50 protein-coding genes (2 of these 50 cut by a window edge) are annotated in these 56,911 nt (G+C 69.0%); 29 read left to right on the forward strand and 21 right to left on the reverse strand.

Annotated features, from left to right (window positions below):
* Positions 1 to 1,764, forward strand: partial view of a S9 family peptidase gene (locus SALPAC4_RS0104660; RefSeq protein ID WP_019869357.1) — the 3' portion only. 369 nt of this gene lie to the left of the window's left edge; only the last 1,764 of its 2,133 coding nucleotides appear in the window; its start codon lies off the left edge, out of view; it ends in the stop codon at positions 1,762 to 1,764.
* Positions 1,765 to 1,834: 70 nt separating this feature from the next.
* Here the strand turns inward: SALPAC4_RS0104660 and SALPAC4_RS0104665 are convergent, their stop codons facing one another.
* Positions 1,835 to 2,335, reverse strand: a complete 501-nt coding sequence (locus SALPAC4_RS0104665) for a VOC family protein (protein ID WP_019869358.1) — start codon at positions 2,333 to 2,335, stop codon at positions 1,835 to 1,837.
* A 26-nt stretch (positions 2,336 to 2,361) separates the two neighbouring features.
* Between SALPAC4_RS0104665 and SALPAC4_RS0104670 the strand changes: the two genes are divergently transcribed.
* The 6 genes from SALPAC4_RS0104670 to SALPAC4_RS0104695 all read left to right on the forward strand — a co-directional run bounded on the left by SALPAC4_RS0104670 (position 2,362) and on the right by SALPAC4_RS0104695 (position 10,203).
* Positions 2,362 to 3,198 (forward strand): helix-turn-helix domain-containing protein, encoded by an 837-nt coding sequence (locus SALPAC4_RS0104670; protein WP_397537949.1) that lies wholly within the window; start codon positions 2,362 to 2,364, stop codon positions 3,196 to 3,198.
* Positions 3,199 to 3,266: 68 nt separating this feature from the next.
* Positions 3,267 to 4,703 (forward strand): TldD/PmbA family protein, encoded by a 1,437-nt coding sequence (locus SALPAC4_RS0104675; RefSeq protein WP_019869360.1) that lies wholly within the window; start codon positions 3,267 to 3,269, stop codon positions 4,701 to 4,703.
* A complete protein-coding gene (locus SALPAC4_RS0104680) occupies positions 4,700 to 6,112 on the forward strand; it encodes a TldD/PmbA family protein (protein ID WP_019869361.1) in 1,413 nt (470 codons plus the stop codon). Before SALPAC4_RS0104675 ends, SALPAC4_RS0104680 begins: the two co-directional genes overlap by 4 nt.
* 243 nt (positions 6,113 to 6,355) lie before the next feature.
* Positions 6,356 to 7,174 carry a hypothetical protein gene (locus SALPAC4_RS0104685; protein WP_033663015.1) on the forward strand — a complete coding sequence of 273 codons (819 nt, stop codon included), beginning with the start codon at positions 6,356 to 6,358 and terminating at the stop codon, positions 7,172 to 7,174.
* An 11-nt stretch (positions 7,175 to 7,185) separates the two neighbouring features.
* Positions 7,186 to 9,099: a fumarate reductase/succinate dehydrogenase flavoprotein subunit gene (locus SALPAC4_RS0104690; RefSeq protein WP_018729254.1), complete on the forward strand. Its 1,914-nt coding sequence runs from the start codon at positions 7,186 to 7,188 to the stop codon at positions 9,097 to 9,099.
* A gap of 3 nt (positions 9,100 to 9,102) precedes the next feature.
* Entirely contained in the window at positions 9,103 to 10,203 is a 1,101-nt protein-coding gene (locus tag SALPAC4_RS0104695; RefSeq protein ID WP_019869362.1) for a succinate dehydrogenase/fumarate reductase iron-sulfur subunit, read from the forward strand.
* Between the two features lie 84 nt (positions 10,204 to 10,287).
* Here SALPAC4_RS0104695 and SALPAC4_RS0104700 read toward each other — a convergent pair whose 3' ends face one another.
* A complete protein-coding gene (locus SALPAC4_RS0104700; protein ID WP_019869363.1) occupies positions 10,288 to 10,728 on the reverse strand; it encodes a (deoxy)nucleoside triphosphate pyrophosphohydrolase in 441 nt (146 codons plus the stop codon).
* Positions 10,729 to 10,916: 188 nt separating this feature from the next.
* On the opposite strand from SALPAC4_RS0104700, the gene SALPAC4_RS0104705 reads away from it, so the two are divergent.
* Positions 10,917 to 11,213, forward strand: coding sequence for a 4a-hydroxytetrahydrobiopterin dehydratase (locus SALPAC4_RS0104705; RefSeq protein WP_033662827.1), 297 nt, complete (start codon positions 10,917 to 10,919; stop codon positions 11,211 to 11,213).
* A gap of 88 nt (positions 11,214 to 11,301) precedes the next feature.
* Complete coding sequence (locus tag SALPAC4_RS0104710) at positions 11,302 to 11,664, forward strand: PH domain-containing protein (protein WP_018222714.1); 363 nt, start codon at positions 11,302 to 11,304, stop codon at positions 11,662 to 11,664.
* A 39-nt stretch (positions 11,665 to 11,703) separates the two neighbouring features.
* Here the strand turns inward: SALPAC4_RS0104710 and map are convergent, their stop codons facing one another.
* Positions 11,704 to 12,522, reverse strand: a complete 819-nt coding sequence (map, locus tag SALPAC4_RS0104715) for a type I methionyl aminopeptidase (protein ID WP_019869364.1) — start codon at positions 12,520 to 12,522, stop codon at positions 11,704 to 11,706.
* A gap of 81 nt (positions 12,523 to 12,603) precedes the next feature.
* Here map and SALPAC4_RS0104720 point away from each other — a divergent pair, with 81 nt between their 5' ends.
* Together SALPAC4_RS0104720 and SALPAC4_RS0104725 are read left to right on the forward strand one after the other, a co-directional pair.
* Positions 12,604 to 12,870 carry a helix-turn-helix domain-containing protein gene (locus SALPAC4_RS0104720; RefSeq protein WP_018813989.1) on the forward strand — a complete coding sequence of 89 codons (267 nt, stop codon included), beginning with the start codon at positions 12,604 to 12,606 and terminating at the stop codon, positions 12,868 to 12,870.
* Between the two features lie 564 nt (positions 12,871 to 13,434).
* The gene (locus SALPAC4_RS0104725; RefSeq protein WP_019869365.1) at positions 13,435 to 14,700 is read left to right on the forward strand and encodes a DUF1214 domain-containing protein; all 1,266 of its coding nucleotides are present in this window, start codon (positions 13,435 to 13,437) and stop codon (positions 14,698 to 14,700) included.
* 182 nt (positions 14,701 to 14,882) lie between these two features.
* On the opposite strand, the gene SALPAC4_RS0104730 is transcribed toward SALPAC4_RS0104725, so the two are convergent.
* The 4 genes from SALPAC4_RS0104730 to SALPAC4_RS0104755 all read right to left on the reverse strand — a co-directional run bounded on the left by SALPAC4_RS0104730 (position 14,883) and on the right by SALPAC4_RS0104755 (position 20,630).
* Entirely contained in the window at positions 14,883 to 15,551 is a 669-nt protein-coding gene (locus tag SALPAC4_RS0104730; RefSeq protein WP_020113457.1) for an endonuclease V, read from the reverse strand.
* A gap of 572 nt (positions 15,552 to 16,123) precedes the next feature.
* Positions 16,124 to 17,119, reverse strand: a complete 996-nt coding sequence (locus tag SALPAC4_RS0104745) for a hypothetical protein (RefSeq protein WP_019869368.1) — start codon at positions 17,117 to 17,119, stop codon at positions 16,124 to 16,126.
* 172 nt (positions 17,120 to 17,291) lie between these two features.
* Positions 17,292 to 18,185, reverse strand: coding sequence for a GNAT family N-acetyltransferase (locus tag SALPAC4_RS0104750; RefSeq protein ID WP_019869369.1), 894 nt, complete (start codon positions 18,183 to 18,185; stop codon positions 17,292 to 17,294).
* 108 nt (positions 18,186 to 18,293) lie between these two features.
* Positions 18,294 to 20,630, reverse strand: a complete 2,337-nt coding sequence (locus tag SALPAC4_RS0104755; protein ID WP_019869370.1) for an acylase — start codon at positions 20,628 to 20,630, stop codon at positions 18,294 to 18,296.
* Between the two features lie 98 nt (positions 20,631 to 20,728).
* On the opposite strand from SALPAC4_RS0104755, the gene SALPAC4_RS0104760 reads away from it, so the two are divergent.
* Positions 20,729 to 21,373 (forward strand): GNAT family N-acetyltransferase, encoded by a 645-nt coding sequence (locus SALPAC4_RS0104760; protein ID WP_019869371.1) that lies wholly within the window; start codon positions 20,729 to 20,731, stop codon positions 21,371 to 21,373.
* A 162-nt stretch (positions 21,374 to 21,535) separates the two neighbouring features.
* Here the strand turns inward: SALPAC4_RS0104760 and SALPAC4_RS0104765 are convergent, their stop codons facing one another.
* Positions 21,536 to 22,354: a S1 family peptidase gene (locus SALPAC4_RS0104765; RefSeq protein ID WP_019869372.1), complete on the reverse strand. Its 819-nt coding sequence runs from the start codon at positions 22,352 to 22,354 to the stop codon at positions 21,536 to 21,538.
* A 700-nt stretch (positions 22,355 to 23,054) separates the two neighbouring features.
* On the opposite strand from SALPAC4_RS0104765, the gene SALPAC4_RS27695 reads away from it, so the two are divergent.
* A complete protein-coding gene (locus tag SALPAC4_RS27695; protein ID WP_162562127.1) occupies positions 23,055 to 24,422 on the forward strand; it encodes a hypothetical protein in 1,368 nt (455 codons plus the stop codon).
* A gap of 1,201 nt (positions 24,423 to 25,623) precedes the next feature.
* Here the strand turns inward: SALPAC4_RS27695 and ychF are convergent.
* The 3 genes from ychF to SALPAC4_RS0104785 all read right to left on the reverse strand — a co-directional run bounded on the left by ychF (position 25,624) and on the right by SALPAC4_RS0104785 (position 28,072).
* Positions 25,624 to 26,709 carry a redox-regulated ATPase YchF gene (gene ychF / locus SALPAC4_RS0104775; RefSeq protein WP_027644404.1) on the reverse strand — a complete coding sequence of 362 codons (1,086 nt, stop codon included), beginning with the start codon at positions 26,707 to 26,709 and terminating at the stop codon, positions 25,624 to 25,626.
* A 100-nt stretch (positions 26,710 to 26,809) separates the two neighbouring features.
* On the reverse strand, positions 26,810 to 27,571 hold the full coding sequence (locus tag SALPAC4_RS0104780) for a Type 1 glutamine amidotransferase-like domain-containing protein (RefSeq protein WP_188116843.1): 762 nt from the start codon (positions 27,569 to 27,571) through the stop codon (positions 26,810 to 26,812).
* A gap of 21 nt (positions 27,572 to 27,592) precedes the next feature.
* Positions 27,593 to 28,072, reverse strand: a complete 480-nt coding sequence (locus SALPAC4_RS0104785; RefSeq protein ID WP_019869375.1) for a hypothetical protein — start codon at positions 28,070 to 28,072, stop codon at positions 27,593 to 27,595.
* A 139-nt stretch (positions 28,073 to 28,211) separates the two neighbouring features.
* Between SALPAC4_RS0104785 and SALPAC4_RS0104790 the strand changes: the two genes are divergently transcribed.
* Genes SALPAC4_RS0104790 through SALPAC4_RS0104805 form a run of 4 tightly spaced genes read left to right on the forward strand, consistent with a single transcriptional unit; the run spans position 28,212 to position 33,918 of the window.
* Positions 28,212 to 29,654, forward strand: coding sequence for an AlkA N-terminal domain-containing protein (locus SALPAC4_RS0104790; RefSeq protein ID WP_027644403.1), 1,443 nt, complete (start codon positions 28,212 to 28,214; stop codon positions 29,652 to 29,654).
* On the forward strand, positions 29,651 to 30,163 hold the full coding sequence (locus SALPAC4_RS0104795; RefSeq protein WP_019869377.1) for a methylated-DNA--[protein]-cysteine S-methyltransferase: 513 nt from the start codon (positions 29,651 to 29,653) through the stop codon (positions 30,161 to 30,163). Before SALPAC4_RS0104790 ends, SALPAC4_RS0104795 begins: the two co-directional genes overlap by 4 nt.
* Positions 30,164 to 30,199: 36 nt before the next feature.
* Positions 30,200 to 32,017, forward strand: coding sequence for an ABC transporter ATP-binding protein (locus SALPAC4_RS0104800; protein WP_019869378.1), 1,818 nt, complete (start codon positions 30,200 to 30,202; stop codon positions 32,015 to 32,017).
* Positions 32,014 to 33,918, forward strand: a complete 1,905-nt coding sequence (locus tag SALPAC4_RS0104805; protein WP_019869379.1) for an ABC transporter ATP-binding protein — start codon at positions 32,014 to 32,016, stop codon at positions 33,916 to 33,918. Before SALPAC4_RS0104800 ends, SALPAC4_RS0104805 begins: the two co-directional genes overlap by 4 nt.
* Positions 33,919 to 33,936: 18 nt before the next feature.
* Here SALPAC4_RS0104805 and SALPAC4_RS0104810 read toward each other — a convergent pair whose 3' ends face one another.
* Both SALPAC4_RS0104810 and SALPAC4_RS0104815 read right to left on the reverse strand, forming a co-directional pair.
* Positions 33,937 to 34,677, reverse strand: coding sequence for an ABC transporter ATP-binding protein (locus tag SALPAC4_RS0104810; protein WP_033664555.1), 741 nt, complete (start codon positions 34,675 to 34,677; stop codon positions 33,937 to 33,939).
* Between the two features lie 3 nt (positions 34,678 to 34,680).
* On the reverse strand, positions 34,681 to 37,374 hold the full coding sequence (locus SALPAC4_RS0104815) for an ABC transporter permease (protein ID WP_019869381.1): 2,694 nt from the start codon (positions 37,372 to 37,374) through the stop codon (positions 34,681 to 34,683).
* A 293-nt stretch (positions 37,375 to 37,667) separates the two neighbouring features.
* On the opposite strand from SALPAC4_RS0104815, the gene SALPAC4_RS0104820 reads away from it, so the two are divergent.
* On the forward strand, positions 37,668 to 37,940 hold the full coding sequence (locus SALPAC4_RS0104820; RefSeq protein ID WP_027644402.1) for a LuxR C-terminal-related transcriptional regulator: 273 nt from the start codon (positions 37,668 to 37,670) through the stop codon (positions 37,938 to 37,940).
* A gap of 53 nt (positions 37,941 to 37,993) precedes the next feature.
* On the opposite strand, the gene SALPAC4_RS0104825 is transcribed toward SALPAC4_RS0104820, so the two are convergent.
* Genes SALPAC4_RS0104825 through SALPAC4_RS0104840 form a run of 4 tightly spaced genes read right to left on the reverse strand, consistent with a single transcriptional unit; the run spans position 37,994 to position 41,445 of the window.
* Positions 37,994 to 38,704, reverse strand: coding sequence for an ABC transporter permease (locus SALPAC4_RS0104825; RefSeq protein WP_019869383.1), 711 nt, complete (start codon positions 38,702 to 38,704; stop codon positions 37,994 to 37,996).
* Between the two features lie 2 nt (positions 38,705 to 38,706).
* Positions 38,707 to 39,663 carry an ABC transporter ATP-binding protein gene (locus SALPAC4_RS0104830; RefSeq protein ID WP_019869384.1) on the reverse strand — a complete coding sequence of 319 codons (957 nt, stop codon included), beginning with the start codon at positions 39,661 to 39,663 and terminating at the stop codon, positions 38,707 to 38,709.
* A complete protein-coding gene (locus SALPAC4_RS0104835; RefSeq protein ID WP_019869385.1) occupies positions 39,660 to 40,538 on the reverse strand; it encodes an ABC transporter permease in 879 nt (292 codons plus the stop codon). Before SALPAC4_RS0104835 ends, SALPAC4_RS0104830 begins: the two co-directional genes overlap by 4 nt.
* Positions 40,531 to 41,445, reverse strand: a complete 915-nt coding sequence (locus SALPAC4_RS0104840; protein ID WP_019869386.1) for an ABC transporter ATP-binding protein — start codon at positions 41,443 to 41,445, stop codon at positions 40,531 to 40,533. The genes SALPAC4_RS0104835 and SALPAC4_RS0104840 overlap by 8 nt, the downstream gene beginning before the upstream one ends.
* Positions 41,446 to 41,570: 125 nt before the next feature.
* On the opposite strand from SALPAC4_RS0104840, the gene SALPAC4_RS0104845 reads away from it, so the two are divergent.
* Positions 41,571 to 42,149, forward strand: coding sequence for a DM13 domain-containing protein (locus tag SALPAC4_RS0104845; RefSeq protein WP_019869387.1), 579 nt, complete (start codon positions 41,571 to 41,573; stop codon positions 42,147 to 42,149).
* A 91-nt stretch (positions 42,150 to 42,240) separates the two neighbouring features.
* The gene (gene cysC / locus SALPAC4_RS0104850; protein ID WP_019869388.1) at positions 42,241 to 43,767 is read left to right on the forward strand and encodes an adenylyl-sulfate kinase; all 1,527 of its coding nucleotides are present in this window, start codon (positions 42,241 to 42,243) and stop codon (positions 43,765 to 43,767) included.
* A 272-nt stretch (positions 43,768 to 44,039) separates the two neighbouring features.
* Here the strand turns inward: cysC and SALPAC4_RS0104855 are convergent, their stop codons facing one another.
* The 3 genes from SALPAC4_RS0104855 to SALPAC4_RS0104865 all read right to left on the reverse strand — a co-directional run bounded on the left by SALPAC4_RS0104855 (position 44,040) and on the right by SALPAC4_RS0104865 (position 47,372).
* Complete coding sequence (locus tag SALPAC4_RS0104855; protein ID WP_019869389.1) at positions 44,040 to 45,254, reverse strand: NADP-dependent isocitrate dehydrogenase; 1,215 nt, start codon at positions 45,252 to 45,254, stop codon at positions 44,040 to 44,042.
* Positions 45,255 to 45,438: 184 nt separating this feature from the next.
* Positions 45,439 to 46,389: a malate dehydrogenase gene (locus SALPAC4_RS0104860; RefSeq protein WP_018729222.1), complete on the reverse strand. Its 951-nt coding sequence runs from the start codon at positions 46,387 to 46,389 to the stop codon at positions 45,439 to 45,441.
* Positions 46,390 to 46,511: 122 nt separating this feature from the next.
* Positions 46,512 to 47,372 (reverse strand): bifunctional methylenetetrahydrofolate dehydrogenase/methenyltetrahydrofolate cyclohydrolase, encoded by an 861-nt coding sequence (locus SALPAC4_RS0104865; RefSeq protein ID WP_018729221.1) that lies wholly within the window; start codon positions 47,370 to 47,372, stop codon positions 46,512 to 46,514.
* A 429-nt stretch (positions 47,373 to 47,801) separates the two neighbouring features.
* Here SALPAC4_RS0104865 and SALPAC4_RS0104870 point away from each other — a divergent pair, with 429 nt between their 5' ends.
* The 9 genes from SALPAC4_RS0104870 (at position 47,802) to SALPAC4_RS28230 (ending at position 55,726) form a co-directional block, all read left to right on the forward strand.
* Positions 47,802 to 49,403 (forward strand): peptide ABC transporter substrate-binding protein, encoded by a 1,602-nt coding sequence (locus SALPAC4_RS0104870; RefSeq protein WP_027644401.1) that lies wholly within the window; start codon positions 47,802 to 47,804, stop codon positions 49,401 to 49,403.
* Positions 49,404 to 49,492: 89 nt separating this feature from the next.
* Positions 49,493 to 50,431, forward strand: a complete 939-nt coding sequence (locus SALPAC4_RS0104875; protein WP_026271333.1) for an ABC transporter permease — start codon at positions 49,493 to 49,495, stop codon at positions 50,429 to 50,431.
* The gene (locus SALPAC4_RS0104880) at positions 50,424 to 51,392 is read left to right on the forward strand and encodes an ABC transporter permease (RefSeq protein WP_018729218.1); all 969 of its coding nucleotides are present in this window, start codon (positions 50,424 to 50,426) and stop codon (positions 51,390 to 51,392) included. Before SALPAC4_RS0104875 ends, SALPAC4_RS0104880 begins: the two co-directional genes overlap by 8 nt.
* A 5-nt stretch (positions 51,393 to 51,397) precedes the next feature.
* On the forward strand, positions 51,398 to 52,483 hold the full coding sequence (locus SALPAC4_RS0104885) for an ABC transporter ATP-binding protein (protein WP_019869391.1): 1,086 nt from the start codon (positions 51,398 to 51,400) through the stop codon (positions 52,481 to 52,483).
* Positions 52,467 to 53,507: an ABC transporter ATP-binding protein gene (locus tag SALPAC4_RS0104890; protein ID WP_019869392.1), complete on the forward strand. Its 1,041-nt coding sequence runs from the start codon at positions 52,467 to 52,469 to the stop codon at positions 53,505 to 53,507. The genes SALPAC4_RS0104885 and SALPAC4_RS0104890 overlap by 17 nt, the downstream gene beginning before the upstream one ends.
* 149 nt (positions 53,508 to 53,656) lie before the next feature.
* Entirely contained in the window at positions 53,657 to 54,850 is a 1,194-nt protein-coding gene (locus tag SALPAC4_RS0104895; RefSeq protein ID WP_019869393.1) for a helix-turn-helix domain-containing protein, read from the forward strand.
* Between the two features lie 146 nt (positions 54,851 to 54,996).
* The gene (locus SALPAC4_RS26070; protein ID WP_080640847.1) at positions 54,997 to 55,242 is read left to right on the forward strand and encodes a hypothetical protein; all 246 of its coding nucleotides are present in this window, start codon (positions 54,997 to 54,999) and stop codon (positions 55,240 to 55,242) included.
* The gene (locus SALPAC4_RS26075) at positions 55,239 to 55,427 is read left to right on the forward strand and encodes a hypothetical protein (RefSeq protein WP_027644400.1); all 189 of its coding nucleotides are present in this window, start codon (positions 55,239 to 55,241) and stop codon (positions 55,425 to 55,427) included. Before SALPAC4_RS26070 ends, SALPAC4_RS26075 begins: the two co-directional genes overlap by 4 nt.
* Positions 55,424 to 55,726, forward strand: a complete 303-nt coding sequence (locus SALPAC4_RS28230; RefSeq protein WP_027644399.1) for a hypothetical protein — start codon at positions 55,424 to 55,426, stop codon at positions 55,724 to 55,726. The genes SALPAC4_RS26075 and SALPAC4_RS28230 overlap by 4 nt, the downstream gene beginning before the upstream one ends.
* On the opposite strand, the gene SALPAC4_RS0104910 is transcribed toward SALPAC4_RS28230, so the two are convergent.
* Positions 55,677 to 56,911, reverse strand: partial view of an ATP-binding protein gene (locus tag SALPAC4_RS0104910; protein WP_019869395.1) — the 3' portion only. It continues 31 nt past the right edge of the window; only the last 1,235 of its 1,266 coding nucleotides appear in the window; its start codon lies off the right edge, out of view — the gene reads right to left on this strand; it ends in the stop codon at positions 55,677 to 55,679. The two genes, SALPAC4_RS28230 and SALPAC4_RS0104910, sit on opposite strands and share 50 nt — an antisense overlap.

The following is a 56,911-nucleotide window of genomic DNA, read 5'->3' on the forward strand; positions in this document are numbered from 1 at the left end:
GCCGCCGCCGGCCCGGTGCTCGATCCCCGACCCGACCCGACCGGGCAGCGGCTGGCGTACGTCACCGACGCCGGCGCCGGGGTCCGCCGGGGGGAGCTTCGGGTGGTCGAGCACGACGGCACCGACACCATGCTCGCCGGCGAGGACGCGGGGGTCATCTGGGGGCTGGCCGAGCACGTCGCGGCGGAGGAGTTCAACCGGTTCCGGGGCTACTGGTGGGCGCCGGACGGTCGCTCGGTGCTCGCCGCCCGAGTGGACGAGTCCCGACTGGACCGGTGGCACCTGCATGATCCGGCGGAGCCGGCGACCGCGCCGACCACCGTCGCCTACCCCCGGGCGGGCGGAAACAACGCCGAGGTCAGCCTGCACCTGCTCGACCTCGACGGCGGCTGGGTCGACGTGCACTGGGACCGGGAGACCTACCCGTACCTGACCGCCGTGCACTGGACCGACGGCGGACCGCTGATCACCGTGCTGCGCCGCTCCCAACAGCACGGACTGGTGCTCGCGGTGGACCCCCGCACCGGGGAGACCCAGGTGCACGCCGAGCTGGCCGACCCGCGCTGGGTGGAGCCGGTGCCCGGTACTCCCGCCCACCTGCCGGACGGGCGGGTGCTGGTGGGCGGGGAACTGGCCCACGACGGCTACGACGCACGGTGCCTCTTCGCCGACGGCACGCTGCTGACACCGCCGTCGCTCTACGTACGCCGGGTGGTCGGCCGGCTCCCGGCCCGCTCCGGCACCGGAGCGGCCGACCTGCTGGTGGAGGCGGCCGAGGGCGAGCCAAGTGAGCAACACCTGTTCCGGGTCCGCACCACGGTCGGCGGCGGTATGGACGTCCGCCGAATCACCCCGGACTCCGGCTGGCACGTCGGTGTCGTGGGCGGGGACGTGTTGGTGGTGGGCAGCGCCTCCCTGGACCACCCGGGTCTGCGCTGGACGGTCTGGCGCGGTGACCGGGAGGTGGCGACGCTGCGGTCATTCGCGGCGACCCCGCCGTACGCTCCGCTGCCGTTGTTGGAACGGGTGACCGACCGGCGGCTGCCGGCGGCAGTGCTCTACCCGGAGAACCACGTCTCCGGCCGCCGGCTGCCGGTGCTGCTGGACGTGTACGGCGGCCCCGGCCACCAGGAGGTGCTGGCGGCGCGGTCGGCGTGGCTGGAGCGGCAGTGGTGGGCCGACGCCGGGTTCGCGGTGGTCGTGATCGACAACCGTGGTACGCCGGGGGTCGCGCCGTCGTTCGAGAAGGCGATCCACCGGCGGGTGGCGGACATGGTCCTCACCGACCAGGTGGAGGGGCTCACCGCGCTGGCCGACAAGCATCCGGACCTGGACCTCGACCGGGTGGCGGTGCGGGGCTGGTCGTTCGGGGGCTGGCTGGCCGCGCTGGCGGTGCTGCGCCGTCCGGAGCTGTTCCGGTGCGGGATCGCCGGAGCGCCGGTGACCGACTGGAGCCTGTACGACACCGCCTACACCGAACGCTACCTGGGCCTGCCCGAGGACGGGATGGACGTGTACGCCCACCATTCCCTGGTGGAGTTGGCCGCCGCCACCGAGCAGGCCCGGCCGCTGCTGCTGGTGCACGGGCTGGCCGACGACAACGTGGTGGCGGCGCACACGCTGCGGCTGTCGGCCGCGCTGGTGGCCAACGGGCACCCGCATTCGGTGCTGCCGCTCACCGGCGCCACGCACCTGGCGGCGGGCGGCGTCGGTGAACAGCTGCTGCGGCTGGAGCTGGCCTTCCTCCGTACCCACCTGGGGTGAGCGCCGTCCCCGGCGGGTACGGAGAACTCGGGTCAACCCGCGCGGTGCCGCCCGCTACCCGCGCCCCCGGTCACCCCGCCTGTTGCCGGGCCCAGTCGGCGACGCGTCGCGCGCTCTCCTCCTCGGAGAGGTCCTCCACCCGGGTCAGGATCGACCACCGTACGCCGAACGGGTCCCGGATGCTGGCGAAGCGGTCACCCGAGACGAAGGTGGACGGGGCTTCCCGGATCACCGCGCCGGCCGCCTGAGCCTGTTCGACCACGGTGTCAACGTCCGGACAGTAGAAGCCGATGGAGTAGCAGTCCTGCTCCCCTTCGGGGCCCGCGACGAGCCCGTACTTGGGCATCGGCTCCCCGAGCTGCAGCAGCCCCTGGCCGAAGTCGAGGACGGCGTGGGCCACGACACCACCCAGCTCGGTCACGTCAACCACCCGCGCACCGAAGATTTTCTGGTAGAAGTCGATGGCCCCGCGGGCATCCGGGATGGCCAGAAAGGGAGTCAGGCTGGTAGCTCCACGCGGCGTGCCGTTCGTGGTGTGCTCGCCGTCGGCGGCTCGGTTCGGCTCAGTCATAGGAGTTGACGATAGGTAGGCGCGGCGTGCACCGGCTTGAAGATTCGCGACAGAGGTCCGAGCTGAATACGGCGAGCCGGCGGGGTGTCCTCTATCCGGCGCGGCTTCCCACGTTCGCCCGGGTTCCGGCACCAGATTCGGTGGCACAGTTGGTGCGCTGGTTCTGGATTCCGGAGTGGTGTCTCCCGGCAGGGCAGACCTCCCGACAGCAGCTGATCGCCTTTCCCGCCTGCAATCTGGTGGTCGAAACAGCCGTGGTCGGCCTCGCCGGGCCGACCACGGGCAGTTCGTACCGCGAACTCACCGGCACCGGCTGGGCGGTCGGAGCTCTGCTCCGGCCAGCGGCGGTGCCTCACTTCGCCAGCGCGCCGGCGGTGCTGCGGGACCGGTACCAACTCCTGGACCTCCCGGTCCTGCGGGAGCGGGTGAGGCGAGCGATGCTCGGGCCGGACAATCCACCGACCCGGCACCGCCAGGCGGTGGACGCGTTCGCGACGTGGCTTACCAGTACGGTGCCGCCACCGCCGTACGAAGCGCTGCTGGCCAACCGGATGGCCGATCTCATCGACACCGATCCGGCGGTGCGCACAGTCGAGGATGTCGCCTGCCGCCTACGCCTCTCCGCCCGCTCGGTGCAGCGGCTCGCGGCCCGGTTCGTCGGGTTGCCGCCGGCGGTGATGATCCGCCGCCGCCGACTACAGGAGGCCGCCCAACGTCTGCGGAATGATCCGGAGACGACGCTGGCCGATGTCGCCGCTGACCTCGGTTACAGCGACCAAGCCCACCTCGCCAACGAATTCCGGTCGGTACTCGGCCTCACGCCGGGTGCGTACCGACGCCGGGTCGGGCCAGCGGTCAGCTGATCCGGCCGCCCGGGCGGCGCGGCGCCACGCCACCGGACGGATTCGGCCAACTCCCCTAGGGTCGAGCCATGACCGAGTTCGATGCGGCCTCCATCGCTGTCCAAGCCGCCCTCGACGCGGGCGCCCGGTACGCCGATGCCCGGGTGATGCACCGGCGCTACGAGTCCATGACGGCCCGAAACGGCGATATCGAGGAGCTGACCCAGGACGAGAATGTCGGGCTGGGGGTCCGGGCGCTGGTCGGGTCGAGCTGGGGCTTTCACGCCGTACCCGATCTCTCCGATCCCGCCGCCCGTGACGCCGGCCGCCGAGCGGCGCGGATCGCCGCGGCCAGTGCCCGCGTTCCGGGCCCGCCGATCGACCCGATCCCGGCCGAGCCGGTCACGGCGAGCTGGGCCTCGGCCTGCGCGGTGGATCCGCTCGGCGTACCGCTGTCGGTCAAGGGTGACCTGCTGGTCGAGGCGACCCGACTGATGACCGCGCACGGCGCCGACCTCGCCGAGGGCCTCTACCAGGTCTGGGACACGGCAAAGTGGTTCGTCTCCAGCGAGGGCCACCGGATCGACCAGCGCATCCGCGAGTGCGGCGGCGGTATCTCGGCCACCTCGATCGGCGCCGGCCAGACCCAGCGGCGGTCGTACCCGAGCTACCGGGGCCAGTACGGCACCAGCGGGTGGGAACTGGTCGACTCGCTCGACCTGACCGCGCATGCGGCACGAATCGCCGACGAGTCCCGAGCGCTGCTCACCGCACCGCTGTGCCCCGCGGGCGAGACCGACCTGATCCTCGGCGGCGAGCAGCTCGCCCTCCAGATCCACGAGTCGGTCGGGCACGCCATCGAACTGGACCGGATCCTCGGCTGGGAGGCGGCCTTCGCCGGCACCTCCTGGCTGGAGCTGGCCCAGCTCGGGTCGCTGCGGTACGGCTCGGAGCTGATGACCGTCACCATCGACCCGACGCTCCCCGGCGCGCTGGGCAGCTTCGGCTACGACGACGAGGGTTCCCCGGCGGTCCGTCGGGATGCGGTCCGGGAAGGACGCTGGGTTGGCGTGCTCGCCGGCCGCGACTCGGCCGCCGCCGCTGGCCTGGACTACGGCGGCAGCGTCCGGGCGGACGGCTGGGCCCGGCTGCCGATGGTGCGAATGACCAACGTCGGGCTGGAGCCCGGTCCACACAGTCTGGACGAGATCATCGCCGCCACCGACGAGGGGGTGTTGATGGACATCAACCGGTCCTGGTCCATCGACGACAAGCGGCTCAACTTCCAGTTCGGCTGCGAGGTCGGCTGGGAGATCAGGAAGGGGAGACGGGGACGGATGCTGCGCAACCCCACGTACACCGGAATCAGCCCGCTCTTCTGGCGTTCGATGGACATGCTCTCCGGCGAGACGGTCGCCTGGGGGACACCCAACTGTGGCAAGGGCCAGCCGGGGCAGGTGGGGCACACCGGCCATCCGGCCGCACCGGCCCGCTTCCGTGGCATCCGGGTGGGGGTGCGCGCGTGAGGGCGGCGAAGCTGCCCGGGTCCGAGCTGGACCTGGCGGGCCAGGTGATCGAGCTGGTCCGTCGGCTAGCCGGACCGGCCGCGGCGGCCGAGGTGACGGTGACCCGGGCCGAGCTGGCGTTGACCCGGTTCGCCAACTCGTTCATCCACCAGAACGTCGGCGAAACCCACCGCACCGTACGGCTGCGGCTGCACGTCGCCGGGCGGAGCGTCGCCAGCAGCGGCAGCGTCGGCACCCCGGAGGGGCTGCGGGAACTCGTCGAGCGCACCCTGGCGGCGGTACGACTCGGTCCGCCCGACCCAGTCTGGCCGGGACTCACCCCACCTGCCCCGATTCCGCCCGGGGCGCCGGTGGACGAGGCGACCGCGTACGCGGAGCCGGGTGACCGGGCCGATCGGGTCCGCGCGTTCGTGGCGGCGGCCGACGGGCTGGAGACGGCCGGCTACTGCCGTACCACCCACCGCTCGTCGGCGTTCGCCAACTCGGCCGGTCACTCGGCCCGGGGCCAGACCGCCGAGGCGGCGATGGACGGCATCGCCCGCACCGGCGGGTCGGACGGGGTGGCCCGGCTGGCCGCCGACCGCCTGGCCGACCTGGACGGCTCCGCCCTCGGCGCCCGCGCCGCCGGCAAGGCTCGGGCGGCGACCGACCCGGTCGAGCTGCCGCCCGGCCGGTACGAGGTGGTGTTGGAGCCGGCCGCCGTCGCCGACCTGCTCCAGAACCTGTCCGCCTACGGCTTCAACGGCAAGCGGCACCACGAAGGTCAGTCCTTCGCCGAACTCGGTACGGCCCAGTTCGACCCGATGGTGACCCTGGTGGACGACCCGCTCGACCGCTCGGGTCCACCCTTCGACGTGGAGGGCACGCCGCGGGCGGCGTTGACCCTGGTTGACGCCGGCGTCACTGCTGCCGTCGCACACGATCGGCGCTCCGCCGCCCTGGCCGGCGCCACGTCAACCGGGCACGCGGTCCCCGGCGGCGCCGCGTGGGGCCCGGTCCCCCGCAACCTGCGCCTCACCGCCCCCTCGACCGAGGCCGTGCGGCAGCCCGGCTTCGGCGACGCCCGAACCGGGGCGGTTGTCGACCCGGACACCACCCCGCTCCTCGTTGGCGTCCGCCGGGGTCTGCTGGTCAGCGACTTCTGGTACACCCGGGTACTCGACCCGAAAAGCCTGGTCATCACGGGCCTCACCCGCAACGGGGTGTGGCTGGTGGAGGAGGGCGTGATAACTCGGGCGGTGCGCGACTTCCGGTTCACCGAGTCCTACCCGCGCGCACTCGGTCCGGGAGCGGTGCTCGGCGTCGGGCCCGCGCTGGCCCGCCAGCCCGACCGGGTAGACGGGGTCTGGTGGGAGGCACCGGCGCTGCACCTCACCGGGTGGAACTTCACCGGCGGGGCCTCCGGCTGACCAGTGCCGTCGAACGAACGGATGGGCCTCGATGCACCGACAGGCCTTTTCAAGAACGGGGACACACGGGACACTGCCTTGCGCGGACGGCTCGCAAAGATCGGCGTAACGTGTGTCACTTAGCTGCGCCGTTTCTCCGGCGCGGTCGTTGGTGTGCGCATGACGTTGGCAAGCGGGTGCGGCCCGGTTGCCTACCGAACTTGATCCGCCGCCCATCCGGGCCCCGTCAGGGAGACGACTCGAATGACATCAACGGCAACGAGGCCGGGAGGGCCGGGTGCGCCTCCGCGTGCCGCCATCGCGGCGAGAACGTTGCGTACCGACCGCTGGTGGGTGCAGCCCGTCGGCATCGCCGCGATTCTGCTCTTCTTCATCGTCTACTCGACGATCCGCGTCTTCATGGCGAAGTGGTACTACGTGGAGGACTACCACTACCTCACACCGCTGTACTCGCCGTGCCTGACCGACTCCTGCGTACCCGGCTCGTCGCACTTCGGCACCCCGTTCGGGGAGTTCCCCTTCTTCCTCCCCCTCGGCATCGTCGCCTTCCCGATCGTCGCTGGGTTCCGGGTGACCTGCTACTACTACCGCAAGGCGGGCTACCGCTCGTTGTGGGCGTCCCCGCAGGCCTGCGCGGTGACCGAGCCGCACCAGAAGTACACCGGGGAGACCCGGTTCCCCCTGTTTGTCATGAACTGGCACCGGTACTTCTTCTACCTGGCCTTCGTGGTTCTGCTGATCAACATCTATGACGCCTTTCTCGCGTTCCGCGGACCGGACGGTGCCTTCGGGGTCGGCCTGGGCTCGCTGATCATCCTGGTCAACATCGTCGCTCTCGCCGGTTACACGCTCTCCTGCCACGCCTGTCGGCACGTGATGGGCGGACGACTGAAGCACTTCTCCCGGAACCCGGTGCGGTACCGCTTCTGGACGTTGATCTCGAAGTTGAACGTCCGGCACGGCACGTTCGCCATGGTGTCGCTGTTCACGGTGCTCTTCACCGACTTCTACATCATGGCCGTCTCCGCCGGCTGGTTCACCGACCTGCGGTTCATCAACTAGAGGGCCCCGATATGACCACTACCACGCGAATCGAACGACACCACTACGACGTCGTCGTGATCGGAGCCGGCGGCGCCGGACTGCGAGCCGCGATCGAGGCCCGACTGGCCGGCAAGAAGACCGCGATCATCTCGAAGTCGCTCTTCGGCAAGGCGCACACGGTGATGGCCGAGGGGGGCGCCGCGGCCGCGATGGGGAACGTGAACAGCCGGGACAGCTGGCAGGTGCACTTCCGCGACACGATGCGCGGCGGCAAGTTCCTGAACAACTTCCGTATGGCCGAGCTGCACGCCAAGGAGTCGCCGCAGCGAATCTGGGAGCTGGAGACCTACGGCGCCCTCTTCGACCGGACGAAGGACGGGAGGATCTCCCAGCGCAACTTCGGCGGGCACGAGTACCCGCGCCTCGCGCACGTGGGCGACCGCACCGGCCTGGAGCTGATCCGCACCCTCCAGCAGAAGATCGTCTCCCTCCAGCAGGAAGATCGACACGAGCACGGCTCGTACGACGCCCGGATCCGGGTCTTCGCCGAGACCACCATCACCGAGCTGCTACTTGACGGGGACCGGGTCGCCGGCGCCTTCGGCTACTACCGGGAGTCGGGCGAGTTCGTTCTCTTCGAAGCGCCGGCCGTGGTGCTGGCCACCGGCGGGGTCGGCCGCTCGTACAAGGTCACCTCGAACTCCTGGGAGTACACCGGGGACGGCCACGCGCTGGCGCTACGGGCCGGGGCGACGCTGATCAACATGGAGTTTCTCCAGTTCCACCCGACCGGCATGGTCTGGCCCCCCTCGGTGAAGGGAATCCTGGTCACCGAGTCGGTCCGCGGAGACGGCGGGATCCTGAAGAACTCCGAGGGCAAGCGGTTCATGTTCGACTACGTGCCGGATGTGTTCCGGAAGCAGTACGCGGACAGTGAGGCCGAGGCGGACCGCTGGTATGAGGACCCGGACAACAACCGGCGGCCACCGGAGCTGCTGCCGCGCGACGAGGTGGCCCGAGCGATCAACAGCGAGGTCAAGGCGGGCCGGGGCACCCCGGCTGGCGGCGTCTACCTGGACATCGCCTCCCGGCTGCCGGCGGAGGAGATTCGCCGTCGCCTCCCGTCGATGTACCACCAGTTCAAGGAGCTGGCCGACGTCGACATCACCCGGGAGCCGATGGAGGTCGGGCCGACCTGTCACTACGTGATGGGCGGAGTGGAGGTCGACCCCGACTCCGGTGCGGCCTTCGGCCATGTCCGCGGGCTATTCGCCGCGGGTGAGGTCTCCGGCGGCATGCACGGCTCCAACCGGCTCGGCGGCAACTCCCTCTCCGACCTGCTGGTCTTCGGCAAGCGGGCGGGCGGGCACGCCGCCTCGTACGCTGACGGGTTGGCGTCTCGGCCCCAGGTCCCGGTGCCGGCGGTGGAGACCGCGGTGGAGACGGCCCTGGCCCCGTTGCAGCGGGACACCGGCGAGAGCCCGTACGTCCTGCAGCAGGATCTCCAGGCGGTGATGGGCGACCTGGTCGGCATCATCCGGCGGGAGGGCGAGCTGGTTGACGCGCTGGCCCGACTCGGCGAGCTTCGCGAACGAGTCGCCAAGGTGAGCGCGGCGGGCGGCCGGCGCTACAACCCGGGCTGGCACCTCGCCCTCGATCTCCGCAACATGCTGGTGGTCTCCGAGTGCACCGCCAAGGCAGCGCTGGAGCGGCGGGAGTCGCGGGGCGGCCACACCCGGGAGGATCATCCGACGATGGACCCGGCCTGGCGGCGGGTCAACCAGGTCTGCTCCCTGGAAGGCGACATCGTGCACCTGGACCGCAAGCCGCTACCGCGGATGCGGCCGGAGCTCTTCGCCCTCTTCGACCGCGCGGAGTTGGCCAAGTACCTGACCGACGAGGAGCTGGCGGAGTTCGACGCCCTCGCTAAGGAGGAGCGCTGAGGAATGGGAACTGAGAAGAGCCAGGCGGCCGGCGCACCGGCCACGAAGCGACAGTTCCGCATCTGGCGGGGCGACGAGACCGGCGGCGACCTGAAGGAATACCTGGTCGAGGTGAAGGAGGGCGAGGTCGTCCTCGACATCATCCACCGACTGCAGAGCACCGAGGCACCGGACCTCGCCTGCCGCTGGAACTGCAAGGCTGGCAAGTGCGGCTCCTGCTCGGTGGAGATCAACGGCAAACCGAAGCTGGCCTGCATGACCCGGATGTCGACCTTCACCGAGGACGAGACGATTTCGGTCACGCCGCTACGGACGTTCCCGATTGTTCGGGACCTCGTCACCGATGTCTCGTTCAACTACGAGAAGGCCCGGGAGACACCGGCCTTCGCACCGCCTCCCGGTGTCACCCCGGGCGACTACCGGATGCAGCAGGTTGACGTCGAGCGCTCCCAGGAGTTCCGCAAGTGCATCGAGTGCTTCCTCTGCCAGACGGTCTGTCACGTGATCCGGGACCATGAGGAGAACAAGCCCGCCTTCTCCGGGCCGCGATACTTCATCCGGGCGGCCGAGTTGGACATGCACCCGCTGGACGCGCGGGACGACCGCAAGGAGTACGCGCAGGCCGAACAGGGGCTGGGCTACTGCAACATCACCAAGTGCTGCACCGAGGTCTGTCCCGAGCACATCAAGATCACCGACAACGGGATTATCCCCATGAAGGAGCGGGTAGTCGACCGGAAGTATGATCCTCTTGTTTGGCTCGGTAACAAGATCTTCCGGAGGGGTCAGGTGCCTCAGACCAGCGTGACCAGCGAGCACTCCCCGGGCGCCGTGCGCACCCCCGCCGCCGGCCCGCCCGGGTTCCACTCCCACGCGGGAGCCTCGCACGACCCGAAGGCCGAGGCGCAGGCGCAGGCGGGTGTCAACTGGCATCGTGAGGTGCCGAAGCCGACCGCCCCGACACTTGACGAGTCCGGCAGGCTGCCGCTGACCGAGCTCACCTTCGACCGGCCGGCGGCACCGTCGCCCTTCGGTGAGGACGTGAGCTTCCCGCTGCCGCCGGAGCACCTAAACTACGCCCACCCGGAGCAGGACAAACACTGAACACGTCAGCGACGACGACAGAGCCGGCGGCAAACTCCGCCGGCTCTGTCCGTTTTCAGGTCGGCCTTCCGGTTCTGTTGCGGGTCAGCCGGCGGCCAGCAGCGGGCGAAGCGCGGCGACAATCGGGGCATCGGCGGGCAGCCAGGTGACGCTGTCCAACTCGGCGGCGGAGAGCCAACGCAGCGCCGAGTGCTCCAAGGCCTGCGGCTGGTCGCCCTGCAGCAGCCGGGCCAGATACACCCTCAGCACCGAGCGCCCATGGGCCATCCGAACGCTCCGGCCGATCCGTTCCCCAATCTCCACCCGGACAGCCAGCTCCTCGGCGCACTCACGCCGTAGCGCCGCGGCCTCGCTCTCTCCCGGCTCCACCTTGCCGCCGGGGAACTCCCACCGGCCCGCCACCTCCGGCGGGGCAGACCGTGCGCAGGCCAGCACCCGACCGTTGCGGATGATTGCCGCGCCGACGATCACCTTCGGCTCGGGTCGCTCGACCCGGCCGCCATCGCTTGCCTGTTCAGTTCGCACGAGCGTCCAGCGTGCCAGATCAATCGTCGGTTTGGGTACCGTGACTAACCCATCAGGCCAGGAAGACCCAGAAGTGTGGCCGTGGACACAGCTCCCACCAAGGGACAGACTAAGTCCACCAAAAAGACACGGAAACGCGACGATTAGGCTACAAGACCGCAACGATGCCGGGAGGTGTGGTGGTACGCATGCCGTTCGGGCGGGGTAAGCACAACTATCTCAACGATGCGCTGACTCTGCTGCCCGGTTGGACCCGGGAGGGCGAAGGGATCCGACGGACGCTCCCCATTGACGACTCACAGCACGCGGCCCTCACCGAGCGGGTGAAGGTGGTCGCGGACGCGCTGCACCTTCGCCCCGACATCAGCCGCCACGCCGACCAGACCGAGATACGAGTCGGCCACGAGACCGTGCCGCTGACCGAGGGCGAGGTCCTACTGGCTGCCCGCATCGAGGACGCGTACCGCGCCGTCACCGAGCCCTGAGACGACGTGGGTCACCGGTAGCCGACGAACCGTCACCACAGATCACTTCGCCAAGCTTCGATGTGCTTTCTACGCCTACGCTGAGGCCATGGCGAACGCGACATACGACCGCAAGGAGCAGCTGCAACAGATCCAGAGCGGGCTGCTCGAGGGCGAGCAGATCATCGCCGTCTACGACGCCGTCGGCACCGGTACCGGCTTCATCGGCGTGACCGACCGACGCGTGATCATTCAGGACCGCTCGTTCATCGGCAAGCGCTACGCGATCACCAGCATCCCGTACGCGAAGATCACTAGTGTGAGCGTGGTCAGCAACAAGTCGTGGGGCGGCTCGTTCTTCTCCACCGGCGCCATCGCCATTCACGTCGGCACGCACACCTACGAGGTGGAGTTCCGCGGCTCCCAGAAGAGCCACCACGTGCACAACGTGATCCTGCACTACATCAGCTGACCCGCCCCGGTCCGGGTACGGCGGCCCTTGGGAGTCGGGTCAGGAGGCCGCCGCGGGCCTGCCGGTGGCGTCGCCGCCGGTGGCTCCGCGACCAGGGCGGCGGGTCAGAATCTGTGGGCCCGTGGCGGTGATGGCGATCGTGTGTTCGGAGTGGGCGGTACGGGAGCCGTCGGCGGAGCGGATCGTCCAGCCATCGTCGTCAAACCTGATCTCGTCGGTGGAAGCGCAGAACCAGGGCTCGATGGCGATGGTGAGGCCGGGCTGCAGCTTCAGGCCGCGACGGGCGCGGGCGTTGTTGGCCACGTGCGGGGCCTCGTGCATGGTGCGGCCGACGCCGTGCCCACCGAACTCGCCGTTGACCTGGTAGCCGTAGGAGTGCGCGACCTGACCGATCGCGGCGGAGATGTCGCCGAGTCGGCCCCCCGGCTGGGCGGCGGCGATGCCGGCGTCGAGGGCGACCTCGGTGGCCTCGATCAGCTTCAGGTCAGCCGGGGCGGGGGCGCCCACGATGAGGGAGACCGCGGAGTCGGCGACCCAGCCCTGGATGCTGACCGCCATGTCGATGCTGAGCAGGTCACCGTCGCGGAGGAGATAGTCGTGCGGCAGGCCGTGCAGCACCGCGTCGTTGACCGACAGGCACAGGACGTTACGGAAGGGTCCGCGGCCGAAGGAGGGAGCGTAGTCCCAGTAGCAGGACTCGGCACCGCGTTGCGCGATTCGACGGCGGGCGTGGTGTTCGAGGTCCATCAGGTTCACGCCGACCGCGGCGACCTCGCTCAGTTCGGCGAGCAGCTCACCGACGAACCGGCCGGTGACCGCCATCTGGCCGATCTCCGCGGCGGACTTCAGCTCAATCACGACGCCTCCCGGGCAGCGGTATTTTAATACCGTATTTTTATACCACCCCCTGGCGAGAGCACCGGGAGCTATCCTGCCGACATGGTTCGCCAACCCCTGACCGCCGAACAGATCGCCGCGGGCCAGCGCCTCGGGGTCGCCCTCCGGGCCGCGCGGGCCGACCGCGGCCTCGTCGAGGTGGCCCTGGCGGCCGGCATCTCCCCTGAAACCCTGCGCAAGATCGAGTCGGGTCGCCTGCCCGCACCAGCGTTCGGCACCGTGGTCTGCCTCAGTCGCGCCCTCGACACCCCCCTAGCCGAGCTGGCTGACGCCTGGCTCGCCAGCCCGTCCATCCCGCAGGCATCCTGACCAACAGCGGCGCGGGCGGCCCCGGCCAACCAGCCCGGCGGCCACCTCCAAGCGCCGGAGCCCCCGGCCAAGCGCCGGAACTACTCCGTTGCGGCGGTCTCAAGGAGCACACAAGCCCCGCCACCGGCAACCCAGAGCACACTCCACGAAGGCTCATCCACCGGCGCCGCTCGAACCCGCGATCGGACCCTCGCCCGCCACGCGAACCTTCGAAGCTACCGCAACGGCCCAGGTTTCGGCGCGCAAAGCCGGACAGACTCCGCCTTCGGGTGACACGAGCCGTTTCGCAGAATTAAGGCTCAGAGTTTGCGAGACTGTGAACGATCATCAGATTTGGTCTGAAGTAGTCGCCCATTCGGTTGCGAATTCGTGATGCCCATCTGCGCATCATTCGAAGGAGGCTTCATGGCCCGCTTGATCCGATCCCTCTGTGCCTCCCTCTGCGCTGTGGTGATCTTACTTACCGTTCCCTCGTACACCACTGCGAGATCACCATCTTCCGGGGGTCCAGGAGGAGAGGCCGACAGTCAGGCAACCGACGTTTATGACGTGACGCGCCGTTATGTGACGAAGTTCTACCCTCGATGGTTCACACACCAGCAACAACTCATCCTGGTCCCCAACCTACTTTTCGGACCAGACCGGATGTCCCCAATATTTCGCTCCGTCGTAGCACCAAATGACGACACGCTGTACACCTCTGCGCTCGTCGGCGTACGGAACGAGCCAGCGGTCCTGGAAATTCCGGACACCATGGCGACTTACGGCGTACTCATCACAGACGTCTACGGGAACATCATCAAGACGGATATCTCGACAACCTCTGGCGGTCGCTACGCCCTTACCGGACCCGGCTGGAGCGGAACCCTTCCACCAGAATTGACCGAAATCCCGCTTCCGGTGACGAACCCGCTAATGATCATCCGAGTCAACAGATTCTCACCCGACGGGGAGAACCAGATCGCGCTGGCCGAAGAGTTCCGGCGATCCCTCCGCATGGGCCCCCTGCTGGCGTACGAGCGGGGCGTACTGGCAGAGACCCTGATCGTCCCGGTGTCTTTCTGGGCTCGCTCGTTCAAGCTCGATGCGGACCGGATGATCAAAGATAACCCACTTCGCTTCCTGCGAGAACTCCAGCGGGGAGTGATGGATATCCGGACACCACCGCTCACCGGCGACAACAGGGCACTAGCGGAAGAGTTCGACCGGCTGTTTGCTACCGGGATGTTCGAGGACGAATTCGCGCGAGCGACCCAGGACGCGCAGGCCGACATCATCTCGAACTATCTTGACAACACCGATCAGAACAACTGGATCAACTTCCGGAACATCGGCTTCTGGGGAACCAATTACCTCGACCGATCCTCGATTACCCAATTCTGCCAATACTGCAATGACATCGAAAGTTCAGCATACTACGACGTCTTCAAAGACAGCAATGATCGACAACTGAACGGCGCCTCCGGTGGATATGTCCTCACGTTCGAAAGAGACCAGATCCCCCAGGCCCGCGAGTTTTGGTCCGTTACCTCCTACATATCCGAAACAATCACCCTGCATCGCAACCCGGAGGACAAGTACGTCGTAGCAGGCTATACGCCCGGGCTCGAGACCAACGAGGACGGCTCGATCAGCATCTACGCAACACCAACTCCGCCACCCGGAGTGAGTATCGCCAACTGGCTACCCGTACCCGATGGGCCCTTCAGCATGATGCTCCGCGTCTACGGCCCGGAGGGGAGCGTGGCCGCGGGAACGTACGTCCCACCGGCGGTCCGTGAAATCAATCAATCTGGACGGAACGGAGGCAGTCCCCGCGGGAAGGGTTGAGCCTCCCTCGTAGCGGCCACGCACCGCTCACCTCCACGAAGGGCCGTGTTGGGGGCGGGAACCGAGAAAGCGCCCTCCGGGCCGGACTGACGGGACCCTGTCGAGTTCGCGGCAGTCCACCGGGGGGCGTTTCTGGGATTCCGGCGGTGAAGAATCCGTCCTCGACCAGGCCAGCCGCCCGATCAGCCTCCAGACCGGCTCAACCCGCTCAGCGCTCGACGGGACACGAGGTCCGCCTGACGAGTCGCCTCAGGAATTCGATAGCGCGGACACAAGCTCAGGGTTAGGTCGCATGCCTGATCAAGACCAATTCGATGGCCAACCGAAACGAAGACGGGCTTGACCCCATCCCGCGTACGTAGCGCACGCCCAAGCGTCTCACCACCCTCCTCCAGCGGCGACCCGGCGCCACGGCGAGGGTCTGGGTACGCGAAATCGGCGGTGAAGGAGGTCTTGGCGACCCCGAACGTTGGCAGCCCAGTCAACACACCGAGATGACAGGCCAGGCCGAAGCGCCTCGGATGCGCGATGCCGTAGCCGTCACAGACCAACACCTCCGGCTCATCCGCCAACCCCTGGAGCGCCTCCAACAGAATCGGCACCTCCCGAAACGCCAGCAGGCCAGGGACGTACGGAAACTTGACCTCCCCGACCACGGTCGCCACATCTGTCACCGCCAACGACTCCAGCTCGATCACCACAGCCGCCGCACATACCCGGTTTGTGGATTTCTCGTAGGACACATCGAGCCCCACCACCGACTCCGGGAAGGAGGTCAGTCGGGTCGACAGGTCAACCTGACGCCGAAGCTGTCGCTGAACTTGCTCAGCATCCTCTTCACTCCAGGGCACAGCTGAGGCTATCCAGGAACCGGGCGACGCTCGCGCGCGCCTGCCGACGGGTCGCCCACTCCAACTCGCCGCTCACCACTCCCCCTCCGCTGGCCAGTGGCCGCGATTAATCGGAATCTGATGTCGCGCACGGCACGGTAATTCTCCGCCACATCGGCAGGTCCACCGCCACCGTCGCCAGCACCAGACCGAACGATGCCGACGCGCCAGGGTCAGCGCGACCACCAAGACGTACGCGTCATAAGGGACCCGCCGCTCCACAGACATCAAACGCTCTGCCTGCTGCCTGTTGCCGACTGCTGATGCGCGCCTCGCGCCTGGTCCAACAGGCGCTGTCGCGCGGCTTCCTGTTCCATTTCCTGGATGCGCTGGCCGACTCCGGAGCCAGCCGGTGCCGACACGAGGTATCGACTGACAATTCGACGCAGAAAGCCAATTGCCACGGCCATAGGTCCGCCCCTCAATCCTGAAAGCGCGGAGGGACGTCTGCCCATGTATCTCGTTCCGCGCCCGGTGTGGTCAGGGTCCAGCGTCCCGCCGGGCACGTCATCGATCTAGTAGCTAAGTGTCCGCTAACCAGGTTTGCTGTCCGCTGGTAGTCGGCGTCCCGGGGCGTACTCCACGCACAGGTCACGCAAGGTCGCGGCCTCCGGTGCCCCCGACTGTTCCACCTTTGTCAACAGTTCCGCAGCTCGCCACCAGTTCGACGGCACCACCCGCCCGGACGCCACAGCCTGCACCCCCAGAGCGACCGCCTCGTCGGGCTGACCGGCGGCGACCAGGGCAAGGCCAAGATCGAGACGAGCTGACGCGGACCGGCGAGGCCGCGCTCCCCCAGTTCCGTGCGGGTCCAAATCAGCCAGCACCGCCCGCGCTACCTGCTCGGCACCGGGGTCCCCCGCCCACGCCAACGTCGTGGCCGTATAGGCGGCAGCCTTGGCCGGGTCGTAACGATAGTGGTGCTCGGCCCGCTCCGGAACGGGCAGATTCGCCGTCAACCGCTCCACCCGGTCCAACGCTCGACGGGTCGCACCGACCTCGCCCATCCGTGCCCACGCGCGCGCCTCCTGAGCGGTCGCCTGGATGCGAGCAGAGCTGCCCTTCGGGGCAACCCGCTGAGCTTGATTGGAAAGATCGAGCGCCCTCCGGTAGTCACCTTGAGTCAGCACGTCCCAGGCCCGGGTTTCCAGGCACCATGCCTGAATCTCACCGTGCTCGGCATGTTCGGCAAGGTCCCGCGCAGCTCGCAGGTGGGCAGCCGCAGCGACCCGCTGCCGAAGGTCAATGTGAACGGTCGCCCGCAGCACCGCCAACCAGGCACCAGCAACCAACAACCGCCGTTGTTGAGCAAGCGTGACCCGTCCATCCAGTAGCCGCCGCACAACGGCGAGGTGCCGCCGTACCAGCGGCAACAGGTCTACCGGAGCCAACGTCGGATAGGAACTGGCCAGGTCGTCAACGCCCTGCTCGATCCGGTCGAGCACCTCTCCACTCACATCACTGGCGGCGACTCTCGCCCGGAGCTCACGCAGTGCTACCCCGAAACGCGGATCGACGGACGAGGCCATAACGCCACTCCAAGCTCAACCGGCCCGGCGAACTCACCCAGCCGGCCATCACATTGACGGTACCGCCTACGTCGTGCATCGGTACCCCTCGACACGTCACCGGCCGCATCGATGCCACCCTTCACCCCGATGCTGTGCCCTACAGCTCCCCGCGGGCCGCACGCCGAGTGGGTCACCGAGGGCCGCGACGCAGATCAGTCACCTCGGCGGACGGAGTGAAGCCGGCCGAGGCGTAGGTGGCCATAGCACCGGCGTTGGAGCTCTGCACGCACACGCCCGCGCTGGAGGCACCCAGGTCGCGAAGGGTCGCGGCGGCGGCGAGCGTGACCGCGGTGCCGTAGCCACGGCCACGGTGACCATGGTGGACGCCGATCGGTTCCAGCAGTCCCGGCCGCCCGGGGCCGGCTGACCACACGGCCGCCACCGCCACGGCATCGTCGTTCTCGTCGAATAGGGCGAGGCTGCGTGCGTCACCGTAGAACGGGCCACCGGCCATCGTGAGCCAACGCCCGACCGTACGGCGTCGGTCGGCATCAGTGCGGACCGAGCCACGGAACGCGGACCAGTGGACGGCGACCCACAACTCGGCGCGATCGGGCTCGATCGTCTCGACGCGCAGACCGCGCTCCTCCACCGGATCCGAGAGGGTTCGATGGAACGTTGTCCACGGCTCGTCCCGTTCCCAACCCCGCTCCAGCAGCAGCTGGGTCAGGAGCTCCGCACCTCGGGCTTCAACGGTCACGCCGCCGTCGCCGGCCAGGACACCACCTGCCGGGTCGTCCAGATCGGCGGTGAGCCGGCGGGCCAGTGCCGCATCCTCGCGCCGGTGCGGAGCGACCGCCAGGCGCACCAGCCCCCGGCCGTCCAGCAGCCCGATCGCGAGAACCTCCCCGTCGCACGACCACATCCGAATCGCAGCGGCGGTAGCCTCGGCACCGTTTTGCGAGTGCCAGCCGAGATCGCCGGAGTGCAACTGCAGCGCCCCCTCGTCGAGCTGCCACCGCTTGAGCGCGTCGGCCGCTGATGACAGCTCGTCGACCTTCGGAGTGCTCAGAATGATGCTCATCGACGCATCGAATCCCACGGCGTGACCTGGCACCAGCGAATTTCGCCGGTAGCCGCGCGGTGGGGCCGGCGGCCGGTGGGGCTGGCCCCACCGGCCGGCGGACCGCGGTCAGTCGCGCCGCTCCCCCACCCGGTACGTGACCAGGTTCGGGTCGGCTTGGAGCTGGCGCTGCGTGAATTTGATGGTGTCCCAACCCTTCTCCGAGTACAGCCGGGTCTGATCGGCGTACCAGGGGGAGTTCGGGTTGGTCGACTGCGAGTAGGTGAGGATCTGCCGGCCCGACGGCCCGTCCCTACCCAGCTCGACGGCCATCAGGAACGAGGTGCCGTGGACAATCTTGGAATAGCCGACGCCGGGCTCAAACCCACTGTGGATCAGGTTGAAGACGCCAGCGACGTCATGTCCACCGTGGATAGGAATCTGTTCGGCACCCCGCGGCTCGGTCTGGATGTCACCGAGCCGGGCGTCGAGCGGGATGCCCTCCAGCTTCTGGACGGCGTTCGCGAGCGCGGTCCGCACCTCCGGGTCGTCGACGGCGAGCCGGCTCGGCGTGGTCAGCGGGGCGGTCGGGTCGAACGAGTCGGCGAAGCGCAGGCCCTTGGCCAGGGCGAACTCGGTGAACAGGTGGGCGCCTCGGCTGTCCAGATCGACCCGCAGATCCCACCCGCGCAGGGCGGCGCAGGCCGCGGTCAGGTCGACGGTGGTGCCGTCGGAGGTGGTCGCCGTCGGCTCCGCCTCGCAGCTCCGGACCAGGTCGTCGCGGACCAGTTCACCGCCGTAGGCCCGGTTGCCGAGCGTCACATCCCACAGGTTGCTGGTGGTGAAGCCCCTCCCGGGAAGTCCATCGGTGCCGGCGCGGCGCTGCTGCACCTGATGCACGCCGAGCCGGGTCCGCAGGCTGCGCTGGGTCTGCTCGTCGCCGACGATGCGCGGGTAGCCCTCCAGCGGATGCTCCGGATTGGCCAGCCAGTAGCTGTCGTTGGAGTTGGCCACGTAGTCACTGCGGACCAGGGTGGGCAGGTTGGCCGGGCCGAGGATGCCAGGCACCGCGGCGTCCGGATCCCGGCCCAACTCGCACGAGGAGCGGGACCCGTCGAGGACCGCCTCGCCCTCGCTCTCGTACAAGTCCTGGAAGGGGGCCGGAATGCAGGCGGCGGCCAGGGAGTCGGTCACCCGGGGCACGACCGAGTGGTCGGCGTAGAAGGCCTGGCCGCGACGGTCAACGGCGACGACGTTGACCCAGGGCAGGAACTGCCGCTCGTCCAACACCGTCCGCAGCTCGCCCACCGACCCGGCCTGCCCCATGGCCAGCCAGCCGTCGAGTGCGCGGTTGTTGGTGGCGTTGGCGTCCGTGATCGCGTACGCCGTGGTGGTGGTCCAGTCAAGCGCACCGGGCACCACGACGACCGGGCCGAAGTGGGTGTCGTAGAGGGTCCGGCTGACCGGCCCGTCGGGAGTCTGGACGGTGACCGTACGGGCGGTCATCTTCCGGGGCTCGCCGTCGTAGCGGTAGCTGGTCGGGTCACCGGGCACCAGCTCCAGCCGGTGCCAGACGTATCTCTTCGCGGTGGAGACGGTGTGGCTCCACGCGACCTGGCCATTGTGGCCGATCTGGATGGTTGGCCCACCGACCAGTGCCGCGCCCTCGACGTCGTAGCGGCCGGGCACCTTTAGATGCATCCGGTAGAAGCGGTCGGCGCCGTCCCAGGGAAAGTGCGGGTTGGCCAGCAGCATGCCGGCGCCGCTGGTGGTGGCGTCCCGCCCCAAGCCGTACGCGTTGCTGCCCAACCCGGTCGGCGTACCGTCCGAGCCGGTGGCCGCTGCCGTCTGCGGAGCGCTCGCCGACACGCTGTTCCCGCTGGCGGTGGGGGGCGCAGCGGCGACGATACCGCCGGCGAGCCGGCCAGAGCTGACCAAGACCACGTCGGCCCACTGCGCCCGCCACATGTCCAGTTCGCTGATCGGGCGTACCCACTCCTGCCCGGCACAGGCCGGGTCGGTGATCGCCTTCCCGTCCCGGAGGTACGCGTTGTAGCCGGCGGCGAAGCCACGGATCTGATCGCGCACCTGGGTGGAGGGGGCGCGGACGCCGTCGTGGGGACCATCGAGCAACTTCTCGGCGGCCTGGTCGTCGATGGCCTTCTGATGGAAGAGGTCGCTGCTGACGTTGTTGGTGTCCGCGCCGAACCAGCGGGACCGTTCGGCGCGAACCGTCACCATCCGCTCGGCGATCAGGCAGATGTTGTCCTCGGCTTGCACGTAGCCGGCACCGAAGCCGAGGCTGGCGAAGTCACGGGCGGTGATGTGCGGCACGCCGTACGACGCGCGCTGGATCAGGGCCGAGTAGCCATCGCCGTATGCGACAGCGGTGCTGCCGGTAGCGGTGAGGCCGGCGGCGGCCAGTCCGACGACGGTGGCCGCGGCGGCGAGCCGGCGCCGGCTCATCGGTGGGCTCTATTCATGGTGCGTCCCCCTCGTGCTGATGTGTCCATGCTCGACGGACGCTAGCGGTGGAGAACTGCCCCAGACATCAGTAGTTGACCATGAACTTTGTCAGGGTTCACCCCGAGGGGCCGCTCGACGATGATGACCAGATGGACGACCTCAGCATCCGCGATCGGGTCCCGGCCGACCTGCACCACTGCATCTCTGTCCTCGCGGAGGTGCACCGGTGGGACCGCTACCCGCTGAACTGGCCCGCCGACCCGTACGAGTGGCTCTCCCCTGACAACGCCCGCCACGCCTGGATCGCCGAACGAGGAAACACCGTCGTCGGCCACATCGCCCTCCACCACCCCGCCGCCGCGACCGATCCCGCCTCCCCGACCAGTTCTGCCTCTGCGACCAGCTCTGCCTCCACGACCAGCCCTATCCGCTCAACCGGCCCTGTCGCCGCGACCGTGGTCGAGGTCAGCCGCCTGTTCGTCGCGCCGGTCGCCCGCCGCCTCAACGCCGCGACCAGGCTCCTGCACCACGCCCGCCAGTGGGCCGCCGAGCACCAACTCGACCTCACGCTGGAGATCGTCGACGAACCCCGGTCAGCCGCCGCCATCGCCCTGTACGAGCGCACCGGCTGGCGGCACACCCACACCGCCACCGCCGACTGGACCAGCCCGGGCGGCCGACCCGTACGACTACGCCGCTACAGCTTCCGCGAGCAGGGCGTGCAGACGTCGCAGCAGAGCTGACGGGGTGACCGGCCCTGATCGAAAGTTGCGCTGCTCGTCGGGGTGCAGGGAAGAAATATCTTCACTTCTGGACTTTCACCCGCCGGGTGCGCGACGTGTGCCGCACATCCGGCGAGCGATATTCGCCGACTCACCTTGTGAGCGGCCAGCCTTGGGCACTTGTCACTGGGAAACGGGGTACGCGCTCTTGCTGCCGCTCTGGCCGGTGGTTTGGTGAATCCAGTCGGCGATATGGTCGACCCGAGCGGTGGTCTCCTCCTGGGAGTGGGGGCACGGCGGTCCGTCGGATTCCACGGACACCAGCGTCTGGGTGCCGTCCGGGTTTTCGGTGAAGTAGGGCGCACCGGAGTCGTACAGGCAGGCGCTCGTGTTGGCGGCTGGGGCATAGCCGACCATCATGGCTGAGGTACCGGCGACGCGGTTCAGCATGAACTGGCCGGTCTGCAGATGGGTGGCGGGTGTGGGGTTGTTGGAACTGGTAGCTCCCCAGCCAGTCATACGCACGATGGCTCCGGTCTCCGGTTTCGTGGTGGCAACCGACAGTGGAGCGATATCGGTAATCGGAGTGGCCAGCTTGGCTACTGCTACGTCAAGACGAGTTGCCTGCTGCACCTCCACGACGTCAATGACGTGACCTGTCGTGGCGTCCAGGTTAGCCCGGCCGACGGTCGCGGTGGTCGCGTAGGGAACTGGTCCGCTGACCGGATTCCCCCACACGTCGTGGAAGCAGTGCCCTGCAGTGATTATCCATTGGGGGGCGATGAGAGCGGCGGAGCACGCGCTGTCGTACGTGGTTCCGTCGGGCCGCGGAATCTCGGTCATCGTGAGTTTTGTGGCGAAGGTGTAGTCACCTTCGGTGACCGGGATTCCGTTGGCGATCGCATGGGCGCTGCCGGGTGCGGCAAGCACGGCCGACACCCCGAGGGCCGCGGCGGCCGCGACCGCCGCGATGCGCGGCGCAATAGCGGGTAAACGAGTCATTTGGGGAGGCTAGCATCGTCAGTATCGCCGGGATACTCCGCTGGAGTACGAAGTGTACCGAAGTCAATAGCTGCGCGACGATGCGAACTGTATGCGGCACCCGAGACGGTCCCGATGTAAGGATCGGTCTACAGTGACCCGAGCTCGTTCGACCTCGGAGCTGTCTCGGCACCACGAAAACCTAGTCGAGCTCGGGTAGTGCGGCGACCCCCACTCCGCTCACATGCAATCGATGCCATACCCGTCAGCTGGCGCGAATGGAGTGCAAGGCCGCCATGCCATGTCGTAACAGCAGGTCACTGCGGCTGGAAAGCCTAATCCGGGTGGCAACTCGAGGATTAGAAGTGGTCCTTACATCGTCTCCATCGCCCCGTTCCGGGCCGACCCACCTCGCAACGCCGCAACCAGTCAGAAAGTCCTGCTCAACCAGCAACTGACGGACGAGAGGCACGACTGGCACACCGAATCCAGATGAGACGGAAATATCCTGACCCGTCAGCACTTTGGTACGGTGCTAGCCAAGATCGACGCTCCCGCCGGGCTGCAGCCGCCGGGGCGACTGTGTTCCCACTATCGAGATGGAGCGCCCCTGGGTAGGCGGTGAGGCAAAACTGCCTCCGCTCAACGACTGGGCAACCGTTTCCTACGACGGCCGGGTTAGCCGTGGACACGAAACCTGGGTACAGAAGGACAGCGGATAGTGAATGATCCTTTGAATAATCGAGGGTGGGGATGGCGCGGGTCGCGCCGCGGCCGCAGCGCCCGCCGCGCCGTGATCGCCGCGCTTCTCGTAACGATGTTCGGATTGACCGTCACTGCACGCCCCATACTTGAATCGGAACCTGAGCGAGTTGGGGGGAACTCGCCTTCGTGGACATCTTCGGATGAATATTGCGACATTTGGCCAGCTCGTGAAGGTTGCTCCGCGATCTTTGTCGGCAATGAGACCTGGCGATATTCGCTACTTCGAAGTCGCGAGGAGACGGCCAAAACCGTCCTCGTAGATCTCGGCGGCCCCGGGATATCCGTGCTGTCCGGAGCTATGGGACTTAAATCTTTCGCGGCAAACTTCAGCGAACTCAGCTCCCGATACAATCTGCTCTTCATCGAGGAGCCATGGGTTACACAGGCACCTCCTGCGGGTTGCGAGGATGCACTCGTCGCGCACTTCGATCACCTACGCGACCAAGTTGTTTCATTCGGTGGTGACGCCCCAGACGTAGCGGAGAAATGCCAGTTAGCATGGCCGCCGGGCCAGCAACCCGACCAGCCAGTTGCGCATCGAGGCTGGGGATTCGACCCCGAACACTACTCCCGGTTTGTGACGGCAATCAGCCAGCTGGAACGCCTCGATCTCAAGGGATTCGTCGGCCACTCCTGGGGCTCGATGAGGCTTGCATACCTGCTCCAAGGAGCGTCGAGAAATGAATTCACCCTGGACTGGAGTGTTCTTGTTCGGCCGTTTCCTGTAGGAGTTGAGGCTAATGTCCTCATCTCTGAACAAGCTACGGTTTTGGAACGAAACTTCGATGCCATTAAGGCGATGTCTCCCGTGACGGTCAATTCCCGCTCGCTGCCGGTAACATATTTTGACCAACTGTCCGCATTGGTTGAGCTGGGATACTCCGACGACGGATACGCCAAGGAAAACTCTCAGGCTATTGTTCAAGGGAAGGGCATTTCCGAGATCGGCACTCTTGCCGACGAATATTGGCAGCGATCTAGTCGGGACTCATTCTCGATGGGCCGGCTCGCAGAATGGCAAGAAGTGTGTTCGACAACTCGGTCGCCAGATGGTAGCAACAAGAAGATCGGTGATGTTGCTGATCTGCTCGCCTCGCGATTCGCAGCTTGCGAACGGATACCGCTGCACACGGGAATCGAGGCCCAAACCGCCGGTAAAGCCTGTGTTGTGGCCGCGCCGAACGACTCCGTCACGCCCCACTCGCTGATTAGGGGAACTTATCATGCGGCCTCTCCGGAAGCCACGTGGGTCGAGTCGGCGGAGCGACAGCACGGCTCGTTTGACGGATTAGACGAGTGTCTAGAGGCCGTTCTTCAGCCATAGCTAATATGCCGGTCAAGCTGTCGATCAGCGGCTGCCGGCGGTCCGCTTCCGCTTCCGCCGGACGAGGCAGCCTGGGATGGCTGAAGGTCCCAGGCTTCTTTCGTGCCGGGCGGGAGATCGGTGCTGGTGCGGTGGTCCTGGATGAAGGCTCCCCGATCGTGATCGCCCACAGCGACAGCGAAGGCGCCGCACCCACCTACAAGCACGCCTACGGCTTCCATCCGGTCCTGGTGGCCTTCGACAACACCGCAGGTCCCCACCCAGCACCCCCGGCACCTGCTCAACGGGCATCTTCGGGGATGACTGGTCGATCTGACAGAAAATGCTGGGGCAACTCGACAGCCTCCACCTCAGAGCACTTTGCGCTTCCGAGTTGTTGCGGTGAAGCGGACCGCCGAGCGACAGGGCGGCCCAGCCACAGGGTCAGACGCCGACCGCAGCCGCTGTACGTAACGGCGGGCCGGAGACCTCAGCGAGAGGGGGTGGAGCTACCAGCGATACTAGCCGTGTGACCCTGCTGGAGATACGCATCGCGCTTCATATCCTCGCGACTTTAATCTTAAATGGGGCCACAATTGCGTTTTGGGTGGTTGAGGTTGGCTGGACAACCATCAGTATTCCCGTGATGGGAGTCGTGACAGCGATACAACTCAATGAGATGATGCCGCGGAGAGACCGGAGCAGCCCTACGGTCCTCTCCCGCTTGCGTAGAAAACTTGAGACCGGAGTTGGCCCAGAAAAGGGGGCGTCGCCGCTAGGACGAGGCCAACCCCAGACCATAACAGCGACCGGCGAGGCATTATCGGTGGTGGACAAGGATGCCGAGATCGCCCGACTACGACGTGAGGTTGGTGAGTTGCGACAGGACAAGGAGACGCTGCGTAAGGCAGTCAACCATTTCGCAAGGGAAATACGTCGGTGACACCGATCTGGTCATCGGTACCCGCAAAAGGCGCAGCCGCTCCTTCGAGACCGCTGCCTCAGACCGGCGAGGCCGCTTCGGTGTGAGTGAAATTCACCGCCAGGTACTTCCGTGAGGCGGACCTCTGGAAGCACTGACGGACCCGGACAGAGGTTCGGACGCTGACGGGAACTCCTGCGTACTGGACTGCACGCCGGCTGGCCGCGGCCCCGTGCATGTGCCCCGGCCCCGTCCCGGAGCGCCGGCTCCAACCGCCTGAGCTGCGGGAACAGGCCGGCTTCAGACGTTGAAGCGGAACTCCACCACGTCGCCGTCCTGCATGATGTAGTCCTTGCCCTCGATGCGGACCTTGCCCACCGCCTTCGCGGCGCTCATCGACCCGGCCTCGAGTAGGTCGTCGTAGGAGACGACCTCCGCCTTGATGAAGCCGCGCTGGAAGTCGGTGTGGATGACCCCGGCGGCCTCCGGTGCGCTCGCCCCGACCGGCACGGTCCAGGCCCGCGCCTCCTTGGGGCCGGCGGTCAGGTACGTCTGGAGCCCCAGCGTGCGGAAGCCGACCCGGACGAGCTGGTCCAGCCCGGGCTCGGCCTGCCCGATCGACTCCAGTAGCTCGCGGGCCTCCTCCTCGGGCAGGTCCACCAGCTCCGATTCGATCTTCGCGTCCATGAAGACGGCCTCGGCGGGGGCGACCAGGGCCCGCAGCTCGTCGAGGAACTCGGCGTTGGCCAGTTCGGCCTCGTCGACGTTGAAGACGTACAGGAAAGGCTTGGTGGTCAGCAGGTGCAGCTCGCGCAGGTGTTCCAGCGCGACACCGGCGGCAGCCGCGCCCGCGTACAGGGTGGTGCCGTTGTCGAGCACCTCCACGGCGGCCTTGGCGGCGGTCACCGCAGCGGCCCGGTCCTTGCGGAGCTTGGCCTCCTTCTCCAGCCGGGGAATCGCCCGCTCCAGCGTCTGCAGGTCGGCGAGGATCAGCTCCGTGTTGATCGTCTCGATGTCGTCCGCCGGGGCGATCTTGCCGTCGACGTGCACGACGTTCGGGTCGGAGAAGGCGCGGACGACCTGGCAGATCGCGGCGGCGTCCCGGATGTTGGCGAGGAACGCGTTGCCCCGCCCCTGGCCCTTCGAGGCGCCCCGGACCAGCCCGGCGATGTCGACGAACGACACCGGCGCGGGGATCACCTTCTGCGAGTCGAAGATCTCGGCGAGCTTGCTCAGCCGCTCGTCCGGCAGGCCGACCACACCGACGTTGGGCTCGATGGTGGCGAAGGGGTAGTTCGCCGCGAGTACGTCATTCTTGGTCAGCGCGTTGAAGAGGGTGCTCTTGCCGACGTTGGGCAGGCCGACGATGCCGATGGTGAGACTCACGACGAGCCAGCTTACGCCGCCACCACCCAGCACCCGGCACCCGGCACCCGGCACCCGGCACCCGGCACCCGGCACCCGGCAGATGATTCCTGTCGCCGGCTCAGTCCAGCAGGCGAGGGCCGATGGGTGCCTCCCGGATACTGCCGTCCGGAGCACGACTGACCTCGTACGCCGAGACACCCGGCCGGTCCGCGACCGCCTCGACCAGCCGCTCGCCCCGGTAGAGCAGACCGACGCCGTCGTCGGTGCACTGGCTGGTGGGCAGGGTGCCGTTGCCGACCAGCCGGTGCATCAACGGGCGCCGCTGGTCTTCACTGTCGTAGTGCACCCCGTTGCCGTACGGCAGCCAGCCCAGCCCGTCGGTGAAGCCCCGCAGGGTGGTCCCGAAGCTGTCGGTGGCGCCGCCGGAGTGCCAGCAGATCGAGCCGGCGGACACCCCGCCGAGCACGACCCCGGCCTCCCAGCACTCCCGCAGGATCTCGCCGAGGCCGTGCACCCGCCACACCGCCAGCAGGTTGGCCACGCTGCCGCCGCCAACCCAGATCACGTCCTGCGCCCGCAGGTGGGCCCGCACGTCCTCAACGTTCGGCATCGGGAACAGGGCTAGGTGGGACATTCGGAACCGGCTGCCGGCGAACCCCTCGTAAACCCGGGTCAGTGTGGCCGGCTGGTCCCCCTGGGCCTGGTCGAGGAAGCAGATCCGTGGCTCCGCCGCGCGGGCCAGGTCGGCGGCCAGGTCGAAGACCGGGTTGAGCTGCCGGGGCTGGCCGGCGCGTCCCGGCGCGAAGATGCCCATGCTGGTGGCGAGGATGGTGGGTTCGGTGGCGGCCACGGTCGTCCTTTCCGTCGGTGCGTCGCCCATCCTGCCCGAGCGCGGCCTCAGTCAGTCCCGGGGGCGGGCCTGGCGGGGAATGACTGGCTGGATCCGCGGCGCTTCCGGGGGCAGTTCGGCGGCGGCGGCGAGCGGCAGGGTGAAGCGTGCGTCGGCCGCTGGCCCGACCGCGTGCGACTCGCGGAGCATCCAGCGAACCTCGTCGGCGGTCCACCCCAGCCCCGGCCGGGCAGCGATCTCGCCGAGCAGCCGCAGCGCCGCCCGGGTGTCATCGTCGTAAAAGCGCACGCACCAGTGGTGCACCCACATCCCGAGGGCACGGAGCCGGTCGTCGTCCAGTGAGCGGACAAGCCGTCCGCTGGCGGTCTCCTCGAACGCCCGCTCCGGGTTCCCGGCCCGGTCCCGGTCCAGCGCTCCGACCGCCGCCGGGGCGACCGCCCGCATCCGGGTGAAGAAGCCCTGCGTGACCGCCGGATCCAGCGGCGGGTGCCCGTCCCGTGTCGGCGCCTGCCCGCCCGCCCCGCTCGCCATCGCCGCACCCTTCTCCCGTGATCTGGTGTGCGAGACGGTACCGACCAGGACCGACCGTTCCTGCCCCGGGCACCCCCGCGGTACGCCGACGTCCGTTTCCCGCCAGCCGACCGGCTCCGGACGGAGGCATCATCGGTGCGTGGACCTGGACTTTGAGCGGTGCTATCGAGCCGTTGACAGCCGTGACCAGCGGTTTGACGGCTGGTTTTACACCGGCGTGCTCTCCACCGGCATCTACTGTCGGCCATCCTGTCCGGCGACCACCCCGAAGCGAAGAAATGTACGGTTTTTCCCATCTGCTGCCGCGGCGCAGGGGGCCGGGCTGCGGGCCTGCCGTCGATGCCGGCCGGATGCGACCCCCGGTTCACCCCAGTGGGATCTCCGGGCAGATCTGGTGAGTCGGGCGATGCGGCTGATCGCCGACGGCGTGGTCGACCGCGACGGGGTGCCCGGCCTGGCGGCGCGGCTCGGCTACACCGAGCGGCACCTGCACCGGCTGCTCCGCACCGAGCTGGGCGCCGGCCCGCTCGCGCTGGCCCGAGCGCAACGGGCGCAGACCGCGCGGACCCTGATCGAATCCACCGACCTCGGGCTGGCGGAGATCGCGTTCGCCGCCGGGTTCGGCAGCGTACGGCAGTTCAACGACACCCTCCGCGAGGTGTACGCGGTCCCGCCGTCCGAGCTGCGGGCCACCCGGCGTCGTCGAATGACACCCGCGGGACCCGGCACGTTCACGGTTCGGCTGGCCTACCGCCCCCCACTGCACGTCGGGGCGCTGCTGGACTTCCTCGCCCCGCGGACGCTACCGGGGGTGGACGAGGTACGCGCCGGCACCTACCACCGGGGCCTGCGGCTGCCCCACGGCACCGGCACGGCGGCGCTGACCCCGACGGAGCGGCACGTGGCGGCGACGCTGCGTCTGACCGACCTGCGGGACCTGGCGCCGGCGGTAGCCCGGTGCCGCCGGCTGCTCGACCTTGATGCCGACCCCGCCGCGGTGGACGCCGCCCTGGCCACCGATCCCGCCCTGGCCCCGATGGTCGCGGCGGAACCCGGGGTCCGGGTGCCCCGCACGGTCGACGGTTTCGAGGTGGCGGTCCGCGCGGTGATCGGCCAGCAGGTCTCGGTGGCCGCTGCCCGCACCACGCTCACCCGGCTCCTGAGCCAGCTCCCCACCCCGGTGCCGGAGGCGGGAGGCGGGGGGTTGCCCGGGTTCCCCGCCGCCGACGAGGTACTTGCCGCGCCGGATTCGGCTTTCCGGATGCCGGCCGCCCGCCGGGAGACCCTGCGTCGGCTCGCGGCGGCGGTGGCCGCCGGGGAGGTCGACCTGGAGCCGGGTGGGGACCGGCAGGAGACCCGGCAACGGCTGCTGGCCCTCCCCGGGATCGGCGTGTGGACCGCGGACTATGTGGCGCTCCGCGCGCTCGGCGACCCGGATGTCCTGCTCCCCACCGATGTGGCGGTTCGCCGGGGCGCCGCCGCCCTCGGCCTCGCCACCAGCCCGGACACCTTGCACTCGTACGCCGACCGCTGGCGCCCCTGGCGCTCGTACGCGATGAGCCGACTCTGGAGAGCAGCATGAACACGATTGACGCCACCGTCGCCGACACCCCGGCCGGCCCGCTCGGCATCCTCGCCGGACCGGACGGGGCGGTCCGAGCCGCCGGCTTCACCACCGACCTGCCCGCCCTGCTCGCCTTGGTCCACCCACGCCTGCGCGCCCCGTTGCGCCAACGACGTGACCTCGGCCCGGTCACCGCCGCCGTCACGGCGTACCTGGATGGGGAGCTGACCGCGGTGGACGGGGTTCCGGTCGAGCAGGACACCGGCGGCGCGTTCCTGGCCCACGCCTGGGACGTGCTGCGGGACCTGAAGCCGGGCGGTCCGGTCACCTACACGGAGCTCGCCGGGCTGGCCGGTCGCCCGGCAGCGGTCCGGGCCGCCGCGGCGGCCTGCGCCCGGAACGCCGCCGCACTCTTCGTCCCCTGTCACCGGGTGCTGCGCACCGACGGAACGCTCGGTGGCTACCGCTGGGGGCTGGAGGTGAAGCAGTGGCTGCTGAATCATGAGCGCCAGTTGACAACAAGCTGACACCGGTGACGGTCCTAAAAGACGTAACGTCGGGTAGTGTCCGCGGAGGTTGACGGCGATCCGGCCCCCACCACGGGCCGACATCCGCTCGACAGTCTCTGGCGGCTTCGGCACTACCTGCGCCCATACGCGCCAGAATTCGCCTGGCTCTTTCTCGCCGGTCTGGCCGCCATGGCGGCGGGGATCGCCGTACCGCTGGTGGCCCAGCGGGTGGTGGACGGCCCGGTCGCCGAGCGTGATCCCGCCGGGCTGTTCCGCCTCGCCGGCCTGGCGCTGCTCTTCGGGCTCGCCGAAGCAGTGCTTATCTTCATTCGCCGCTGGGTGCAGTCCTCCTCCTCGCTGGGGATCGAGACGACCATCCGGGCCGACATCTACGCCCACCTGCAACGGTTGCCGGCCAGCTTCCACGACCGGTGGCAGTCCGGTCAGCTCCTCTCCCGGATCACCACCGACCTTTCGGCGATCCGTCGGTTCCTCTCCTTCGGCCTGCTCTTCCTCGCCCTGAACCTGGTCACGTACACCGTGGTGGTGGCGCTGCTGATCCGGCTGCACCCCGTGCTGGGCCTGGCCGTGGCGGTCAGCGCCATCCCGCTGTTCCTCCTGGCGCGACGGTTCGCCCGCGCCTACCACGCCGCCTCCCGGCGGATGCAGGACCAGCAGGGCGACCTGGCCACGCTGGTCGAGGAGACCGCGCAGGGGCTACGCACGGCGAAGGCGTACGGGCGCGGGCCGGAGCTGGCCGCCCGATTCGCCGTCAGCTCCCGCGCGCTACACGACACCGCGGTCGGCAAGGGACGGCTGCTCGCCGACACCTCCGCCCGGCTTGACCTGGTACCAAACCTGACCCTGGGCGTCGTCCTCGTCGCCGGCGCGGGCGCCGCCGCGGCCGGCACGCTCACCATCGGCGAGCTGGTGGCCTTCGTCAGCCTCCAGCTCCTGCTGATCTGGCCGGTACAGGGCCTGGGGTGGATCATCGCGGGCGGGCAGGAGGCCGCGACCGCTGCCGACCGAATCCAGGAGGTGTTGGACACCCCGCCCGCGATCCTGGACGCTCCCGACGCCGCCACCCCACCCCGCGCCCAGATCCTCGGTCGGTTGCGGTTCTCGGGTGTCTCGTTCCGGTACCCGGGTGCCCACGAACCCGTGCTGCGCGACGTTGACCTCACCCTCGAGCCGGGCGAGACGGTGGCGCTGGTCGGCGCGACCGGCTCTGGCAAGAGCACCCTGCTGTCGCTGGTGCCCCGGCTGCACGATGTGACCGGCGGCCACATCACCATCGACGGGTACGACGTTCGGCACCTGCGGTTGGCGACGCTACGCCGGCTGGTCGGGGTGGCCTTTGAGGAGCCGACGCTCTTCTCCATGTCGGTGTGGGAGAACGTGACCCTGGGCCGGCCCGACGCCGGTGACGAGGAGGTCCGCGCCGCGCTCGCGCTGGCGCAGGCCACCTTCGCCTACGACCTGCCGTGGGGGTTGGCGACCCGGGTCGGCGAGCAGGGCCTGTCCCTCTCCGGTGGGCAGCGGCAACGACTCGCGCTCGCCCGGACGGTACTCAGCCGCCCCGCCCTGCTCCTGCTCGACGACCCCCTCTCCGCCCTTGACGTGCACACCGAGGCGCTGGTCGAGACGGCGCTGCGCCGGGCCCTACCCGACACGACCACGCTGGTCGTGGTGCACCGACCGGCCACGATCGCGCTCGCCGACCGGGTCGCCCTGCTGGAAGCCGGCCGGATCACCGCGCTGGGCCGGCACGCCGACCTGCTCGCCACCGTGCCCGCGTACCGTGCCCTGCTCTCGGCCGAGCCAGGGCCACCGGCGGGCGATCCGGCCCCCAACGGTCTGGTGCGCTCGTGACCGACGGCGACGATCCGGGCGCTGACCCGCCGTCGGCCGTCCCCGGGCCGCGAGCGCGTCCGGCCCAGGAGAACTGGCGCGGCATCGCGGTCGACCCGGACGCCGACCGCAGCCGGGCCGAGGACACGGACCCGGCGGCGGTGGCCCGGCTGCGCGGCCGCAGCCGGGCGCTGCTGCGCAACCTGCTCCACCCGCACCGCCGTCAGCTCGCCGTCGCCGTCGCGCTGCTGCTCATCCAGAACATGGCGGGCATGGCCGGACCGTATCTGGTGATGCTCGGCATCGACCGGGCCATTCCGCCGCTGCGGGCCGGTGACACCGGGCCGTTGACGTATATCGCGGCCGCGTTCGTCGTCGCCACGGTCGCCGAGTACACCGCCCGCCGCGGCTTCCTCGTCCGCTCCGCCCAGATCGGTCAGGCTGTGCTCCTCGACCTCCGACGGCGGGTGTACGGGCACTTCCTGCGCCTGTCGGTGACCTTTCACGAGCGGTACACCTCCGGGCGGGTGGTCTCTCGACTCACCAGCGACCTGGACTCCATCGGCGAGTTGGTCGGCGGTGGCATCGACAGCCTGGTCCTCGCCGCCCTGTCGATCCTGTCGGTGGCCGCGATCCTGCTCTGGCTGGACCTTCCGCTGGCCGCCGTGACGCTGCTGGCGTTCCCGTTCCTGTTCTGGCTGTCCCGCTGGTTCGCCCGCACCTCGGCCGTGGCGTATCGGTGGACCCGGGACACCGTTGCCCTGCTTATCGTGCACACCGTCGAGTCGCTGCGGGGGATCCGGGCGGTGCAGGCGTTCCGCCGCGAGCCGCGCAACCAACGGATCTTCACCCGGGTCAACGACGACTACCGGCGGGCCAGCCTGCACGCGTTTCAGCTGATCGCGACCTACTCGCCCGGGGTCAAGCTGATCGGCAACGTCACCATCGCGGCGGTGCTTTGCTACGGCGGGTGGCGCGTTCTCAACGGTCAGGCCGAGGTCGGGGTGCTCGCCGCCTTCCTGCTCTACCTGCGTCGGTTCTTTGAGCCGATGCAGGAGCTGAGCCAGTTCTACAACTCGCTGCAGTCGGCCACCGCGGCGCTGGAGAAGCTCGCCGGGGTGCTGGACGAGCGGCCGGAGGTGCCGGAGCCGGCCCGCCCGGTGCCGCTGCCGGCCGCCGAGGCCGGGCGCGGCGCGGTGACCTTCCACTCGGTCTCCTTCGGGTACTACCCGCAGTCCCCGATCCTGCGCGGGCTGGATCTGGACGTCCCGGCCGGACAGACCGTCGCGCTGATCGGGCCGACCGGCGCCGGCAAGTCGACCATCGCCAAGCTGCTCGCCCGTTTCCACGACCCGGACACGGGCAGCGTCTCGGTGGGTGGCGTGAACCTGCGGGACCTCGCCGACGCCGACCTACGGCAGGCGCTCGTCCTGGTCACGCAGGAAACCCACCTCTTCGGCGGTACGGTCGCGGAGAACATCCGCTTCGGCCGGCCGACCGCGGACGACGCCGCGGTGGCGGCGGCGGCGAAGGCGATCGGCGCCGACGAGTTCATCACCGCGCTGCCCGACGGGTACGCCACCCAGGTTCACCGCCGCGGCAGCCGGCTCTCGGCCGGTCAGCGGCAGCTCGTCGCGTTCGCTCGGGTGTTCCTGGCCGACCCGGCGGTGCTGATCCTCGACGAGGCGACCTCGTCCCTTGACGTCCCGACCGAACGCGCGGTCCAGCGGGCCCTGGCCACCATTCTGCGGGACCGTACGGCGCTGGTGATCGCGCACCGACTCTCCACCGTCGAGATCGCCGACCGGGTGGTGGTGCTGGAGTCGGGGCGGATCGTCGAGGACGGTCCACCGGGGCAGTTGGTCCACAGCGACGGGCGGTACGCCGCACTGCACCGCCAGTGGCTGGACTCCCTGAGCTGAGCGAGAGAAGTAGGTCAGTCAGGCGACACCGGGCCCGACGGCGCTGACCACCTTGCCGTCCCGGACTTGAACGATCTGGTCCGAGCGGTCCGCCAGCCCCTCGTCGTGCGTCGCGATCATGATTGTGGTCTTCGCCGTGGTGCGGAGGTTGAACAGCAGATCGATGATCTGGGCCCCGGTCTGCGAGTCGAGGTTTCCGGTCGGCTCGTCCGCCAGCAGTAGGCTCGGTCGCTGAATCAGCGCACGGGCGATCGCCACGCGCTGCTGCTGCCCCCCGGAAAGCTTCGACGGCAGCGCATCCTCGCGCCCGGCGAGCCCGACCTCAGCCAGGAGTTCGCGGGCACGTTCCTTCTTGTCGAAGGCGACCTTCAGCGGGAGCACCGGTGCCATGACGTTGTCCAGGGCGGTGAGGGTCGGCAGCAGGTGGAAACGTTGGAATACGAAGCCGATGGTGCGTCGGTAGACAGCCAGCTCCCGACCCCGCAGCGACGTCACCTCACGACCGTCCACCATGATCGTGCCGCTGTCGGCGCTGTCCAGCGCCCCGATGAGGTGCAGGAGGGTGGACTTGCCCGAGCCGGACGGCCCCGTCACCGCAACGAGCTTCCCACGCTCGACGGCCAGGCTGATCCGATCGCACGCACTGATCGGATGCGCGGCACCGGTTTCGTACACCTTGGTCAGGTCGGTCACGCGCACCATCACGTCGTCGTCCGACGTCCCGGGGCTGGCCTCGGTTTCAGCTGACACTGTCGTCATCCCTCAATCATCCTCGGCGAGCAGGCGAACGGTGTTCTGCCGGCGCTGGGCGATAATCGGCGCGACGAGGGCGAGGGCGGCGACCGCCGCTCCGGCCACCGCGGTCACTCCCCCCAGGACCAGCAGCGCGTTCAGCGAGTCAGCGGACCCGCTGAGCCCCAGCGCTGCCGCCACGCCCATACCGGCTCCGACCAGAGATCCGAGCAGGCCGATGGCGACCCCCTCCACCGTGATGAGGGCGGCGATACTCGCCTCTGTCCACCCGGTGGCGCGTAGCGTCGCGAACTCCGCCGCCCGCTCGCGTACGTTGAGATAGAGCACGTCCGCCACGCAGATCACCGCCAGGACCAACATCGCGATGACCGCCGCGTAGTCGGCCTCGCGCACCTGGACGGAGACCACGTCTCCGAGCAGGCTGCCGACCAGCCTCCCCTCGAACTGGGTGGTGATCGCCACGAGCAGCGTCAGGGCGCTGGTGCCCAGCGCCAGTGCCGCCCCGCCGAGCAGACTCCGGGAGCTGCGACGCCGCAGGTTGGCCAGCCCCAGACCGACGACTCGGAACCGGAGGGAGGTACGGCGCCCCGTCGCGACCGCGGGCCGGACGGCGGCCATGGGCACCACCCGGGAGGCGGACCAGGCCGGGATCAGGCCCGCACCGGCGGAGATCACAATTGCTGCGGGGATCGCCAACAGGCAGCGCTGCCAGCTCAACGTCAGCCCCAGGGCACCAGCCGTCGTCCAGGCGACCCCGGCACCGACGAGGCCCGCGATCACCGCCAACAGCATCAACTCGCCGAGCACCAGGGCGAACCGGGCCCGCCGAGACCAGCCCACACAGGCCAGGATTCCAAGCTCGGTGCGACGGGTCCGCACCGCGGCTGCCGAGGCGTTGCCGATGAAGAGGGCGCAGACGACCAGCACCAGCACGAACAACAGGAGACTCTTGCGGTCGACGGCCTCGGTGATGACGGCGGCGACGCCCTTCTTGGTCCACAGTTCGGTCAGGCTGAGTGCCGGACGGCCCAGCTCGCCTTCGGGCAGGCTGATGGCCTGCGGCGACCGCGACGCCCCCAGCATGATGTCCACCTCGAGCCCGGTCCGCTCGTTGATCTCCTCGGCGACCAGCCGGACCCGTTCCCGGGACGCGTCGTCGAAACCCGCCACCCCATCGACCCGCACTCGCACCGCGGAGATCGGCGCGCTGGCCGAGGCGTCCTTGCGGTAGTAGCCGTTGTTGAAGGCGGGCAGCGCGTCGAGCGTGGTGAGCAGCGTCGGCGGCTGTTGCAGGTAGCCGACGGGTGACGCGTTCGGACGCAGGTCAGCGCCGTTGAGCAGGTCGCAGGAGCGCTGGTCGGCGCAGCTCAGTCGGGCTGGGGTGAACGCGGCGACCGACTCGGCGGCGAGCTCGGAGAACTCGTTCAGCGCCGCCCGGTCGAAGGCCCCGACCGACTGCAGCTGCACCCGATAGGTGGGATCGCAGTCAGGGTCGGGCTCATCGGGGCACGATTGGGTGTCCGGCGAATTTCCGTGGATCGACAGCTCCCGGAACGGGGTGTCCGCTGTCTCGGGGGCAATCTGCACGACGGGGCGTTCTTCTCCCCACTGAGCTGGTGGAACCGTGGTGGGCTGCGGGACGAGGGTGTCACCAACCGGCTCCTGGTCAACCGGGCCGGGCCGCCAGTAGGTGTCCAGTGAGCGATGCCCCTGATCCCCGCTGAACTGTTGACTCACCCGCTGGTAGGCGTCCTCAGCCGTCACGCTGCCGGACCAGACCTGTTCGCCGGCCACCGTCTCCAGCGAGCGGGCGAAATCGCTGCCGACGCTTCCCACGCTTCGCTCGGCGGCCTCGGCGGGCAGGGCCTCGACGACCACCTCAAGTGTGGCGTCGGTCGTCGGCTCGGCACTGTGCAGGACCGGCACCACGCGAAGGGTTGGGTCGACCGACTCCTCAGCCCAGGTCTGGGGAAGGTAGCTCCCGGAGACCACGCTCCCGTCCAACCCGATCAGTTCCGCCTCAGCCGCCGGGTCCACCGCCGCGATGAGGTAGGGAGCGGGCCAGGGAATGGTTGCCGTTCCCGGGTCGGTGACGGCACCACTCCAAGACCGGCTCAGGGAGTAGCAATCCAGGACCGGATCCGAATCTCCGGTGGGCTCAGGCGGGGCGTCGGCAACCTCACGACACACCGGCACCTGCTGACCGTTCGCGATCTCCTGGTACGGGTCGTGGGGGGTCTTCTCCAGGTCAATCTGGATCTCGTTCGGAGTGAAGTAGGAGTAGCGATTCGGCAACTCGATCCGGGTCAGCCCGCCGTCGACAAGCCGGGTCGACCTGATGCGAAACAACGACCGGCGATCACTTGGCACGGAGCTACCGAGCTCCACCGGAGCCCCACCACCTCGGCTGCCGAAGCCCACCATCGCGATCGGCGCCGCGATATCGACTCCCGACACGGACCGAATCTGCGTCACCTGGTCGAGCGTGATGCCGCCGAAGTGATCAGAGAGGAAGTTGGGCCGTACCAGACCCTTGGCACCTTCCAGCTCGAGGCGGGACTGCGGAGGGCGCACCAGGACGTCATAGGCCGACCGAGAATTCGCCCCTACCGTACCGACGACCTCCAGCCGCGATGCCTCCGAGGCCGCGGTAAGGACAGTGAAGCTGGAGACGGCCACCGCGATTCCGGCCAACAGGGCCAACGCCCGGCCAGGGCGCCGCTTGAGCTGCGAATGGATCAAAGCCCACACTGATGCGCCCCCGCCTCGATAGCCCCCGCCGCACCGAGGTGCGCGCTTGCCGCCAACCGCTGGCCAGCAGTATCGGAGACTAGCTATGGGCCGGCTGACCGATCAAGGCCTGCTCCGCCCATTTGACCGGATCCGGTCACCGGCCAGACCTGTTGACAGGCAGGGTAAGGGCCTCGATGATGGTTCGACCCCTTGGGCTACCTCTGGGCAACCAAGGGCCGCGCCACGGGGGAAGGGCCGGAACCATGTCGAAGACAGATGTCAGCCCAACGTTGCTTCAGATCGCCATCCTGAGGTCCAAGGCCTCCGGTAAGGATGACGCCGCCGCCGCGCGGGAGCTCCACATCAGCGAACGCACGCTACGCCGGCACCTCGACCAGCTGACCCGGACGCTCGGAGTCGCGGGGCGGCTGGCCCTCGGCATCGAGGTCGGCCAACGCGGCTGGCTCAGCGGCGAGCGAATCGGCGCGCAGCACCACATCGCCTGCGGCTGCCAGCCTTTGGACGATTCACCCTGACCCCGCACCGTCCGGAGTAAACCCGCGATCCACTGGTAGGCCGTTGACCTGCCTCAGCTGGTTTCGCCGGCCACACTGAACGACCGGAGTCGATCGACTGCCAGGGCGGTGAAACCAACCGCGATCAGCGTGCTCATCACCGCCGCGACCGGCACCGAGACATCGGTGGCGAGCAGCTCGGTCGGGGCGAACCGGTCGGCGAGCGCGATCACGTACTGCTGGATGGAGAGCACCTTCGTACCGCTGACGAAGTTGCCCAGCAGCCCCTCCCAGATCAGCACGTAAACCAGCCCGAGTAGCACCGGACGCCGCGTGACCAGGCTGAGCGCGAGGAAGAGCGCGCAGTAGGCCAGCGCGCCGATGGAGGCGGCGGCGGCGAGTGCCAGACCGACCCGGACGGAGCTGGCGAGCACACCGGCCACATAGAGCGGCACGGCGACGGTGACCGCGGTGACCCCGGCCGCCACCGCCAGCTTCGGCAGCACGATCTGCCAGCGCGGCAACGGCTTGGTGAGGATGTGCACCACGGTGCCGTCATCGATCTCCGCACCGAGCACGCCGGTCCCGACGATCAACGCGATTACCGGCAGCACCACGGCCAACCCGAGGCCGACCAGCACTGACGGCCCCCACTCGCTGGGGTCCACCCCCAGCACGCGGGAGAGCACCGCGAGCAGAACCAGCAGCACCGGGAGCGGGAACAGCAGCAGGAAGCGACGCCGCCCCAACAGCCCCCGGGCGGTGATCCAGGAAACAGTCGACATGGTCAGGCCTCCACCAGGTAGGAGAACACGCTCTCCAGGGACTCGTCCTCGGGCACCAGCTGCCGCACCCGGATTCCTCGGGCCGGGGCGATCTTGGGCAGCGCCCGGGTGAAGGCGCCGTAGTCGCTCACCCGTACGGTCAGCCCGGCCTGGCCCAGCTCCACGCCGGCCACCGATGGTTCCGCCATCAGCGCCACGGCGAGCGCTCGGTCATCGGTGGACCGGATCGCGAAGACGTGCGGCCGGTTGGTCATCAGCCGGCGGATCGTCCGGAAGTCGCCGGAGGCGGCGAGCCGGCCGGCGACCATCACCTGCACCGTGCCGGAGAGCTGCTCGACCTCCTCCAGAATGTGCGAGCTGAACAGGATGGTGCGCCCGGCGCCGCCGAGGCGGTGCAGCAGGTCCATCATGTGCAGCCGCTGTCGCGGGTCCATCCCGTTAAACGGCTCGTCGAGCAGCAGCACCTGCGGGTCGTGGACCAGCGCCGCCGCCACCCGGGCCCGCTGCCGCATGCCCTTGGAGTACGTGCCGATCCGGCGGGACTGCGCCCCCTCGAGCTCGACGAGGGCGATCGCCCGGCGCGCGGCCTCCGTCGGGTCCGGCAGCCGGTGCAGCCGTGCACTGGCCAGCACGAACTCGTACGCGGTGAGGAAGGTGTGCACGGCCTCTCGTTCGCTGACCAGGCCCAGTCGCCGGTAGACCTCGGGGTTACGCCAGGTGGGCGCCCCGTCCAGGGTCACCGCGCCACGGGACGGCGCGAGGAAACCGGCCATCATGTGCAGCAGCGTCGTCTTGCCCGCACCGTTGGGGCCGAGCAGGCCAGTGACCCCCGGCCCCAGGCTCATGCTGATGTCGTTGACGGCGACCACGTTGCCGTACCAGCGGGAGACCCCCGCCAGGTCCAGTCGGCTGCCGGTGGGGGCCGGCGTCGACTTCGGCTCCACACTGGTCACGCTCATCGGGTGGCCACCTTCCGGTAACGGGCCAACAGCAGGACGACACAGCCGGCCACGAGCAGCACGGCCGCGAGGGCGTAGAGCGGGCCGAACCCACCGATGGGCAACCCATCCCCGCCCTCGAAGAGCAGGTCCCCGAGCGCCCAGGTGCCCACGCCGTTGACCATGGTCATCGGGGAGGCGAGGAAGGCCAGCTCATTTATTGTCCGCGCGGGCAGGATGGCGAGGATGCCGACGATTGGCGTGGTCATCAGGAAGACCGCGACGATCCCGCCGGCGGCGAACGCCCGCTTGCCGGTGAGCGCGGCGACCAAGAGGCCGATCGCGCCGAAGACCGCCGCCCAGAGACCGGCGTAGAGCAGCCCCGGCAGCAGGTCGAGCAGCTCGTTCCAGACCCCCCGCGGCCCCTCGTCGAGGGTGAAGGCGGCACCGAGGAACATCACCAGCTGCGGGCCGCCGAGCAACAACCAGAGCGCGGTGACCAGGGCGAGGAGCTTGGCCAGCGGATAGTCCGACCGGGCCAGCGGCCGGGAGAAGTACAGTGGCAGTACTCCGCTGCGCAGGTCGCGACTGACCAGTTCGGGGGCGGCGACGGCGACGAAGAAGATGGTCAACCAACCCATCGTGGTGGGGAACTGCGCGTACGTCATCACCACCTGACCGACCTGGCTCCGGACAGCGGCGACCACAGCGGCGACCACGATCACGATGCCCACCACCAGCCAGGGGAAGATCTTCGCCTTGGCGCTGCGGCCGAAGCCGAAGACCGTGCGCAGCCCGTGCAGGTAGAGCGCGCCGAACACCGAAGCTCGGCCGAGGCGGGGGCCCGTGTAGCGCTGGTAGCCGATGTCGTGAATGACTCCGGTCGACTCAGACATGGCTGGGCTCCCTCGTGGCGAACAGCTCGGCCACCCGGTGGCGACGCTGGTCCAACCGGTGCAGCGGCAGGTCCAACTCGGCGACCGCGCCGAGGATCTGATCATAGGTGTCGTCATCGGCCAGCTCGACGAGGAGCAGGCGGCCGTCCCGGCGGACCGGCAGCCGCAGTGCGGCCAGGCGGGCGGCCAGTTCCTCGGTGCCCTCGCTGACCTCCACGGCGAGCACGTCGGTGGCTGAGGTCATGGCGTCGATCCGGTCGGCCCGCAGCAGCCGGCCGCCATCGATGGCGACCAGTGTGTGGCAGATCCGCTCGACCTCGCCGAGCAGGTGTGAACAGACCAGCACCGAGATGCCGAACTCGGTGCCGATCCGGTGGATCAGGGCGAGCATCGCGTCCCGCCCCGCCGGGTCGAGCCCGTTGGTGGGCTCGTCGAGCAGCAGCAGGTCCGGGTCGTGCACCAGGGCCTGGGCGAGCTTCACCCGCTGCTTCATGCCGGTCGAGTAGCCGCCGACCGGACGGTAGCGCTCCTCGTAGAGCCCGACGTGTCGCAGCGCCTCGCTGGCCCGCTCGCGGGCCACCGTCCGCGGCAGGCCGCTGACCCGGCCGAGGTGGGTGACCAGCTCGGCGGCGGAGAGGTCGGGTGGCAGGGCCTCGTGCTCGGGCATGTAGCCGACGCGCGCCCGAACCTGGTCGGGCTGGGTGGTCGGATCCAGGCCGAGGACCCGGACCTGCCCGTTGGTCGGCGGGAGCAGGCCGAGCAGGATCTTGATCAGGGTGGACTTGCCGGCGCCGTTCGCGCCGACGAGGCCGACGATGCCGGGCTCGACCACGACGGTCAGCTCGGCCAGCGCGGTGACCCCACCCCGGTAGGTTTTGGTCAGCGACTCGGTCGCGATGAGTGCCACGCCCCCACCCTAGGCAAGCGCCGCCACCTTCCGACACCCGACGCGCCCCTGATCATTCCCGTAGGGGGCGGCAGCCGTAAGGCTCCGGTAATTCCCCTACCGGCCCCCGCCGGCAGACTGGAGGCATGGCTTCAAGACTGCTGCGCGCCCCGCTCACCTGGGTCGCGGTCACCGTTCTCGCCGCCGGCACCGCCTTCGGTCTCTACTGGTTCCAGCCGTGGAAGCTGGTCACCAATACCGAGGTGAACGAGGAGCTGACGGTCGTGGCCACCAAAGCGCCACCTTCGGCCGCCAACTCCACCCCAGACGACAGCTCCACACCAGACGAGGGTTCCGCCCCGGACGCCGGCCCGACGATCGTCCGCAGCGGCGAGTTCATCACCCACGAACACGACACCAGCGGCACCGCCCGGATCATCCGCACCGCCGACGGCAAGCTGCGGCTGGAACTGGTCGGCCTGGCCACCTCCAACGGCCCTGACCTGCGGGTGTGGTTGACCGACCAGCCGGTCCGGAGCGGCGAAGCCGGGTGGCATGTGTTCGACGACGGCCACTGGGTCGAGTTGGGCCGGCTCAAGGGCAACCGCGGTGACCAGGCGTACGACATCCCGGCCGAGGTGGACCTGGACAAGCTGAGCAGCGTGTCAATCTGGTGCAAACGGTTCGCGGTGTCGTTCGGCGCGGCCCCCTTGGCCGCTGCCTGAAGTCCGGCCGCGTCCCCATCTCCTGGAGTGGCACTCGACCGATCCCCCGGTCGGCTGAGAAACTAGTGCCGAACAGTGACTTGGGGGGTTCATGAGTAACGGTTGGGTGGCGCCCGACGAGGTGCTGCGGGACGCGCCGGCGTACTCGCCCCGCCCGGGTGAACTGGCCGACCTGGAGCTGCTCCTCACCGGGGCATACACCCCGCTGACCGGCTTCATGACCCGCGCCGATTTGGTCTCGGTGAGCCGGCGGGGCCGGCTCACCGACGACGCTCCCTGGTCGGTGCCGGTGACGCTCCAGGTCCCCGCGGCCCTCGCCGAACGGCTCGACGTCCGGGATCCGACCCGCCGCACGTTGGTGCTGACCGACGGCGAGGGGGCCCCGATGGCCGCGCTGGAGGTCGCCGACGTCTGGCCGGTCCGGGACGGGGTGACGGGGGTCGGTGGTCCGGTGCGTCGGCTCGGCGACGGCGGACACGGCCCGTTCCAGCGGCTACGCCGCACCCCGGCGGAGATCCGCTCGCTACTGCCGCCCGGCCGGGTCCTCGGGGTGGTCGCCGACCGGCCGCTGCACCGGCCGCAACTCGCCCAGATCGCCCACGCGACCCGCACCCTCGGCGCCCACCTGCTGGTGCTGATCCCGATCGGTGAGGACGGCGGCGACCTGCCGCCGGAGGCCCTGGTTCGCAGCGTCTTCGCCGCCCGGGACCGGATGCCGCCGGCGACGCTGATCGCCGTTCCGCTGCCCCGCCGCCGCGAGGAGATCAGCGACGCGCTACTCCGGGCGCGGGTCTCGGCGGCGTACGGAGTGACCCATCTGCTCTCCACCGGCGAGATGCTCTCCGGGGCCGGGCTGCGGGTGCTGGTCCCGCGGGAGTTGGCCTACGACAACCGCGACGGGCAGTGGCGGTGGCGGGAGGACATCCCGCCGCGCAACCGGCGGCAGGCGCTGACCCAGGCCGAGATCGACGACCTGCTGGACCGGGGATTCCCGCTGCCGGAGTGGCACACTCCGCCGGCGGTGGCAAAGGAGTTGGTGCACGCCCGCCCACCCCGCCGCTACCGAGGCTTGGTCATCTTCCTGACCGGCCTCTCCGGATCCGGCAAGTCCACCATCGCCCGCGGTCTCGCCGATGCCCTACGGGAGCAGGGCGAACGGACGATCACCCTGCTCGACGGCGATGTCGTGCGCCGGGAACTGTCCGCCGGGCTCGGCTTCAGCAAGGCCGATCGGGACGCGAACATCCGCCGGATCAGCTGGGTGGCGGCCGAGATCGCTCGGCACCGGGGGGTGGCGATCTGCTGCCCGATCGCCCCCTACGAGCAGGCGCGGGCCGCCGCTCGGAAGATGGCACTGGCCACCGGGGCGGGCTTCCTACTGATCCACGTCTCCACCCCGCTGGAGGTCTGCGAGCAGCGGGACCGAAAGGGCCTGTACGCGCGCGCCCGCGCCGGCCTGCTGACCGGGATGACCGGAGTGGACGACCCGTACGAGGAACCGACCGACGCCGACCTGACGGTCGACACGACCGATCTGACGGTGGAGGAGGCGGTGCAGGAGGTGCTGCACCAGCTGGCCGAGACGGGCTGGGTCGAACCCCGCCACCCGAGCGTGTAGTTCCCCGTCGCCGGGGCCCGGGACGAGTGGCCCGGGGTGCGGGGGGCCCGGGACAGGGCCCCCCGCTGGGAAGGGACGGCTGGCTGTGCGTGACAGCCGGGAAAGCTGACAGGCGACGCACGTCGCGGGCGACCGCGGTCAACCTTCCTGGACGCGACTGGCATCTCGTCCACCTGGGTCAACGAGGCGCGCCGGAGAAAGTCGCGCCACCCGCCGACTTGCCCCCACCCGCCGACTACCCGAGCGGTAGTCGGCGGCCCCGCCGGTCGGGATCAGGCGAGCTTGCGGGCCAGGTTCTCGTCCAGCGCGTGCATGAACTCGTCGGTGGTCAGCCACGGGGCGTCCCGCGAGATGAGCAGCGCGAGGTCCTTGGTCATCTGGCCGCCCTCAACGGTCTCGATGATGACCTTCTCCAGCGTGTTGGCGAACTCGGTAACCGCCGGGGTGCCGTCGAGCTTGCCCCGGTGGGCCAGCCCCCGGGTCCAGGCGTAGATCGAGGCGATCGGGTTGGTCGAGGTCTTCTCGCCCTTCTGGTACTGCCGGTAGTGCCGGGTGACGGTGCCGTGCGCGGCCTCGGCCTCGACGGTGCGGCCGTCGGGGGTCATCAGCACGGACGTCATCAGGCCGAGCGAGCCGAAGCCCTGCGCGACGGTGTCGGACTGCACGTCACCGTCGTAGTTCTTGCAGGCCCAGACGAAGCCGCCCTCCCACTTGAGCGCCGCGGCGACCATGTCGTCGATCAGCCGGTGCTCGTAGCTGATGCCGGCCGCCTCGAATTCGGCCTTGAACTCGGCCTCGTAGACCTCGGCGAAGATGTCCTTGAACCGGCCGTCGTACGCCTTGAGGATGGTGTTCTTGGTCGACAGGTAGACCGGGTAGCCACGGTCGAGGCCGTACCGCATGGAGGCGCGGGCGAAGTCCCGGATCGACTCGTCGAAGTTGTACATGCCCATGGCGACCCCGCCGCCGGGGAAGTCGGCGATCTCCATCTCGACCGGCTGGGTGCCGTCGGTCGGCGTGTAGGTGATGGTGACCTTGCCGGGCCCGGGGACGACGAAGTCGCTGGCCTTGTACTGGTCGCCGTGGGCGTGCCGGCCGATGATGATCGGCTTCGTCCAGCCGGGCACCAGCCGCGGCACGTTGGACATGATGATCGGCTCACGGAAGACGACACCGCCGAGGATGTTGCGGATGGTGCCGTTCGGCGACCGCCACATCTTCTTCAGGCCGAACTCCTCGACCCGCGCCTCGTCCGGAGTAATCGTGGCGCACTTGACGCCGACGCCGTGCTCCTTGATCGCGTTGGCGGCGTCAACGGTGGCCTGGTCGTCGGTCTCGTCCCGGTGCTGGATCGAAAGGTCGTAGTAACGCAGGTCGACATCGAGGTAGGGCAGGATCAACTGCTCCCGGATCTGCTTCCAGATGATCCGGGTCATCTCGTCGCCGTCGAGCTCTACGACCGGGTTGTTTACCTTGATCTTCGCCATCGGCCGGCGCTCCTCTCGGGGGACACATGCTCAAGCAGTACGAGCGTACTGCAAACAATCCCGGTCTCCCCAGCCGGCCTCATTTCACGGCCCCGAACCCTCGGCGGGGGCGATGGCGGCCCCATGGCCGAGTGGCGATGGCGGCCCCGCGACCGGGTGGCCACGGGGCGCTGCCATCGGATGATCACATGCTGGCGACGTCGCTCTGCTTGGCCCGGACCGCCTCGGCGGCCTCCTTCAGCGCGGCCCGCTCATCGGCGTCCAGGTCGGTCTCGACGACCCGGCGGACTCCCTGCGCGCCGATCTCCGCCTCCACCCCGAGGTAGACGCCGGCGATGCCGTACTCCCCGTCCACCCAGGCACAGACCGGCATGACCTCGCCGGAGTCCTCGGCGACGGCCTTCGCCATCCGGGCGGCGGCGGCCGACGGGGCGTAGTAGGCCGAGCCGGTCTTCAGCAGCGCCACCACCTCGGCGCCACCGTTGCGGGTCTTGACCACCAGCTCCTCGATCTGCTCAGCGGGCATCGCCTCGCGCAGCGGCTTGCCGGCCACGCTGCTCTTCGACGGAACCGGGACCATGGTGTCCCCGTGCGAGCCCAGCGTCAGCGTCCGCACCGACGCCACCGGTACGCCGAGCGCCTCGGCCACGAAGTTGGTGAACCGGGCGGTGTCCAGCATGCCGGCCTGGCCGAGCACCCGGTTGTGCGGGAACTGGGTGGCGATCTGGGCCAGCGCGGTCATCTCGTCGAGCGGGTTGGAGACCACGATCACGACGGCGTTCGGCGCGTACTTGGCGACGTTCTCGGCGACCTGCCGGACGATCTTGGCGTTGGTCTCCAGCAGGTCCATCCGGCTCATGCCCGGCTTGCGCGGCAGGCCGGCGGTGACGACGACGACATCCGAGCCCTCAATGGCCTCGTAGCCCTCGCCGTTGGGGCCGGTGGTTACGCCAACCAGCTTGGTCTCGAAGCCCTCGATGGCCCGCGACTGGTTGAGGTCCAGGGCGAGACCCGCCGGCTTGCCCTCCACGATGTCCGTGATCACAACGGTGTCGAAGACGTCGTACTCGGCCAGACGCTGCGCGGTGGTGGAGCCGTAGAAGCCGGCCCCGACGACAGTGACCTTCTTACCCATTGACGTCCCACTCCCTGATACCAGTCGGTTTTTCCGGACCGTATCAGCCATCCTGGCACCGATCCGGTCAGGGGCGGATGGTTATGACCCCGATGCGTGCGCTTCGGTGCCGCTGCGGGACTTCAGCCGCGTTCGGCCCGCTCCACGACGTTGGTCAGCAGCATCGCGCGGGTCATCGGCCCCACTCCGCCAGGCATCGGGACCAGGGCCCCGGCCACCTCGGTGACGCCGGGATCCACGTCGCCGGTGTAGCGGCCCTTGCCGTCGGGGCCGATCACCCGGGTGATGCCGACATCCACCACGACCGCACCCGGCGTGATCATGTCTGCGGTGAGCAGCCCCGGCACCCCGGCGGCGACAATCACGATGTCCGCGGCCCGGGTGTGCGCGGTGAGGTCGAGGGTGCCGGTGTGGCAGAGGGTGACGGTCGCGTTCTCGCTGCGGCGGGTGAGTAGTAGACCGAGCGGGCGGCCGACCGTGTTACCCCGACCAACCACGACGACCCGGGCACCGCGCAGCGCGACGTCGTGCCGGCGAAGCAGCTCGACGATCCCGCGCGGGGTGCAGGGCAGCGGGCCCGGGTAGCCGAGCACCAGCCGGCCCAGGTTGACCGGGTGTAGACCGTCGGCATCCTTGTCCGGGTCGATCAGCTCCAGCACCCGCTGGGTGTCGAGGTGGCCGGGGAGCGGTAGCTGCACGATGTAGCCGTGACAGGCAGGGTCCGCGTTCAGGTCGCCCAGTACGGCGTCCACCTGCTCCTGCGTGGCGTCGGCTGGAAGCTCCCGCCGGAGCGAGGCGACGCCAACCTCGGCGCAGTCCCGGTGCTTGCCGTTGACGTACGCCTGGGAGCCGGGATCGCCGCCGACGAGGACGGTGCCGAGACCGGGGGTGACACCTCGTTCCGCCAGAGCCTTCACGCGCACCCGCAGCTCGTCCTTGATCTCGGCTGCGGTCGCCTTGCCGTCCAGAAGCGTCGCCGTCACCTCCAGATCGTCTCACGCCAGCGACCGAGCGGGCCGACGACCCGGGCAGCCGATGACCGGGTGTGCTGTGTCCGGGGTCACCGGGACCGCCTACTACAGTGCGATAAGTCACTCTGAGTAACGCAGGCCGGGTCAGAACTGGACGACCACCCGCGGGCGGGGGCACGCCGGACAGTCGGCGAAGGTCCGTTCGACCCCGACTTCGCGGGTCGACACGGCTCGGCCAATCCGCCGATTCGGTACACAAATCCGCAGGTAGGAGCGATTAGCTAGCACGGAAGGGTGCCACCCACAACCCCTGCCCCCACCCTCCGTTACGGCTTCGCAACCCTTCCGTTGTCGATCGCTGACCGGCGGCCTACCGTTGCCGGTCGTTGCGCAGCGTTACCCAGCGTCGGGTCCTGCGCAGCGTGAGGATGAGGAGGCTTCATGCGCGTTCGTAGACTCGCCGCCTGGACGGCCCTCCCGCTTGCGGCGACCCTGGGCCTGGTGGCCTGCGGCTCCGGCAGCGGTGGTTCCGGCGGGACCGACCCCAACGCGGCCGTGCGGATTGAGATCGCCGAGCCGCAGCACCTGGTTCCGACCAACACCAACGAGACCAGTGGCTCGCAGGTGCTCGCTGCCCTGTTCAGCCCGCTGGTCGATTACGACGACGCCCACCAGGCGTACGAGGTGGCAGCCGAGTCGGTGACGTCCGAGGACAACATCACCTGGACGATCAAGCTCAAGGACGGCTACACCTTCCACAACGGCGAGCCGGTCACCGCCGACAACTACATCGACGCCTGGAACTACGGCGCCTACGCCCCGAACGGCCAGGGCTCGAGCTACTTCTTCGAGAAGATCGCCGGGTACGAGGACCTTCAGGGTGAGACCCCGGCGGCGCAGACGCTGTCCGGCCTGGAGAAGGTCGATGACCTGACCTTCACCGTGACCCTGTCCGCGCCGTACTCCGACTTCCGGACCATGCTCGGCTACAACGCCTTCTACCCCCTGCCGAAGGCGGCATTCTCGGAGCCGGGCGTGCTCGACGAGGGCTACGAGCAGGCGCCGATCGGGCAGGGCCCGTTCAAGATGAAGGGCACCTGGCAGCACGACTCCCGGGTCGAGGTCGAGCGGTACGACGCCTTCCCCGGCGAGCAGCCGAAGGTGGCGGGCGTCGAGTTCCGGATCTACCAGCAGCCGGCCGCCGCGTACGCGGATGTCCTCTCGGACAACCTCGACGTGATCAAGATGATCCCGACCGAGAACCTGTCGACCGCCCCCACCGACCTGGGGGACCGGTTCCAGACCAGCCCCGGGTCGACCTTCCAGTTCCTCTCCTTCCCGACCTACCAGGAGGAGTTCAGCGACCCGGACGTGCGGAAGGCGATCTCGATGGCGATCGACCGGGAGGAGATCACGAAGGCCGTCTTCAAGGACTCGCAGGCGCCGGCCCGCTCATTCGTCTCCCCGGTTGTCGCGGGCTACCGCGAGAACACCATCGGCGACGCCGGCACCTTCGACCCGGCCAAGGCCAAGGCGCTCTACGAGAGCGCGGGCGGCCCGAGCCAGATCGAGATCTCGTACAACGGCGACGGCGGCCACAAGGACTGGGTCGACGCCACCTGCAACCAGCTCAAGGCAAACCTGGATGTGGCGTGCGTCGGCAGCGCCGAGCCGAAGTTCTCCGACCTGCTGACGAAGGTCAAGGCGGAGCAGCCCGTCGGCCTGTTCCGGATGGGTTGGGTCATGGACTACCCGTCCATGGAGAACTACCTGGGCCCGCTGTACACCAGCAACGGCTCGTCGAACTTCTACGGCTATGAGAACCCCGAGTTCGACAAGCTGGTCGCCGAGGGTTCGTCGGCGGCCTCCGAGGAGGAGGCGATCGCGAAGTACCAGCAGGCCGAAGACCTGCTGGCCGAGGACATGCCGGTGATCCCGCTGCGCTACGGCCAGAACGTCTTCGGGCACTCGAGCAACGTCACGAACGTGGAGATGGACCTCTTCAACCGGGTCGACCTGCTGAAGATCGAAGCAGTCCAGTAGTTCCGTAGCGAACGACGTGGTCGGGTCACCGGGTAGCTGGTGACCCGACCACGCCTCCCCTTCGCCCTTTTTCAGAGAGACTGCCTAGTATGGTCCGCTTTATTCTGCGACGACTGCTCCAGATGGTCCTCGCCTTCTTCGGGACCACGCTGATCGTCTACGCGCTGATGTTCGCCGGTCAGGGTGACCCCATCCAGGCACTCGCCGGCGAACGCCCGGTCACCGACGCCCAACGGGCATACCTGACGGAGAAGTTCCACCTGGACCGGACCGGTATCGACGGCTTCTTCTACCGCTACTTCGACTACATCCGGAACCTGCTCCAGGGCGACCTCGGCGAATCCCTCACCGGACGGCAGATCGGCGACATCCTCGCCGCCGCCTGGCCGGTGACGATCAAGCTGGCCCTGATCGCGATGACGGTTACCGTGCTTGTCGGAGTCACCGCCGGTGTGCTCGCCGGAATTCGCCGGGCCAGCATCTTCGACAACTCGACGCTGCTGCTGACCCTGGTCGTGCTCGCCGTGCCGACCATCGTGCTGGCACCCATCGCGCAGTATTTCCTCGGCGTCCGGTGGCAACTCTTCCCGCCCACCGCCGGCGCCGACCCCGACTTCTACGCGCTCCTGCTGCCCGGGATCGTCCTCGGCTCCCTCTCCCTGGCCACCGCGCTACGGCTGACCCGGACCTCGGTGGCCGAGAACCTACGCGCCGACTACGTCCGCACCGCCCGGTCGAAGGGCCTGGTCAAACGACGGATCGTCGGCATCCACGTGCTGCGCAACTCGCTCATCCCGGTGGTCACCTTCCTCGGCGTCGAGCTGGGCAACCTGATGGGCGGCGCGATCATCACGGAAGGGGTGTTCAACATCCCCGGGGTCGGTTTCAACCTCTTCCGCGCCATCCGTACCGAGGACGGTCCGCTGGTGGTGGGGATCGTCAGCGTGCTGGTCGTGGTCTACCTCATCGCCAACCTGGTGGTGGACGTGCTCTACGCCGTACTCGACCCGAGGATCCGCTATGAGTGATTTCGAGACGGTGGCCGGGTCGGAGGACCCCAACGCCCGGCGCGGCCCCTCCGGCGAACCCAACGCGCCGAACCAGATCGGCGGCACCTCCGTCACCCCCGGCCGACCACGCAGCCTCGCCGGCGACGCCTGGCGGGACCTCCGGCGAAAGCCAATCTTCTGGATCAGCTCCGCGCTGGTCCTGGTGGTCACCGCGATGGCCGCCGTGCCCGCACTGTTCACCGCCGCCGACCCGGCCGACTGCCTCCTCTCCCGGCAGCACGCCGGCCCGTCCGGCGGAGCCATCTTCGGGTACGACTTCCAGGGCTGCAACACGTACGCCCGGGCGGTCTACGGCGCCCGCGCCTCGCTCCTGGTCGGCGCCCTCTCCGCGCTGCTCACCGGACTGATCGCGCTCACCGTCGGCATGCTCGCCGGCTACTTCGGCCGGTGGATCGACGCCATCCTCTCCCGGGTGATCGACATCGTGCTCGGGATCCCGCTACTGCTCGCCGCGATCGTGCTGCTCAAGCGAGTCGCCAGCGACAGCGCGACGATCCGGATCGCGGCGGTCATCTTCGTCCTGGCGGTGCTCGGCTGGACGACGACGGCCCGGGTGGTCCGCTCGTCGGTGATCACCGCGAAGGAGCAGGACTACGTCTCCGCCGCCCGGATGCTCGGCGCGAGCAACAGCCGGATCATGTGGCGACACATCCTGCCCAACACGCTCGCCCCCGCCATCGTGGTATTGACCATCGCGCTCGGATCGTTCATCGCGGCCGAGGCGACGCTCTCCTTCCTCGGCATCGGGCTCAAGGAACCCACGATCTCCTGGGGCATCGACATCAACAACGGCCGGGTGCACATGCGGGAGTCGGCCACTCCGTTGATCGTCCCGTCGACCTTCCTCGCGCTGACCGTGCTGGCGTTCATCATGCTCGGCGACGCGATCCGAGACGCCTTCGACCCGAAACTCCGGTGAGCCCCATGCGCGGGAACCGGCCCACCCGTGGCAGCGAGCGAAAGGCAGACACCGTGTCCCAGTCCGCCGTCCAACCCACGCCCGCCTCCCCCACTCCGGAGGGCGGCCACCTGCTCGAGGTACGGGACCTGCATGTCGAGTTCCGCACCGGGGAAGGTGTGGCGAAGGTGATCAACGGTGTCTCGTACCACCTGGACGCCGGGGAGACCCTCGCCGTGCTCGGCGAGTCCGGCTCCGGCAAGTCGGTCACCGCCCAGGCGATCATGGGCATCCTGGACACCCCGCCCGCCATGATCCGCTCCGGGCAGATCCGCTACCAGGGCCGCGACCTGCTCACCCAGTCGGAGGAGCAACGCCGGCAGGTACGCGGCACCGAGATCGCCATGATCTTCCAGGATGCCCTCTCCGCGCTGAACCCGACCTTCCCGGTCGGCTGGCAGATCGGCGAGACGCTACGCCAACGGGCCGGGATGTCCCGCGGCGACGCCCGCCGCCGCGCGATCGAACTTATGGAGCTGGTCAAGATCCCGGCGGCGGCCAGCCGGCTCGGCGACTACCCGCACCAGTTCTCCGGCGGAATGCGGCAACGCGTCATGATCGCCATGGCGTTGGCGCTGAACCCGAAGGTCCTCATCGCCGACGAGCCGACCACCGCGCTGGACGTGACCGTGCAGGCCCAGATCATGGACCTCCTGGCCGACCTGCGCCGAGACCTCCGCATGGCGATGATCCTGATCACCCACGACCTCGGCGTGGTGGCCGGCGTTGCCGACCGGATCGCCGTCATGTACGCCGGGCGGATCGTCGAACACGCCGACGTCCGGTCGCTGTACAGGTCCCCGGCCCACCCATACACCAAAGGGCTATTGGAATCGATCCCGCGGCTGGACTTCCACGGCCAGCAGCTGTCGACCATCCGGGGCCTGCCGCCGAACCTGATGCGGATCCCCTCCGGCTGCCCCTTCCACCCCCGATGCCCGTACGTCCAGCAGGTCTGCGTGGACGTCGTACCGCACGACCTGGTCCTCGGCGACGGCCGGACCAGCGCGTGCCACTTCGCGCAGGAGGTCCGCGATGACCGCGCCCGCTAGCCAGCCGAAGAAGGTACGCGGCGAACCGATCCTCGCCGTCGAGAACCTGGTCAAACACTTCCCGATCACCCGGGGCGTCGTCTTCCAGCGCCAGATCGGCGCGGTCCGCGCCGTGGACGGGGTCAGCTTCGACCTACGCCGCGGGGAAACCCTCGGCATCGTCGGCGAATCCGGCTGCGGCAAGTCCACCCTGGCCCGGCTGCTGATGCGGCTGGAGATGCCGACCTCCGGGGCGGCGACCCTGGAGGGGCGGGACCTCTTCGCCGCCCGTGGTGGGGAGTTGCGCCGGCTACGCCGCAACATGCAGATGGTCCTCCAGGATCCGTACACCTCGCTGAACCCGCGGATGACCGTCGGCGACATCATCGGGGAACCCTTCGAGATCCACCCGGAGGCGGCGCCCAAGGGCAGCCGGCAGCGGCGAGTCCAGGAACTGCTGGACATGGTCGGGCTCAGCCCCGAGCACATCAACCGGTACCCACACCAGTTCTCCGGCGGCCAGCGTCAGCGCATCGGCATCGCCCGCGCGCTCGCGCTGCGCCCCGAGGTGCTCGTCTGTGACGAGCCGGTCTCCGCGCTGGACGTCTCGATCCAGGCGCAGGTGATCAACCTGCTCGAGCAGCTCCAGGACGAGCTCGGCCTCTCGTACATCTTCATCGCCCACGACCTGTCGGTGGTGCGGCACATCTGCGACCGGGTCGCGGTGATGTACCTGGGTCGGATCGTCGAACTCGGCACCGAGGAGGAGATCTACCAGCGGGCCACTCACCCGTACACCCAGGCACTGCTGTCGGCGGTGCCGGTGCCCGACCCGGAGCAGCGGGACAACCAGAACATGATCCGCCTGATCGGTGACGTGCCGAGCCCGGCGAACCCGCCGAGCGGCTGCCGGTTCCGCACCCGGTGCTGGAAGGCGCAGGATGTCTGCGCCACCCAGGACCCGGACACCGTGCCGCGCGCCGCCGACCCGCACCCGTCCGCCTGCCACTTCGCCGAACTCCGCGAGCCAACGTCCCCCTCCTGACGACCGCCGACCACCGATGCGCTGCTTCCCGGGCAGGATCGCTGGCACGCCTCCGTATCGGTGCCGGCGAGTACCGTCAACTGTGGTGGCGCGCCGGAGTATCGGCCGGCGGTCCGCCGCCCAGAATCGCTACCTGGGAGGCGACGATGATGGACCAGACGACCTTCGGTGCACGTCTACGCGCCCACCGCGAACGTGCCGGGAAGACCCGACCGGTCCTCGGCGGTCTGGTCGGCCGCAGCGCGGAGTGGGTCAAGGCATTGGAGAACGGCCGCCTACTTCCGCCCCGCCTTCCCATGCTGCTTCGCCTGGCTGAGGTGCTGGGGCTCGCCGACCTGGCCGACCTGACCGGAGATCAGACCCTGCCCGTGGCATCGGTGACCCGCGCTGGTCATCCCGCACTCGACAACGTCGCCGCCGCGATGCAACGCTCTCCCCTGCCGGTCGGTCCGGCTACTCGGGTCGAGGTGCTGCGCGGCTTGGTCGGTCAAGCGTGGGAGTTGTGGCACCGTTCGACGACCGAACGAACGGCGGTCGCCGGGATACTTCCCGGGCTGCTGAACGAAGCGCAGAGCAGCGCTCGCCGGCTGGACGGGCTGGCCCGCCGACAGGCGCTCGTCGAACTGGCCCGGGTCTACCACCTCGCCCAGTTGTACCTGGCCCACCAGCCGTACCCAGAGTTGGTGTGGCTGGCCGCTGACCGGGCGATGCTTGCCGCGCAGGACGCCGACGACCCGGCCGCAATCGCGGCGGCCGGCTGGTACTACGCCCACGTTTACCGCGGAGCCAACCAGATCGACGCCGCCGAACAGGTGCTTGTCGACGCTGCCGCTCTGGTGGACCCGGCCGCCGACGACGAACAGTTGGCCCGGTGGGGGCAGGCCCAGCTCGGCATCGCGCTGGGGCACAGCAAGGCTGGTCGAGCCGGGCAGGCATGGCGGGCATGGGACGCCGCCGACGAGGCCACCGGCCGGCTTGGCAGCGGGTACACCCACCCGTGGTTGATGTTCGGACCAGCGGCCTGTGCGACGTACGCGGTCACCATCGAAACGGACCTGTGCCGACCGGGTGCAGCGGTCCGGCGCGCGGACACCATGGACTACCGTGCGCTTCCGTCGTGCACCCGTCGAGCCGCCGCCCTTATCGAGGGCGCACGGGCCCATGTGCTGCACCGAGGTGAGGTGGCCGCGGTGCACCTGCTCGGACGGGCACTGCGGGAGAGCGTGGACACGGTGCGACACCATCCGTACGCCCGCACCGCTGTCCTGGAGCTATCCAGCCGGCCCGGCATGGTCGGGGAGGACGCTAGGGAACTTGCCCTCGCGATCGGCGTACTGGGGTAGCGCTCCCTCAGGTACAGACTCTCCCCGCCGCCACCCGCGACCGCTCGTAGCGTCCAGGTCACTGGCGGCGGGCAACCATCCCGGCCCCGCTCCCGAGAGTGCCGGAACTCGCCGCCGCCTTATGGCATTCGGCGAAAGGCGAACCCGTGGCAGCCTCTTCCAAGCTATCCAGCGTGGTGCGGTGGTTACTGCGGCGGCAGGAGTTGCCGCCACGAACGCGGATCGGGGAGCACCACCAGGCGATTGAGCAGGAAGCGGCCCGGCGGCGGCTGCTCGACCAGGCGAGACGGCTACGGGACACACAGTGGCACCGCGAACCGACTCAGCCCGCGCCCCCTACCCCGACGATGATGGAGCAGCGCACCGATGGTGAGACCAGGGGCCATCGGTGAGACCGGCGACCGACCAGCAGGAACAGACGATCCTCGCCGCGCACGTACCCGGACCTGACGGCATGTGCACCGGTTGCCGCGCCTGGTGGTCGCGGCTGACGCCGTACCCGTGCTCGCAGGCCGACTGGGCAACCAGCCGGCACGCCCGCAGAATCACCCACCGATTCCTGCGCGGTGCCGGATGACCGCCCACAGCCCGGTCCCCCGAGCATGGACCTGCAGCGGCTGCGGCCTGCCCTGGCCCTGCCCAACCCGAAGGCAGGAGCTACAGGCAGGGTACGACCGCGCCCCGGTCTCGCTGGCCCGCTACCTCGGCGCGCACCTCGTCCAAGCCACCGCGGACCTGCCCTGGACCCCCGCCGGAATCCTCCACCAGCGTTTCCTCGGCTGGACCCGCAGCCGTGCGGTCCACGCCAGCGGCACGCGGGAAGACCTCAGTGCGGTCGATCTCCGGTCGGGGCAGGTAGCTGCCACAAGGCGCTGACGGGCAGTGCGCGCAGTCGGTCGCCGAATGGCAGCGTGGACGTGCCGGTGTAGAGGACAACACCAGCGATGAAATCGTCGCCGAGGCGGTCGGCGAGTCGGCGCAGCCCCCGGAAGTCGCCGGGTCCGACCGTGCTGGCGGCTTTGACTTCGACCCCGACGACCTGTCCGGATCGGTTCTCGAGCACCGCGTCGACCTCGTACTGGCTCTGGTCGCGGTAGTGGTACAGCTCGACGAGCTGCTCGGACCAGGTGAGCTGACGAGAAAGCTCGGACAGCACGAATGATTCGAGCATCGGGCCGAATGGGGCCCCCGGCCGGAGCAGCGCCCGGGCATCAGTCGCAAGCTCGTTGGCGGCGATACCAGCATCAACGAAGATCAGCTTCGCTGCGGCGGTGGCCCGGGTGCCCAGGTTGCGGGACCAGCCAGGGATCCGCTTGATCAGAAAGATCTCTTCCAGCGCCTGGAGGTAGCGGGCGATCGTCGGCCGAGTCAGTGCGAGTGCGGACTCGAGAGAGTTGGCGGCGATGATCGTCGCGGACCTGGCCGCGAGCAGGCGGATCAGCTGACGCAGCTCCCCCTTGTGCTGAATGTCGGACAACTGCCGGACGTCGCGGTCGATCAGCGCTTGGATGTACGCGTCGAAGAACCGTTGGCGGCGTCGCGGGTCGGCACGGGCCGTTGCTTCGGGCAGACCGCCGCGTACGATCCTGGCCGCGTAGTCGGCGCGGGTCACATCCGACTCGTGTCGCAGGTCGGCCCCGACCGTGAAGACAGCGTCAACGAATCCGTCCGGCTCGCCGTCGAGTTCGCCTTGGGAAAACGGCCAGAGTTCGATGGTTTCCATTCGGCCTGGCAACGCATCCGGGGCGGCCACCATGCCGAACAGCCGCGATGACCCGGTGAGCAGGTACCGGCCGGGGCGGGGGTCCTCGTCAACCGCCGCCTTGATCGCCAACAGCAACTCCGGAACGCGCTGAATCTCGTCAATTACCAGGAGTTCTGCAAAGCCCACGAAGCCGACCGGATCGGTAGCCGCTGCGGCCCGGTCCTGCGCCCGGTCGAGATCGTGCCGCTCGGCGAGCCGGTCCCCGGCGAGGACCCGAACCAGAGTGCTCTTGCCAGCCTGACGCGCCCCGTTGATCAGCACGACGCGGGTGTCCGCCAAGGCGGCGTTGACCTGCG

It is taken from the genome of Salinispora oceanensis (assembly GCF_000383575.1).
Taxonomy (GTDB): domain Bacteria; phylum Actinomycetota; class Actinomycetes; order Mycobacteriales; family Micromonosporaceae; genus Micromonospora; species Micromonospora oceanensis.

Excerpts from the sequence above, each read along its gene's own strand:
- SALPAC4_RS0104665 (WP_019869358.1), bottom strand. The coding sequence starts at position 2,335 with ATGACTGAGCCGAACCGAGCCGCCGACGGCGAGCACACCACGAACGGC.
- SALPAC4_RS0104675 (WP_019869360.1), top strand. The coding sequence starts at position 3,267 with ATGACCGAGTTCGATGCGGCCTCCATCGCTGTCCAAGCCGCCCTCGAC.
- SALPAC4_RS0104685 (WP_033663015.1), top strand. The coding sequence starts at position 6,356 with ATGACATCAACGGCAACGAGGCCGGGAGGGCCGGGTGCGCCTCCGCGT.
- SALPAC4_RS0104690 (WP_018729254.1), top strand. The coding sequence starts at position 7,186 with ATGACCACTACCACGCGAATCGAACGACACCACTACGACGTCGTCGTG.
- SALPAC4_RS0104695 (WP_019869362.1), top strand. The coding sequence starts at position 9,103 with ATGGGAACTGAGAAGAGCCAGGCGGCCGGCGCACCGGCCACGAAGCGA.
- SALPAC4_RS0104705 (WP_033662827.1), top strand. The coding sequence starts at position 10,917 with ATGCCGTTCGGGCGGGGTAAGCACAACTATCTCAACGATGCGCTGACT.
- SALPAC4_RS0104710 (WP_018222714.1), top strand. The coding sequence starts at position 11,302 with ATGGCGAACGCGACATACGACCGCAAGGAGCAGCTGCAACAGATCCAG.
- SALPAC4_RS0104720 (WP_018813989.1), top strand. The coding sequence starts at position 12,604 with ATGGTTCGCCAACCCCTGACCGCCGAACAGATCGCCGCGGGCCAGCGC.
- SALPAC4_RS0104745 (WP_019869368.1), bottom strand. The coding sequence starts at position 17,119 with ATGGCCTCGTCCGTCGATCCGCGTTTCGGGGTAGCACTGCGTGAGCTC.
- SALPAC4_RS0104750 (WP_019869369.1), bottom strand. The coding sequence starts at position 18,185 with ATGAGCATCATTCTGAGCACTCCGAAGGTCGACGAGCTGTCATCAGCG.
- SALPAC4_RS0104755 (WP_019869370.1), bottom strand. The coding sequence starts at position 20,630 with ATGAGCCGGCGCCGGCTCGCCGCCGCGGCCACCGTCGTCGGACTGGCC.
- SALPAC4_RS0104760 (WP_019869371.1), top strand. The coding sequence starts at position 20,729 with ATGAACTTTGTCAGGGTTCACCCCGAGGGGCCGCTCGACGATGATGAC.
- SALPAC4_RS0104765 (WP_019869372.1), bottom strand. The coding sequence starts at position 22,354 with ATGACTCGTTTACCCGCTATTGCGCCGCGCATCGCGGCGGTCGCGGCC.
- SALPAC4_RS0104780 (WP_188116843.1), bottom strand. The coding sequence starts at position 27,571 with ATGGGCGACGCACCGACGGAAAGGACGACCGTGGCCGCCACCGAACCC.
- SALPAC4_RS0104785 (WP_019869375.1), bottom strand. The coding sequence starts at position 28,072 with ATGGCGAGCGGGGCGGGCGGGCAGGCGCCGACACGGGACGGGCACCCG.
- SALPAC4_RS0104795 (WP_019869377.1), top strand. The coding sequence starts at position 29,651 with ATGAACACGATTGACGCCACCGTCGCCGACACCCCGGCCGGCCCGCTC.
- SALPAC4_RS0104810 (WP_033664555.1), bottom strand. The coding sequence starts at position 34,677 with ATGACGACAGTGTCAGCTGAAACCGAGGCCAGCCCCGGGACGTCGGAC.
- SALPAC4_RS0104820 (WP_027644402.1), top strand. The coding sequence starts at position 37,668 with ATGTCGAAGACAGATGTCAGCCCAACGTTGCTTCAGATCGCCATCCTG.
- SALPAC4_RS0104825 (WP_019869383.1), bottom strand. The coding sequence starts at position 38,704 with ATGTCGACTGTTTCCTGGATCACCGCCCGGGGGCTGTTGGGGCGGCGT.
- SALPAC4_RS0104830 (WP_019869384.1), bottom strand. The coding sequence starts at position 39,663 with ATGAGCGTGACCAGTGTGGAGCCGAAGTCGACGCCGGCCCCCACCGGC.
- SALPAC4_RS0104835 (WP_019869385.1), bottom strand. The coding sequence starts at position 40,538 with ATGTCTGAGTCGACCGGAGTCATTCACGACATCGGCTACCAGCGCTAC.
- SALPAC4_RS0104845 (WP_019869387.1), top strand. The coding sequence starts at position 41,571 with ATGGCTTCAAGACTGCTGCGCGCCCCGCTCACCTGGGTCGCGGTCACC.
- cysC (WP_019869388.1), top strand. The coding sequence starts at position 42,241 with ATGAGTAACGGTTGGGTGGCGCCCGACGAGGTGCTGCGGGACGCGCCG.
- SALPAC4_RS0104855 (WP_019869389.1), bottom strand. The coding sequence starts at position 45,254 with ATGGCGAAGATCAAGGTAAACAACCCGGTCGTAGAGCTCGACGGCGAC.
- SALPAC4_RS0104860 (WP_018729222.1), bottom strand. The coding sequence starts at position 46,389 with ATGGGTAAGAAGGTCACTGTCGTCGGGGCCGGCTTCTACGGCTCCACC.
- SALPAC4_RS0104870 (WP_027644401.1), top strand. The coding sequence starts at position 47,802 with ATGCGCGTTCGTAGACTCGCCGCCTGGACGGCCCTCCCGCTTGCGGCG.
- SALPAC4_RS0104875 (WP_026271333.1), top strand. The coding sequence starts at position 49,493 with ATGGTCCGCTTTATTCTGCGACGACTGCTCCAGATGGTCCTCGCCTTC.
- SALPAC4_RS0104880 (WP_018729218.1), top strand. The coding sequence starts at position 50,424 with ATGAGTGATTTCGAGACGGTGGCCGGGTCGGAGGACCCCAACGCCCGG.
- SALPAC4_RS0104885 (WP_019869391.1), top strand. The coding sequence starts at position 51,398 with ATGCGCGGGAACCGGCCCACCCGTGGCAGCGAGCGAAAGGCAGACACC.
- SALPAC4_RS0104890 (WP_019869392.1), top strand. The coding sequence starts at position 52,467 with ATGACCGCGCCCGCTAGCCAGCCGAAGAAGGTACGCGGCGAACCGATC.
- SALPAC4_RS0104895 (WP_019869393.1), top strand. The coding sequence starts at position 53,657 with ATGGACCAGACGACCTTCGGTGCACGTCTACGCGCCCACCGCGAACGT.
- SALPAC4_RS28230 (WP_027644399.1), top strand. The coding sequence starts at position 55,424 with ATGACCGCCCACAGCCCGGTCCCCCGAGCATGGACCTGCAGCGGCTGC.